The sequence below is a fragment of the Pseudomonas sp. DE0010 genome (assembly GCF_007680745.1).
GTDB classification, from domain to species: domain Bacteria; phylum Pseudomonadota; class Gammaproteobacteria; order Pseudomonadales; family Pseudomonadaceae; genus Aquipseudomonas; species Aquipseudomonas parafulva_B.
In genome coordinates this window covers 1-57,671 of sequence record NZ_VEJQ01000019.1, presented here as the reverse complement: position 1 = coordinate 57,671, position 57,671 = coordinate 1, and the positions used below count along the sequence as shown (strand labels likewise).

The following is a 57,671-nucleotide window of genomic DNA, read 5'->3' as shown; positions in this document are numbered from 1 at the left end:
GCGTGAAAAGGGCGCTCAGAACGGCTGCATCCTGGCCGGTGACGACATCAGCGAAGAAGCCGCGATCGCCGCTGCGCGCGGCTTCCCAGGCCTCAAGGGCATGGACCTGGCCAAGGTGGTTTCCACCAAGGAGCGCTACGAATGGCGTTCCAGCGTGTGGGAACTCAAGACCGACAGCCACCCCACCCGCGAAGCTGCCGACCTGCCTTATCACGTGGTGGCGTTCGACTACGGCGTCAAGCTGAACATCCTGCGCATGCTGGTCGCCCGCGGCTGCCGCGTCACCGTAGTGCCGGCCCAGACGCCCGCCAGCGAAGTGCTGGCCCTCAACCCGGACGGCGTGTTCCTGTCCAACGGCCCGGGCGACCCCGAGCCCTGTGACTACGCCATCCAGGCGATCAAGGAAATCCTGGAAACCGACATCCCGGTCTTCGGCATCTGCCTGGGTCACCAGCTGCTGGCCCTGGCCTCCGGCGCCAAGACCGTGAAGATGGGCCACGGCCACCACGGTGCCAACCACCCGGTTCAGGATCTCGATACCGGTGTGGTCATGATCACCAGCCAGAACCACGGCTTTGCGGTGGACGAAGCGACCTTGCCTGGCAACGTGCGCGCCATTCACAAGTCGCTGTTCGACGGCACCCTGCAGGGTATCGAGCGCACCGACAAGAGCGCGTTCAGCTTCCAGGGCCACCCTGAAGCGAGCCCAGGCCCGACCGACGTCGCGCCACTGTTCGATCGTTTCACCGATGCCATGGCCAAGCGCCGCTGAGTCTCCTGCTTCAAGGCCCCGGGCTGGCATGCACCATGCCCGGATGCGCCTGACCCAGATTGTTCAACGCGGCTTGCCGACTGACCCCGGATTTGAGTGACAACCATGCCAAAACGTACAGACATCAAAAGCATCCTGATTCTCGGCGCTGGCCCGATCGTGATCGGCCAGGCCTGCGAATTCGACTACTCCGGCGCCCAGGCTTGCAAAGCCCTGCGCGAGGAGGGGTTCCGCGTCATCCTGGTGAACTCCAACCCAGCCACCATCATGACCGACCCGGCCATGGCCGACGCCACCTACATCGAGCCGATCAAATGGCAGTCGGTGGCCAAGATCATCGAGAAAGAGCGCCCTGACGCCGTCCTGCCGACCATGGGTGGCCAGACTGCCCTGAACTGCGCCCTGGACCTGGAGCGCCACGGCGTTCTGGAAAAGTTCGGCGTGGAAATGATCGGCGCCAATGCCGATACCATCGACAAGGCCGAAGACCGTTCGCGCTTTGACAAGGCCATGAAGGACATCGGCCTGGAGTGCCCGCGCTCCGGTATCGCCCACAGCATGGAAGAGGCCAACGCGGTGCTCGAGAAGCTTGGCTTCCCTTGCATCATCCGTCCGTCGTTCACCATGGGCGGCACTGGCGGCGGCATCGCCTACAACCGCGAAGAATTCGAAGAAATCTGCACCCGTGGCCTGGACCTGTCGCCGACCAAGGAACTGCTGATCGACGAATCGCTGATCGGTTGGAAGGAATACGAGATGGAGGTGGTCCGCGACAAGAAGGACAACTGCATCATCGTCTGCTCCATCGAGAACTTCGACCCGATGGGCGTGCACACCGGCGACTCCATCACCGTCGCCCCGGCGCAGACCCTGACCGACAAGGAATACCAGATCATGCGCAACGCCTCCCTGGCGGTGCTGCGTGAAATCGGCGTCGAGACCGGCGGTTCCAACGTGCAGTTCGGCATTTGCCCGAACACCGGTCGCATGGTCGTCATCGAGATGAACCCGCGGGTGTCGCGCTCCTCGGCATTGGCTTCGAAAGCCACCGGCTTCCCGATCGCCAAGATCGCCGCCAAGCTGGCCATCGGCTACACCCTGGACGAGCTGCAGAACGACATCACCGGTGGCCGCACGCCGGCTTCCTTCGAGCCGTCGATCGACTACGTGGTGACCAAGTTGCCACGCTTTGCCTTCGAGAAATTCCCGAAGGCCGACGCTCGTCTGACGACCCAGATGAAGTCTGTCGGTGAAGTCATGGCCATCGGCCGTACCTTCCAGGAATCCTTGCAGAAAGCCCTGCGCGGCCTGGAAGTCGGCGCCTGCGGCCTCGACCCGAAAGTAGACCTGGCCAGCCCCGAGGCTGCCAGCATCCTCAAGCGCGAGCTGACCGTGCCGGGCGCCGAGCGCATCTGGTACGTGGCCGACGCCATGCGTTCGGGCATGACCTGTGAGCAGATCTTCGACCTGACCGGTATCGACATGTGGTTCCTGGTGCAGATGGAAGACCTGATCAAGGAAGAGGAGAAGGTCAAGACCCTGGCCCTCACCGCGATCGACAAGGACTGCATGCTGCGCCTCAAGCGCAAGGGCTTCTCGGACCAGCGTCTGGCCAAGCTGCTGGGCATCACCGACAAGACCCTGCGCCGTCACCGCCACAAGCTGGAAGTGTTCCCGGTGTACAAGCGCGTCGACACCTGCGCCGCCGAGTTCGCCACCGATACCGCCTACCTCTATTCCACCTACGAGCAAGAGTGCGAGGCGAATCCGTCGAGCCGCGACAAGATCATGATCCTCGGCGGTGGTCCTAACCGCATTGGCCAGGGCATCGAGTTCGACTACTGCTGCGTGCACGCCGCCTTGGCGCTGCGTGACGACGGTTACGAAACCATCATGGTCAACTGCAACCCGGAAACCGTGTCTACCGACTATGACACTTCCGACCGCCTGTACTTCGAGCCGCTGACCCTGGAAGACGTGCTGGAAGTCTGCCGCGTCGAGAAGCCCAAGGGCGTGATCGTGCACTACGGCGGCCAGACCCCGCTCAAGCTTGCCCGCGCCCTGGAAGAAGCCGGCGTGCCGATCATCGGCACCAGCCCCGACGCCATCGACCGTGCCGAAGACCGTGAGCGCTTCCAGCAGATGGTGCAGCGCCTGAACCTGCTGCAGCCGCCAAATGCCACCGTGCGCAGCGAAGAAGAGGCCATAAGCGCCGCCGGCACCATCGGTTACCCGCTGGTCGTGCGTCCGTCCTACGTCCTGGGTGGTCGCGCCATGGAGATCGTCTACGAACTGGACGAGCTCAAGCGCTACCTGCGCGAAGCCGTGCAGGTGTCCAACGACAGCCCGGTGCTGCTGGACCACTTCCTCAACTGCGCCATCGAGATGGACGTGGATGCGGTCTGCGACGGTACCGATGTGGTCATCGGCGCGATCATGCAGCACATCGAGCAGGCTGGCGTTCACTCCGGTGACTCGGCATGCTCGCTGCCACCTTACTCGCTGAGCAAGGAAGTGCAGGACGAAGTGCGCGTGCAGGTCAAGAAAATGGCCCTGGAGCTGGGCGTGGTTGGCCTGATGAACGTGCAGCTGGCCCTGCAGGGCGACAAGATCTACGTGATCGAAGTCAACCCGCGCGCCTCACGTACCGTACCGTTCGTGTCCAAGTGCATCGGCACGTCGCTGGCCATGATCGCCGCTCGTGTCATGGCAGGCAAAACCCTGAAGGAACTGGGCTTCACTCAGGAAATCATCCCGAACTTCTACAGCGTGAAGGAAGCCGTCTTCCCATTCGCCAAGTTCCCAGGGGTTGACCCGATCCTCGGCCCTGAGATGAAATCGACCGGTGAAGTGATGGGTGTCGGTGACAGCTTCGGTGAAGCCTTCGCCAAGGCCCAGATGGGTGCCAGCGAAGTGCTGCCGACCGGTGGTACCGCGTTCATCAGCGTGCGTGACGACGACAAGCCGCAAGTGGCCGGAGTCGCCCGCGACCTGATCGCCCTGGGCTTCGAAGTGGTGGCAACCGCAGGTACCGCCAAGGTCATCGAGGCGGCGGGCCTGAAGGTGCGCCGCGTGAACAAGGTGACCGAAGGCCGTCCTCACGTGGTCGACATGATCAAGAACGACGAAGTGTCGCTGATCATCAACACCACCGAAGGCCGTCAGTCGATCGCCGATTCCTACTCGATTCGCCGCAATGCGCTGCAGCACAAGATCTACTGCACCACGACCATTGCGGCCGGTGAAGCCATCTGCGAGGCGCTGAAATTCGGTCCGGAAAAAACCGTTCGCCGCCTGCAGGATCTGCACGCAGGACTCAAAGCATGAGCATGACCAAATACCCGATGACCGTTCAGGGCGCTCGCGCCCTGGAAGAAGAACTGCTTTTCCTGAGCAAGACCGAGCGCCCGCGCCTGAGCCAAGCCATTGGTGAAGCGCGTGAGCTGGGCGACTTGAAGGAGAACGCCGAATACCATGCCGCCCGCGAAGAGCAGGGCATGGTCGAGGCACGTATCCGCGACATCGAAGGCCGTTTGCAGAACTCGGTCGTGATCGACGTGACCACCATTGCCCATACGGGCAAGGTCATCTTCGGCACAACCGTCGATCTGGAAAACACCGAGACGGGTGATCAGGTCACCTATCAGATCGTTGGCGAGGACGAAGCCGACGTTAAGAAAGGCAAGCTGTCCAGCAGTGCGCCGATCGCTCGCGCCATCATCGGCAAGGAAGAGGGTGACACCGTTGTCGTCAAGACGCCAAACGGTACGGTCGAGTACGAGATTGTCGAAGTCAAGCACATCTGACCGGCGCCTGCGGGCGCCTTCCCTTGAGGGGATCCTCTGGCAACTGGCCCAGGTATTCTGGGTCGGTGGCCTGTGGGTGTTCCACGTGGGGTTGGTGCCTGCCTTGAAAGTCAGTGGCCTTGCGCCATTGCTGGTGCAGGACATTGCCGGGCAGATCGACCGTTGGTTGATCGGCGTGGCACTGCTCGGACTGATCACTCAGCTGGCGGTATTGGCAAGGGTGGAAGGCCTGGCTGCCTGGTGGCGCCAGTTCCGTGGCCAGATGCTGTTGCTGGGCCTTGGGGCCTGCATCGGCTACTACACCTTGCGTTACGGGATCTCCGTAGGCGAGCGCTGGCAGATGTTCTGTTTCCTGGTGCTGGGCTTCTCCGGCATCGTGCTGGTGGCCCAGCCCGTCCCACTCAGGGCGCGTCACGCGCGCCACTGAGCGGCACCACCGTTACTTGTAACGGTGGACGTTGGACAGCTGCTTGTTCGGCTGAGGGTTCTTGCGGTAGATCAGCGCCTTCTTGCCGATGGTCTGCACCAGCTCGGCGCGGCCGGCCTTGCACAGTGCGGCAATGGTTTCGGCACGCTCTTCGCGGTCTTCGGAGCGAATTTCGACCTTGATCAGCTCGTGGTCGGCCAATGCGCGTTCCAATTCGGCGACGACGCCTTCATTCAAACCGTTGCCAGCAACGATCAGGACCGGCTTGAGGTCATGACCAATGGACTTGTATTGCTTCTTCTGCTCGTTATTGAGCGGCATAATCTGACCCTTTCCGTCTGATTCTGTAAAATTGACCGGCATTTTACCCGAGGGCCACCGGCTCCGCCCAGTCAATCACCACGCATATCATCGAGGTGCCCCGTGGTACAACGTTCCAAAAGCAGCGCAAACTGGCTGCGAGAGCATTTCAACGACCCTTTCGTCAAACAGGCGCAGAAGGACGGCTACCGCTCGCGGGCAAGCTACAAGCTGCTTGAGATCCAGGAGAAGGACCGTCTGATCCGTCCTGGCATGAGTGTCATCGACCTGGGTGCAGCGCCGGGCGGCTGGTCCCAGGTGACCAGTCGTCTGATTGGCGGTCAGGGTCGACTGATCGCCTCGGACATCCTGGAGATGGACTCCATCCCCGATGTCACCTTCATCCAGGGGGACTTCACCCAGGACGAGGTGCTGCGGCAAATTCTCGAAGCCGTCGGCGATTCACACGTAGACCTTGTGATTTCGGACATGGCCCCCAATATGAGTGGTACGCCCGCGGTCGATATACCGCGAGCCATGTTCCTTTGCGAGCTGGCCCTGGATTTGGCAACCCGCGTGCTGCGGCCCGGCGGTGATTTTTTGATCAAGATCTTCCAGGGTGAAGGTTTCGATGTGTACCTCAAGGATGTGCGCACCAAGTTCGACAAGGTACAGATGCGCAAACCGTCTTCATCGCGGGACCGCTCCCGCGAGCAGTACCTGCTTGGCAAGGGGTTCAAAGGCGCGTGAACGGTACTAAGCGCAGCGGCCGATAGTTAATTCCAATCGGCAGCGGCGTCAGGATCGTCCGAACTTCGTGTAGTCTGGATTTCACAAAGGGTTACAGACGGTGCCTGCGGTTGCGTGGGCAATGTAGTAAGTTAGGGCGATGAATATCATGCGAGGCACGGCTGCGTCGTGCGCCGGCCTCAGAGGGTAGCGAATTGAACGACATGGCAAAGAATCTGATCCTGTGGTTGATCATCGCAGCTGTCCTGGTGACGGTGATGAACAACTTCTCCAGCCCTAGCGAGCCGCAGACCCTCAATTACTCCGACTTCATCCAGCAGGTCAAGGATGGCAAGGTCGAGCGAGTGACCGTCGACGGTTACATCATCACCGGCAAGCGCTCCGACGGCGACAGCTTCAAGACCGTGCGCCCGGCGATTACCGACAATGGCCTGATCGGCGACTTGGTGGACAACCACGTGACCGTCGAAGGCAAGCAGCCCGAGCAACAGAGCATCTGGACCCAGTTGCTGGTCGCCAGCTTCCCGATCCTGGTCATCATCGCCGTGTTCATGTTCTTCATGCGCCAGATGCAAGGCGGGGCGGGCGGCAAGGGTGGCCCCATGAGCTTTGGCAAGAGCAAGGCGCGCCTGCTCTCCGAAGACCAGGTCAAGACCACCCTGGCTGACGTCGCCGGCTGCGACGAGGCCAAGGAAGAAGTAGGCGAGCTGGTCGAGTTCCTGCGCGACCCGGGCAAGTTCCAGCGCCTGGGTGGCCGCATTCCTCGCGGTGTGCTGATGGTGGGCCCTCCCGGTACCGGTAAGACCTTGCTGGCCAAGGCCATTGCAGGTGAGGCCAAGGTGCCGTTCTTCACCATTTCCGGTTCGGACTTCGTGGAAATGTTCGTCGGTGTCGGTGCCAGCCGTGTGCGCGACATGTTCGAACAGGCCAAGAAGCACGCCCCGTGCATCATCTTCATCGACGAGATCGACGCCGTCGGCCGTCACCGTGGTGCTGGCATGGGCGGGGGCCACGACGAGCGTGAGCAGACCCTAAACCAGTTGCTGGTAGAGATGGACGGCTTCGAGATGAACGATGGCATCATCGTCATTGCCGCGACCAACCGCCCTGACGTGCTCGACCCCGCGCTGCTGCGTCCCGGGCGCTTCGACCGTCAGGTTGTTGTAGGCCTGCCGGACATCCGTGGTCGTGAGCAGATCCTCAAGGTGCACATGCGCAAGGCGCCGATTGGCGACAACGTCAACCCGGCCGTCATTGCCCGTGGTACGCCTGGCTTCTCCGGTGCCGACCTTGCTAACCTGGTCAACGAAGCCGCTCTGTTTGCCGCCCGCTCCAACAAGCGCCTGGTCGACATGAAGGAGTTCGAGCTGGCCAAGGACAAGATCATGATGGGCGCCGAGCGCAAAACCATGGTCATGTCCGAGAAGGAAAAACAGAACACCGCCTACCACGAGGCCGGCCATGCGATCGTAGGTCGCCTGGTGCCCGAGCACGATCCGGTCTACAAGGTGTCGATCATCCCGCGGGGTCGTGCACTGGGTGTGACCATGTTCCTGCCCGAAGAAGATCGCTACAGCCTGTCCAAGCGTGCGCTGATCAGCCAGATCTGCTCCCTGTACGGCGGTCGTATCGCCGAGGAGATGACCCTGGGCTTCGATGGCGTCACCACCGGCGCTTCCAACGACATCATGCGTGCCAGCCAGATTGCGCGGAACATGGTCACCAAGTGGGGCTTGTCCGAGAAGCTGGGCCCGCTGATGTATGCCGAGGAAGATGGCGAAGTGTTCCTGGGTCGTAGCGCAGGTGGCCAGCAGACCAGTGTCTCCGGTGAGACGGCCAAGCTGATCGACTCCGAAGTGCGCAGCATCATCGACCAGTGCTACGCGACCGCCAAGCAGCTGTTGACCGAAAACCGCGACAAGCTCGATGCGATGGCCGAGGCCTTGATGAAGTACGAAACCATCGACGCCGAGCAGATCGACGATATCATGGCGGGCCGTACGCCTCGCGAACCTCGCGATTGGGATGATGATTCGGCTTCCGGTACACCGGCTGCCCAGGGTGATCGCCCGGAATCGCCAATCGGTGGTCCAGCGGCTCAACACTAAGGGCATCTATGAGCTCAGTGCAGCACCCGACCCGATTGCCTTGCGGCAATCGGGTTCTTGATTTGTCGCGTACCCATGTCATGGGTATCCTCAATGTCACGCCCGATTCCTTTTCCGACGGCGGCCGCTTCAGTCAGCGCGACGAGGCCTTGCGCCACGCCGAAGCGATGGTGGCCGCCGGTGCCACGCTGATCGATGTGGGCGGGGAGTCCACCCGCCCGGGTGCGCGGCCCGTTTCGGTCATCGAAGAGCTGGAGCGCGTGGCGCCGATGGTCGAAGCCATCCACCGTCATCTTGATGTCGTGGTGTCGGTCGATACGTCCACGCCTGCCGTCATGCGCGAAGCCGCCCGCCTGGGCGCTGGCCTGATCAACGATGTGCGCGCCCTCGAGCGCGATGGTGCGCTGGATGCCGCAGCTGCCACCGGGCTGCCAGTGTGCCTGATGCACATGCGCGGCGAGCCCGGCACCATGCAGGACGACCCGCATTATGACGATGTCACCGAGGACGTGGCGCGCTACCTTCAGCACCGCATGATGGCCTGTGCAGACGCCGGCATAGAGGCCGACCGCATCGTGCTCGATCCAGGCTTCGGTTTCGCCAAGACCCTGGCCCACAACCTCAGCCTGTTCAAACACCTCGAAGCGCTGCAACGCCTGGGGCGTCCGCTTCTGGTGGGCGTTTCCCGCAAAAGCATGATCGGCCTGACGCTAGAGCGTCCTGTCGGTGAGCGTCTTTATGGCAGCCTGGCGCTGGCGGCGCTGGCCATGACCAAGGGTGCAAGTATCCTGCGCGTGCATGACGTGGCACAAACCGTTGACGTCGTTCGCATGATCGCGGCCGTTCAGCACGCCGACTAAGAACATTGGAGTCCCTATGAGCAGAAAATATTTTGGTACCGACGGCATTCGTGGCCGCGTCGGCGAATACCCGATCACCCCGGAGTTCATGCTCAAGCTCGGTTGGGCAGCCGGCATGGCGTTTCGCAAGCAAGGCCATTGCCGCGTGCTGGTAGGCAAGGACACGCGGATCTCCGGCTACATGTTCGAATCTGCGCTCGAAGCTGGCCTTTCAGCCGCCGGGGCCGATGTGATGCTGCTGGGCCCGATGCCCACGCCTGCCATTGCCTACCTGACCCGTACCTTCCATGCCGAAGCCGGTATCGTCATCAGTGCCTCGCACAACCCGCACGATGACAATGGCATCAAGTTCTTCTCGGGGCAGGGCACCAAGCTGCCGGACGAAGTGGAGCTGATGATCGAGGAGCTGCTCGACCAGCCCATGACCGTTGTGGAATCGAGCAAGCTGGGCAAGGTCTCGCGCATCAACGACGCAGCCGGCCGCTACATCGAGTTCTGCAAGAGCAGTGTGCCCAGCAGCACCAGCTTCGCCGGCCTCAAGCTGGTGGTCGACTGCGCCCATGGCGCCACGTACAAGGTCGCGCCCAGCGTGTTCCGTGAGCTGGGGGCCGATGTCACTGTGCTGCACGCCCAGCCAGATGGCCTGAACATCAACGAAGGCTGTGGTTCGACCCACATCGAATCGCTGCAGGCCGCCGTGCTGGTCGGGCATGCGGACCTGGGCATCGCCTTCGACGGTGATGGCGACCGTGTGTTGATGGTCGATCACACCGGCGCGATCGTCGACGGTGACGAGCTGCTGTTCATCATCGCGCGCGACCTGCATGACCGCGGCAAGCTGCAAGGCGGCGTGGTGGGTACGCTCATGAGCAACCTGGGGCTGGAGCTGGCGCTCAAGGACCTGGATATTCCGTTCGTGCGTGCCAAGGTCGGTGACCGCTACGTCATGGCCGAGCTGCTCGAGCGCGAGTGGCTGGTAGGCGGGGAAAATTCCGGTCATGTGGTGTGCTGCAACTACACCACCACCGGTGATGCGATCATCGCCGCGCTGCAGGTGCTGATGGCGCTCAAGCGCCGTGGCGAGACCCTGGCCCAGGCGCGCCAGGCATTGCGCAAATGCCCGCAAGTGCTGATCAATGTACGCTTCGCTGCAAGCGACGTGGACCCGCTCGAGCATCCGGACGTCAAGCAAGCCAGCGCGCAGGTCACAGAGGCCCTGGCAGGCCGTGGGCGGGTATTGCTGCGTAAATCCGGGACCGAGCCGCTGTTGCGCGTCATGGTCGAAGGTGAGGATGAACACCAGGTGCGTCTGCACGCCGAAGCACTGGCAAAGCGCGTTGCAGAAGTTTGTGCCTGAAGCCGCTTGCCAGCGCGAATCTGGTTGGGTAAGATCTGCGCCCACTTTGACCGACGAGGTAAAGCATGCGTCGCCCTATGGTTGCTGGTAACTGGAAGATGCACGGTACCCGCGCCAGCGTCGCTGAGCTGACCGAGGGCTTGCGTAATCTTGCCCTGCCGAGCGGAGTGGAAGTCGCGGTATTTCCGCCAACTTTGTTCATCAACCAGGTGGTTGCTGAGCTCGATGGCAAGGGTATCATCGTCGGCGCACAGAATTCTGCAGTATTGCCCGAACAGGGCGCGCTGACCGGTGAAGTTGCTCCGGAACAGCTGGCTGAAGCAGGTTGCAAGTTGGTGTTGATTGGCCATTCGGAGCGTCGCCAGGTAATCGGCGAAGATGACGAAGTGTTGAATCGCAAGTTTGCAGCGGCTCAGGCCAAAGGTTTGAAGCCAGTACTCTGTATCGGGGAAACCCTTGAAGAGCGCGAGGCAGGCAAAACGCTCGAAGTTGTTGGGCGTCAACTGAACAGTATCATCGAAGCCTTCGGTGTTAGTGTGTTTGCCAATGCGGTAATTGCCTATGAGCCTGTATGGGCCATCGGCACCGGCCTAACGGCCACGCCTCAGCAGGCCCAGGATGTGCACGCCGCCATCCGCAGCCAGCTCGCGGCGGAAGATGCTGAAGTGGCTGCGAAGGTGCAGTTGCTCTACGGCGGCAGCGTGAAGGCGGCCAATGCGGCCGAACTGTTCGGCATGCCGGATATCGATGGGGGCCTCATTGGTGGGGCTTCCCTGAACGCAGACGAATTCGGTGCAATTTGTCGCGCCGCAGGAAACTGAACAAATGCTGGAAACAGTCATCGTTGTTTTTCATCTGTTGGCAGCGCTGTCGCTGGTAGTGCTGGTACTGTTGCAACAGGGTAAGGGGGCGGAAGCCGGTGCATCTTTTGGTGCGGGTGCTTCCAATACCGTCTTCGGAAGTCAGGGCTCTGCCACCTTCCTAAGTAAATTCACTGCAATACTCGCTGCCACTTTCTTTTTGACAGCACTTGGGTTAGGATACTTCGCGAAGCAACAAGCTCACCAGCTTAGCCAAGCAGGTCTTCCAGATCCAGCAGTGCTAGAAGTGAAAGAGCAGCCAAAACCGGCCATCAATGATGATGTACCGGTGCTCCAAGAACAGAAGAGCGAAGCCACTCCTAATTCGAGTGATGTACCTCCTCCGGCAGAAGAGCAGAAGTAACGGGTTTCAAAGTAGTATTGCCGAGGTGGTGGAATTGGTAGACACGCAACCTTGAGGTGGTTGTGCCCATAGGGTGTAGGGGTTCGAGTCCCCTTCTCGGTACCATTTAAAGCTTGAGAGCCCGCCTTGGCGGGCTTTCTTGCAGGTGAAGGTTTGGATTTGACCCTCAAGTGGGTTCGGTCTTATACTTTCGCCCCAGCTTTGTCGCGGGGTGGAGCAGCTTGGTAGCTCGTCGGGCTCATAACCCGAAGGTCGTTGGTTCAAATCCAGCCCCCGCAACCAGCTTCAGCGAAGCCCCTTTTCAGGGGCTTTTTGCTAACCGAACAGTTCAGGCGTCGTTGTCCAACGGCGCTTTCAGGGATGGGCGCTTCGCCCATTTTTTATTTGCACAGCATGCACGAGGGGGTTCAGGTGTCGAGCAAGCTAGAACAGTTGCAGGCCTTGTTGGCCCCGGTTGTCGAGGGTCTGGGCTATCAATGCTGGGGGATCGAATTCGTTTCCCAGGGCAAGCATTCGGTATTGCGTATCTACATCGACAAGGAAGGCGGCATTCTGGTGGACGACTGCGAAGCTGTCAGCCGTCAAGCCAGCGCCATCCTGGATGTCGAGGATCCGATCAGCAGCGAGTACACCCTCGAGGTGTCTTCTCCAGGCATGGATCGCCCACTGTTCACACTGGAACAGTTTGCCTCGCATGCCGGCGAACAAGTGAAGATCAAGCTGCGCTCACCCTTCGAGGGTCGTCGTAACTTCCAGGGCCTTCTCCGCGGTGTGGAGGAGCAGGATGTGGTGGTCCAGGTGGACGACCAGGAGTTCCTACTGCCGATCGATTCGATCGACAAGGCCAATATTATTCCCAGTTTTGACTGAGACGTGCCGGGTCCGACGGATTATCCGGGCCCAATGGCTTGCGCAAGGCGAGGCGTACGATGAGCAAAGAAGTACTGCTGGTTGTTGAATCGGTATCCAACGAAAAAGGTGTACCGCCCGGCGTCATTTTCGAAGCGCTGGAGGTGGCCCTGGCCACCGCAACCAAAAAACGTTTTGAAGACGAAGTCGACCTGCGTGTGGAAATCAACCGCCACACCGGTAGCTACGAGACCTTCCGTCGTTGGACCGTGGTCGATGAAGCCGACCTCGATGATCCGGCCATCGAAACCTGGCTGGACAAGATCAAGGACACGCATCCCGAAGCCAAGATTGGCGACGTGATCGAAGAAAAGATCGAGTCCATCGAGTTCGGCCGTATCGCCGCGCAGACCGCCAAGCAGGTCATCGTGCAGAAGGTCCGTGAGGCCGAGCGTGCGCAGGTGGTCGATGCCTACCGTGAGCGTGTGGGCGAAATCATCTCCGGCACCGTCAAGAAGGTCACCCGCGACAACGTCATCGTCGACCTGGGCAACAACGCCGAGGCGTTGCTGGCCCGCGAAGACATCATTGCCCGCGAAACTTTCCGTGTTGGTGTGCGCCTGCGTGCACTGCTCAAGGAAATTCGCACCGAAAACCGTGGTCCTCAGCTGATCCTGTCGCGCACCGCGCCGCAGATGCTGATCGAGCTTTTCCGCATCGAAGTGCCGGAAATCGCTGAAGGCCTCATCGAAGTCATGGCCGCCTCCCGTGATCCGGGTTCGCGAGCCAAGATCGCCGTCCGCTCCAAGGACAAGCGCATCGACCCGCAAGGCGCCTGCATCGGCATGCGTGGGTCGCGCGTCCAGGCCGTATCCGGAGAGTTGGGTGGTGAGCGTGTGGATATCGTTCTCTGGGACGATAACCCGGCGCAGTTCGTCATCAACGCCATGTCGCCGGCTGAAGTCGCGGCGATCATCGTTGATGAAGATGCCCATGCCATGGACATCGCCGTCGCCGAAGACAACCTGGCCCAAGCCATTGGCCGTGGCGGTCAGAACGTTCGCCTGGCCAGTCAGTTGACTGGCTGGACCCTGAACGTGATGACCGAGAAGGACATCCAGGCCAAGCAGCAAGCCGAAACTGGCGACATCCTGCGCAATTTCATCGATGAACTGGAAGTCGACGAGGAGCTGGCCCAAGTGCTGGTCGACGAAGGCTTCACCAGCCTTGAAGAAATTGCCTACGTACCGTTGGAAGAAATGCTCAACATCGATGGCTTTGACGAAGATATCGTCAATGAGCTCCGCGCTCGAGCCAAGGACCGTTTGTTGACCAAGGCCATCGCTACCGAAGAAAAACTGGCAGACGCCCATCCGGCCGAAGACCTGCTCTCCCTTGAGGGCATGGACAAGGACCTGGCGGCGGAACTGGCGGTGCGCGGCGTGGTTAACCGCGAAGACCTGGCCGAGCAGTCGATCGACGACCTGCTCGACATCGACGGCATCGACGAAGAGCGTGCCGGCAAGTTGATCATGGCCGCCCGAGCCCACTGGTTCGAGTAATTAGGCGCGGCCTGAGGAGAGAAGTGCATGACGCAAGTCACGGTGAAAGAACTGGCCCAAGAGGTCGAGGCACCGGTAGAGCGCCTGCTGCAGCAGATGCGTGAGGCAGGTCTGCCGCACACCGACGCCGGTCAGGTAGTGACCGACAATGAGAAGCAGACGTTGCTGACTCATTTGAAGAGCAGCCACAAGAGCAAGGCGGAAGAACCGCGCAAGATTACCTTGCAGCGCAAAACCACCAGCACCCTGCGTGTCGCCGGTAGCAAGAGCATCAGCGTAGAAGTACGCAAGAAGAAAGTATTCGTGCAGCGCAGCCCTGAAGAAATCCAGGCTGAGCAGAAGCGTGAGCTCGAAGAGCGCCGTGCAGCTGAAAACGCTGCCCGCGACAAGGTTGACGCCGAAGTACGTCAGCGCAACGAAGAGCAGGCGCGTCGCCAGGCTGCTGAAGCCGCTGCCGCCGCTCCGGCCCCTGCTGCCAAGGCAGAACAGGCTTCGGCCCCTGCCGCAGCGCCGGTAGTGGCCAATGCGCCGACGTCGGAAGACGCTGCCGCCCGTGCTGCCGAGCGCAAGAAAGACGAGACCCGTCGCAACGAGAGCCGCACCCGTGATGACGACCGTCGTCGTGGCGAAGCGCCGCGTGTGTCGATCAAGGTCAAGGTCAAGGAAAAGGAAAAGGCTCCGACGCCTCGTGCCGCGCCGCGCACCACCGACGAAGAGAGCGATGGCGCTCGTCGTGGTCGTGGTGGCAAGAGCAAGCTGAAGAAGCGTAACCAGCACGGCTTCCAGAACCCGACTGGTCCTGTCATCCGTGACGTGACCATCGGCGAGACCATCACCGTCTCCGAGCTTGCCAACCAGATGTCCGTCAAGGGCGCTGAAGTGGTCAAGTTCATGTTCAAGATGGGCACCCCGGTGACCATCAACCAGGTGCTCGATCAGGAAACCGCACAGCTGATCGCCGAAGAGCTGGGCCACAAGGTCACGCTGATCAGCGATTCCGCCCTGGAAGACTCCCTGGCCGAATCCCTGAAGTTCGAAGGCCAGACCGAGTCCCGTGCGCCGGTCGTGACCGTCATGGGTCACGTTGACCACGGTAAGACCTCGCTGCTCGACTACATCCGTCGTGCCAAGGTTGCTGCTGGCGAAGCCGGTGGTATCACCCAGCACATCGGTGCCTACCACGTGGAAACCGACCGCGGCATGGTCACCTTCCTCGACACCCCAGGCCACGCTGCGTTTACCCAGATGCGTGCCCGTGGTGCCAAGGCGACCGACATCGTCATCCTGGTGGTGGCGGCGGACGACGGCGTGATGCCACAAACCCGCGAAGCCGTTCAGCATGCCAAGGCAGCTGGCGTACCGCTGGTGGTGGCGGTCAACAAGATCGACAAGCCTGGTGCTGACCTCGATCGCATCCGCAACGAGCTGTCCGTCGAAGGCGTGACCTCCGAGGACTGGGGTGGTGACACGCCATTCGTCAAGGTTTCGGCCAAGATGGGTACCGGCGTGGACGAACTGCTCGAAGCGGTACTGCTGCAGGCCGAGATCCTCGAGTTGACTGCTACGCCGACCGCCCCAGGGCGCGGTGTGGTCGTCGAATCGCGCCTGGACAAGGGCCGCGGCCCGGTCGCTACCATCCTGGTTCAGGACGGTACGCTGCGTCAGGGCGACATGGTGCTGTGCGGCTCCAACTATGGCCGCGTTCGCGCCATGCTGGACGAGAACGGCAAGCCTGTGAAGGAAGCTGGCCCGTCCATCCCGGTCGAAATCCTTGGCCTGGACGGCACGCCGGAAGCCGGTGACGAGCTGTCGGTAGTGGCTGACGAGAAGAAAGCCCGCGAAGTTGCCATGTTCCGCCAAGGCAAGTATCGCGAGGTCAAGCTGGCCCGTGCTCACGCAGGCAAGCTGGAAAACATCTTCGAGACCATGGGTCAGGAAGAGAAGAAGACGCTCAACATCGTCCTCAAGACCGATGTGCGCGGTTCTCTCGAGGCGCTGCAGGGCTCGCTCGGCGGCCTGGGCAACGACGAAGTGCAGGTTCGTGTCATTGGTGGCGGCGTCGGTGGTATCACCGAGAGCGATGCCAACCTGGCGCTGGCTTCGAACGCAGTACTGTTCGGCTTCAACGTGCGTGCCGATGCCGGTGCGCGCAAGATCGTCGAGCAGGAAGGTCTGGATATGCGTTACTACAACGTGATCTACGACATCATCGAAGACGTCAAGAAAGCCCTGACCGGCATGCTCGGCAGCGATGTTCGCGAGAACATCCTGGGCGTCGCCGAAGTGCGTGATGTGTTCCGTTCGCCGAAGTTCGGCGCCATCGCTGGCTGTATGGTCATCGAAGGTACCGTCTACCGTAACCGCCCGATCCGCGTACTGCGCGACGACGTGGTTATCTTCGAGGGCGAGCTGGAATCGCTGCGTCGCTTCAAGGACGATGCCGCCGAAGTGCGTAACGGCATGGAGTGTGGTATCGGCGTGAAGAGCTACAACGACGTCAAGGTCGGCGACAAGATCGAAGTGTTCGAGAAAGTCCAGGTGGCTCGTACCCTCTAAGGGTGAGCAGGCTGCAAGCGCCTTGGCGGGCGCTTTGCAGCACCTCTTCAGGTAACGCCCGGTCAGGCATCGTTCTGACCGGGCGTTTGCCGCTTTACGTTACAGGTAACAAGAATGGCCAAAGAATATAGCCGTACCCAACGCATTGGCGATCAGATGCAGCGCGAACTGGCTGAGCTGATCCGTCGTGAAGTCAAGGACCCGCGTGTCGGTCTGGTCACCATCACTGCCGTGGATGTGAGCCGCGACCTGGGCCATGCCAAGGTGTTCATCACCGTGATGGGTGAGGAAACCCCCGATGCCGTGCAGCAGTCGCTCAAGGCACTGAACAGCGCTGCCAGCTTCCTGCGTCTGCACTTGGGTCGCTCCATGCAGCTGCGCAGCGTGCCGCAATTGCACTTCCACTTCGACGAGAGCGTCAGCCGTGGCGTGCACCTGTCGGCATTGATCGAGCGTGCAGTGGCTGAAGACCGCCTGCACAAGGATGCCGACGAGTCTGGCACCAAGGAGTAATCGGTGGCCCAGGTCAAACGTATCCGCCGCAACGTCAGCGGCATCATCCTGCTGGACAAGCCCTTGGGCTTCACCTCCAACGCTGCCTTGCAAAAGGTGCGCTGGTTGCTCAATGCCGAGAAGGCCGGTCATACCGGTAGCCTCGACCCGCTGGCCACCGGTGTCTTGCCGCTGTGCTTCGGCGAGGCCACCAAGTTTTCGCAGTACCTGCTCGACTCCGACAAGGGCTACGAGACGGTCATGCAGCTGGGCCAGACGACCAACACCGGCGACGCCGAGGGCGAGGTGCTGCGCACTCGCGAGGTGACCGTTGGTCGCGCCGAGCTGGAAGCCGCGCTACCCGGTTTTCGTGGCCCGATCAGCCAGATACCGCCCATGTACTCGGCCCTCAAGCGTGACGGTCAGCCGTTGTACAAGCTGGCGCGTGCAGGAGAGGTAGTGGAGCGCGAGGCGCGTTCTGTTACTATTAGCCGTCTTGAACTGCTCGAGTGCGAAGGCACCCGTGCACGCTTGAGCGTCGGCTGCAGCAAAGGCACCTATATTCGTACCCTGGTGGAAGATATCGGTGAAGTGCTGGGCTGTGGTGCGTATGTCGCAGAGCTGCGCAGAACGCAGGCCGGGCCCTTCGCGCTGGCGCAGACGGTCACGCTCGAGGAGCTTGAACAGGCCCACGCCGAAGGCGGCAACGAAGCGCTCGATCGCTTCCTCATGCCGTCGGACAGCGGGCTGCAGGACTGGCCGATGGTGAGCCTGTCCGAGCATAGCGCCTTCTACTGGCTGCATGGGCAGGCAGTGCGCGCACCGGACGCGCCGCAATTCGGCATGGTTCGTGTACAGGATCACAACGCCCGCTTCATCGGTATCGGTGAAGTGAGCGAAGACGGGCGGATCGCGCCACGTCGATTGATTCGGTCGGAATGACCGAAACCATGGGCCTAGGCATTTGCCGGGGTCCGTGGAGCAGAGGGTGGCTGTCAGTAGGCACGGTCACACCTCTTTCTATTGATACAGGGATAAGTCCCTGGCCTATTGGAACCCGTTCGCGGGGTCCGTTTAATCAGGAGAAGCCTCATGGCCCTCAGCGTTGAAGAAAAAGCTAAGATCGTTGCCGAACACCAGCAAGCCGCCGGCGACACCGGTAGCCCGGAAGTACAGGTTGCTCTGCTGACCGCCAACATCAACAAGCTGCAAGGCCACTTCAAGGCCAACGACAAAGACCACCACTCCCGTCGTGGTCTGATTCGTATGGTCAACCAGCGTCGTAAGCTGCTGGACTACCTGAAGGGCAAAGACACCACCCGTTACAGCGCGCTGATCGCTCGCCTGGGCCTGCGTCGCTAATAGCGGCCTGGTTGGTGGTGTGCATGGCGTGCCGCTGGTTTCGACAGGGCTGTTCTACAGCCTTGTCGTGGGGGCACGCCACGCATGACTTCGAGGCTGGCAGCCTGGTAATTCGAGCGGTTTTTTGCTCGGTTCCAGGCTCCCGGCCTCGAGTTGTATCTGGACGGTAGACAGGGCCGATTCCCTGCACTGCCCAAGCATTCGCAAGAAAACAGTTCCCCCAAGAGCCACTGAAGAAGGTAGGAAACCGTGAACCCGGTAATCAAGACATTCCAGTTCGGTCAATCGACCGTTACTCTCGAAACGGGCCGCATTGCCCGTCAGGCCACCGGCGCCGTGCTGGTCACCGTCGACAACGACGTCACCGTGCTGGTGACCGTGGTCGGTGCCAAGCAAGCTGATCCAGGCAAGGGCTTCTTCCCGCTGTCGGTTCACTACCAGGAAAAGACCTACGCTGCCGGCAAGATCCCAGGTGGTTTCTTCAAGCGTGAAGGCCGTCCTTCCGAGAAAGAAACCCTGACCTCGCGCCTGATCGACCGTCCGATCCGTCCGCTGTTCCCTGAAGGGTTCATGAACGAAGTGCAGGTCGTCTGCACCGTGGTTTCCACCAGCAAGAAGACCGACCCCGATGTTGCCGCAATGATCGGTACCTCGGCGGCCTTGGCCATCTCCGGCATTCCATTCGAAGGCCCGATTGGCGCGGCGCGCGTTGCCTTCCACGAAAGCACCGGCTACCTGCTGAACCCGACTTATGAGCAACTGGCTGCCTCGAGCCTGGACATGGTCGTCGCCGGTACCGAAACCGCCGTGTTGATGGTTGAATCGGAAGCCAAAGAGCTCACCGAAGACCAGATGCTGGGCGCCGTGCTGTTCGCCCACGACGAGTTCCAGGCCGTCATCCAGGCCGTCAAGGAACTGGCTGCCGAAGCCGGCAAGCCAACGTGGGACTGGCAGCCTGCTGCCGCCAACACCGAGCTGATGAACCTGGTACGTGCCGAGTTTGGCGAGCAGGTATCGCAGGCCTACACCATCACTCAGAAAGCGGACCGCTACACCCGCCTGGGCCAGCTGCGCGATGAGGCCATTGCCCGCCTGAGCAACGAAGAAGCCGGCCCGACCGCTGGCCAGATCAAGGAAATCTTCGGCGAGCTGGAATACCGCACCGTGCGCGAGAACATCGTGAACGGCAAGCCGCGCATCGACGGCCGTGACACCCGCACCGTGCGTCCGCTGAACATCGAAGTCGGTGTTCTGCCCAAAACCCACGGCTCGGCACTGTTCACCCGTGGCGAGACCCAGGCGCTGGTCGTTGCCACCCTCGGTACTGCCCGCGACGCACAGTTGCTGGACACCCTGGAAGGCGAGAAGAAAGACCCCTTCATGCTGCACTACAACTTCCCACCGTTCTCGGTCGGTGAGTGTGGTCGCATGGGCGGTGCTGGCCGTCGTGAAATCGGCCACGGTCGTTTGGCGCGTCGCGGCGTGCAGGCGATGCTGCCAAGCGACAGCGAATTCCCGTACACCATCCGTGTCGTCTCGGAAATCACCGAGTCCAACGGTTCGAGCTCCATGGCTTCGGTCTGCGGTGCTTCGCTGGCCCTGATGGATGCCGGTGTGCCGATGAAAGCACCGGTTGCCGGTATCGCCATGGGCCTGGTCAAGGAAGGCGAGAAGTTTGCCGTTCTGACCGACATCCTGGGTGACGAAGACCACCTCGGCGACATGGACTTCAAGGTAGCCGGTACCGCCAAGGGCGTCACCGCGCTGCAGATGGACATCAAGATCAACGGCATCACCGAAGAGATCATGGAAATCGCCCTGGGCCAAGCCCTGGAAGCGCGCCTGAACATCCTCGGCCAGATGAACCAGATCATTGCCCAGTCGCGTACCGAACTGTCGGCCAACGCGCCGACCATGATCGCCATGAAGATCGACTCGGACAAGATCCGCGACGTGATCGGCAAGGGCGGCGCCACCATTCGCGCCATCTGCGAAGAGACCAAGGCTTCGATCGATATCGAAGACGACGGCTCGATCAAGATCTTCGGCGAGACCAAGGAAGCGGCAGATGCAGCCAAGCAGCGCATCCTGGGCATCACTGCCGAGGCCGAGATTGGCAAGATCTACGTGGGCAAGGTCGAGCGTATCGTCGACTTCGGCGCCTTCGTCAACATCCTGCCTGGCAAGGATGGCCTGGTGCACATCTCCATGCTGAGCGATGCGCGCGTCGAGAAAGTCACCGACATCCTCAAGGAAGGTCAGGAAGTCGAAGTATTGGTACTGGACGTGGATAACCGCGGCCGTATCAAGCTGTCCATCAAGGACGTCGCGGCAGCCAAGGCGTCTGGCGTCTAATAGCCTAGTGCTTCACAAAGGGCTCCCTCGGGAGCTCTTTTTTTTGGCTCGATTCTGGGCTTTGCCGTTATGAATACAAAAGTAGACCAGGAACTTTTAACGGACTTGCATCTTGCATGCAGGTTTATCGTGCAGATTGCAGAATGCACGAGCAGTAAAGAGGTCGATGATTTGTAAGTCTTTGATTTTTAAGGAAACAAGCGAAGCGTAAAACCTGGCACAGGCCATGCAACTAGCTAATTACCTGCCGCCAGACACATGGCGCAGACCTTTCGAAAAACAGGAGTGACTCACATGAAGAAGTTCGCCATTGCTGCCGCTACTGCTACCGCTCTGACCCTGACCATGGCCAATGCCGCTTTCGCAGCCCAGGCCACCCAGGCTCCGGTAATGCTGGCTGCCAACACCACCACTGAACACGCCAAGCAAGAAACCTCTGACACCTGGATCACCACCAAGGTCAAGGCGGATCTGCTGACCGAGAAAGGCGTACCAGGCAGCGACATTAAAGTAGAAACCAGCCACGGCGTAGTTTCTCTGTCCTCGGACGTCAAAGTGACCGAGTCGCAAAAAGAAATGGCTGTGACCATTGCCAAGAAAATCAAAGGCGTCAAGAGCGTAATGGCTGACGGCCTGAAAGCTGAATAAGGATCGTCCTGTCGGCCAAATGGATTTGGCTAGCTACAACAAAAGCCCCGGCCTGTGCCGGGGCTTTTTCGTATGCGGTCTAATTAGGCCGTGCAGGCTTCGCTAAGCCTGCCGTTGATAGTCAGTCGGCATCCAGATGCATCGGCGTCACGACGCGGCCATCTTTCTCGGGCTGCCCCAGGTGGGTATCGATGAAGTACACCCTGTCGTCCTCGAGCTTGGCCTTGTCCACCAGATAATCCTTGATGCTGCTAGCGCGTTCCTGCCCCAGGGTGCGTAACAGGGCTGTGCTTTCGGCCCAGGATTTGAGCACGGCGTTGCGAAGGTTGGCAGTGCGCGCGTCACGGTCAAGCTGCTCCCATTCGGCAGGGGGCTGCTGCTTGAGGCGGCTGCGATAAATGCCCTCGAGCATCGCTGGCTTGTCAGCCTCGTCGACCACCATCAGGGACGCACTGGCCGGTACCTTGTCGCCGCGCCGCTGCAGGATCTTGTACCAGGTGGCCTGATATTCCCGTTCCAGGCGCTGCTGGGCAAGGATGGGGCCGTCACTTGCCTGGGCGCTGGTGCCTTCGATTTCCAGGCGCAGTTCCGGCCGCTTTCTCAGGCCCTCGGCGAGCTTGTCCAAGGACGCCTGAGCGTCGCCTGCCAGCTCGCTGGACCCAGGGGCGAAAGCGACGGTGCCCAAGTCTTCGGCGCCGCCTCCGGCAACCAGGCCACCGATAAGCTTGAACGGTGCCTGCGCGGCGCGCAGCACAAGGTTGCGCAAGGTTTGCCACACGATCGGCATTACGCTGAACTGCGGGTTGTTCAGATCGCCCGCAACGGGCAACTCGATTGAAATCTTGCCGTGCGTATCCTTGAGCAGTGCCACTGCAAGGCGAATCGGCAGATCGACCGCGTCCGGGCTGTCTACCTTCTCCCCAAGCTGCAACTGCTCAACGACCACCTTGTTTTCAGCTTTGAGTTGGCCCTTGGTAATCAGGTAATGCAGGTCCAGGTTTAGCCGGCCTTTGCGGATGCGGTAGCCGGCAAACTTGCCCGAGTAGGGCGTCAGGGTGGTCAATTCGACGCGTTTGAACACGGCGGCGATGTCCAGGCTCGCGAGCGGGTCGAATGGGTTGAGGCCACCTTTGATGGTGACGGGCGCGTACCGGTCGACCTTGCCTTGCACATCCACTGGGGCAGGGAGGGGCTTGCGGTTATCGATGGTGCCGACCTGGCCGTTGAGCTGTTGCACGGCCGTGGCGAAATTGGGCGTGAGCGACAGGTCGGCGAAGTTGGCCGAACCGTCCTTGATCACGATCTGGCCAATGCGGACACCGAGTGGCTTTTCCTCGGTGGCGCTTGCAGGCTGGGACTGAGCCTTGGCAGGCGCATCGGTTGGCTGTGGAATCAACAGGTCATTGATGTTGGTGGTACGGTCTTCATTGATGATGAAGCGTGCATAGGGCTGTTGCAGCGTCACCTTGTCGATCGACAGGGCATCGCCATGCACATACGTCAGGCCATCGAGGTTGACCTGCTGCCATTTGACGAAGTCCCGGCTCTTGATGGTGTCGAGGGTGTGCAACTGATTCACCTGGGCCTTGCCGCTCACCGTCAAGGCCAGCGGCGATGCGCTTTTCAGGTCCACCTTCAGGTCGCTGTCGAGCATGCCGCTGCGCAGCTCCAACAGAATGTAGGGGTTGATGTAGGCTTGCGCCAACCGCAGGTCGATGTCCCGGGTACCGACATCCAGCTTGGCCCACACCGGCGCCAGGTTGACCTGGCCCTGCCCTTGCAGGGTGCCTTGCTTGCCGATGCCGGTGTCGAACTTGACCGTGAAGGGCTTCTGGTTGAGGCTATCGAAGCCCTTCAAGTCAGCGTTCAAGGGGCCTACGTCCAGGGTGACCGGCTCTTTTTGCGTGCGGTCTGCCAGGTGCACGCGGTAGTTCCTGAGCTGGACATCGTTGAGTAGCACCTGCCAGGGCTTGCTCGGGGCCGCTGGCGTCTGCGGTGCCGCCGCAGGCCCTGCGGTGGGCGGCTCGGCCTTTTCTGCTGGCGTTGGCTTGCCAGGCTTGCCGGCAAACAGCACCTGCCAATCGAGCTGACCGTTCTTCTCCAGCGCCGCCCAGGTTTCGAGCTTTTCACTGCGCACTTTGCCGACCGTTACCTGTTGCTTGACCAGATCGACGGAGGCATCACTCAACTCCAGATTGGCAAGCCTTGCCAACGGGCGACCGTCCGGGGCCTTGATGGCAAAGGGCGCAACCCGCACCGACGCCTTTTCCAAACGCAGTTCGGTCTTGTCTGCCAGGTTGAGCCGATAATGCGTGCTCAGGCTGAGCTTGCCGTCTTCCAGCACCAAGGGCAGGGCATCGCGCACGTAGGGCCAGAACAGCTTCATCTTGCTGTCACTGACCTTGAGCGTGCCTTCGGACGCGATAGGCGCCAGGCTCAACGTGCCCTGCCAGTCGATGCGTCCACCGTTGGGACCATTGGCCACCATGGTCATGTCGGCATTGTCGTTGGCAAGGGTGCTGAGGTTCTTCAGCTCCAGGCCAAGGTTGTCATAGAGAAACTCGATCGGCTCGCTGGGACGCAGGTCTTCGAAACGCACAAAACCCTGCTCGAGCTTGATGCTGCCGATACGCAGCGGGAAAGGATCGCCTGGGGGTGTATCGGGCTCGCTTTCGCTGGCGGGCAGTTGGAAAAGGCGCGTGAGGTTAAGGGTGCCATCTTTGGCGAACAACACTTCGGTGCGCGGTTTGACCAGCTCGAGGGCATCAAGGTGCAGCGCGCCGGTCCACAGGCTGTCCAGCGAGAGGTTGGCGTACAGTTTTTCGAAACCGACCTGCTCTTTGCCGGGCTCACCGATCTGCAGGCCCCACAAGGTCAATTCAAGGCTGAAGGGGTTGAACTCGGCCCGTTGCAGGTGGGCCGGCACCGTGGCGTAGTGGGCAAGCTGCTGGTTGGCGATACGCAATGCCAGGCCCGGAAGAATGAGAAAGCCAAGCAGGCTGTACAGGGCGAGCAACGCCAGCAATGCGCCGATGGCGCGAGTCAGTCCTTTGTACATGAATCGCTTCGTCTGTCCGGGGCGGGATGCCTTTGAGTATGGCACGTTAAATCAGTTCCGCTGAGGGGCGTCCTGTGCTTATTCGATGCCCATGCGGCGCCTGGCCCTGTGCGCAGAGCCGTCGCGCATGGCCCAGCGCAATACTGGGGCGGTGCCATGCACGCCCAGGCGGATCAACCGTTTTTGCCAATGGCCCTGTTCGAGGCCAAGCTGCTGTTGTGCCCACTGGGGCAGTAGCTCGATACCGGCGTGCAGCATCAGCTTGCCCACGGGTTTTGCCAGCCGGCTGGGCGCCGGGGCGTTGAGCAGAATACCGATGACTTCCTGGCTGCGGGCGTCGCAGCTCAGCTGTGGGCGCATCTCATGCAGGTAGTGTGCGACCTCACGGCGCGAGCGGGGCACGTCCTGGGCGCCCAGACGCTCGGCGATCAGGGCGATTTCCTGGTAGTAGGCGTCCTGGTCGGCCAGGGACAAGCGGGGGTTGCGGTAGCGCAGGTGAGCGGCCAGAAAGCTGCTGACCTCGGCCACATGCACCCAAGTCAGCAGGTGGGGGTCGCTGGCTGCGTACGGGCGGCCATCCGGCGCCGTGCCTTCGACTTGCAGGTGGATCCGACGCACTTTTTCGATCAACCAGTGCGCATCTTCTGTCGCGCCGAACGTGGTCCCTGAAATGAACTGGCTGGTGCGCCGCAGGCGTCCGATCAGGTCATGGCGAAAGTTGGAGTGGTCCCAGACCCCGGCGAGTGCCAGCGGGTGGAGCAACTGCAGCATCAGCGCGCTGATGCCGCCGACCAGCATGCTAGGGAAGTCACCGTGCACGCGCCAACTGATGCTGTTGGGCCCGAACAGGCCAGGGTCGCCTTTGGGCGACTCCAGGTCGAGCTGGCCCAACGCCAGGCCGGTGAGGCTCATGGCTTGTTTTTCGATACGACGGCGAAGCGCTTCCATGGTGACCTGCAGGGCTAGGCAGCCTGGGAAGCGGCTGCCGGTTATCGGTTCAGGCGAGTGTCGATCAACCCTTGGACGACGCCCGGGTCGGCCAGGGTGGAGGTATCGCCCAGGCTGTCGAGCTCGTTGCAGGCGATCTTGCGCAGTATACGCCGCATGATCTTGCCCGACCGTGTCTTGGGCAAAGCCGGCGCCCATTGCAGTAGCTCGGGCTTGGCGAAGCTGCCTATCTCCTTGCTGACCAGCGCCAACAGCTGGGCCTTGAGATCTTCATCGGGGCGGACACCGTTCATGGTGGTCACGAAGGCATATACGCCCTGGCCCTTGAGATCGTGGGGGTAGCCCACCACGGCTGCCTCGGCCACGCTGTCGTGAAGCACCAGGGCGCTTTCGACCTCCGCCGTGCCAATGCGATGCCCGGACACGTTGATCACATCGTCCACGCGCCCAGTGATCCAGTAATGCCCGTCGGCATCGCGCCTGGCGCCGTCCCCGGTGAAGTAGTAGCCGGGCATGGGTTTGAAGTAGGTGTCGACCATACGTTGGTGATCGCCATGGACAGTGCGAATCTGCCCAGGCCAGCTGGCCTTGATCGCCAGCAGCCCAGCCCCTGGACCCTCGATGATCTGGCCCTTGTCGTCGAGCAGCACCGGCTGCACGCCGAACATGGGTTGGGTGGCACAGCCAGGCTTGAGGGTCTGGGTGCCGGGCAGTGGCGTGAGCATGATGCCGCCGGTCTCGGTCTGCCACCAGGTATCGACGATGGGGCAGCGGCGCTGTCCGACCTCATTGAAATACCAGTGCCAGGCTTCCGGGTTGATCGGTTCACCCACGCTGCCCAGCAAGCGCAGGCTTGCACGGGAGGTACTTTGCAGGGGCGCATCCCCTTCGCGCATCAGGGCGCGCAGGGCGGTGGGTGCGGTGTAGAAGATGTTGACCTGATGCTTGTCCACGACTTGCCAGAACCGCGAGCTGTCGGGGTAGTTGGGCACGCCTTCGAACATCAGCGAGATGGCGCCATTGGCCAAGGGGCCATACACGATGTAGCTGTGGCCGGTGACCCAGCCGACGTCGGCGGTGCACCAGAAGATTTCCCCCTCCCGGTAGTCGAACACCACATCGAATGTCATGGCCGCTTGCAGCAAGTACCCGGCCGTGGTGTGCAGCACGCCTTTGGGTTTGCCGGTGCTACCGGAGGTGTAGAGGATGAACAGAGGTGCCTCTGCCTCCATGGGTTCGGGTGGGCAGGCTTCGTCGACCTGCTCGATGGCGTGGTGGTACCAGAGGTCGCGACTGTCGTCCCAGGCGACATCACCCCCGGTTCGCCGCACTACCACGACGGTACTGACGGCCGGGCAACTGGCCAACGCCTTGTCGACATTCTGCTTGAGGGCGATTCGTTTACCGCCGCGTACGCCTTCGTCAGCGGTGATGACGGTACGGCAGTCGGCGTCCAGGATACGGTCACGCAGCGCGTCCGGGGAAAAACCACCGAACACCACGGAGTGAACAGCGCCTATGCGCGCGCAAGCGAGCATGGCGAAGGCGGCTTCGGGGATCATCGGCATGTAGATGCACACCCGGTCACCTTTGGCCACGCCTCGCGACTTCAATACATTGGCCAGGCGACACACCTGGCGGTGCAGTTCACGGTAGCTGATGGCCTGGGTGTCGCTGGGGTCGTCGCCTTCCCATAGCAGGGCGGTCTGCTCGGCGCGCGTGGCCAAGTGGCGATCGATGCAGTTGTAGCTGACGTTCAGTTGGCCCCCGTCGAACCAGCGGGCCTGGCCGGTGCGCAGGTCCGATTGTTGAACCTGTGACCAAGGCCTCATCCAGGTCAGGCGCTGCGCTTGAGCGGCCCAGAAGGTGTCCGGGTCTTCGACCGACTGGCGGTACAGGCGGTGGTAGTCGTCCTGGGACAGGGCTGCCGCCTGGCTGACGGCGAGGGCGTGCGGGTATTTTCGAATATCGAACATGGCGGTGGTCCTGCTCTTGTGAGGGGCGAGGGACGGCAACGGCTAATGGGTAGGACAGTTTTGCGGGGAGGGGTGTTCCCCCGGTTCGGCGATTGGGCGGGTACGGTCGATAGGGGCTATGAAGCCGTCGACTGGCCTGCTGTAGAGGCTTGGCCCACGTGCGATGGGCGCTGCGCAGCAGCCCCGGCAATTGCCCAGGGGGCGAATTGCAGAAGCTGCGGCGCATCTCTTGATGCCTTGCCTGGCGAGCACAAGCCCTGCCAGGTAGAGGTCTGATCAGCCGCGATGGCGGCCGCGGAAGTAATTGATCAGGCCTTGGGTAGAGCCGTCCTCGGCCACCTCTTCCTGGCTGCCTACAAGACGCTGGTACACGCCCTTGCCCAGTTCCTTGCCCAGTTCCACACCCCATTGGTCGAAGGCATTGATACCCCAGACCACGCTCTGCACGAACACCTTGTGCTCATACATGGCCACCAGGGCACCCAGCCGGCGTGGGCTGATACGCTCGACCACCAAGGTGTTGCTCGGGCGATTGCCGGGGATGACCTTGTGCGGGGCAAGCTTCTGCACATCGGCTTCGCTCATGCCCTTGGCACGCAGTTCGGTCTCGGCTTCTTCTCGCGTCTTGCCCAGCATCAGCGCCTGGCTCTGGGACAGGCAGTTGGCGTACAGCCATTGGTGATGGTCGGCTACCGGGTTGAAGCTGACGACCGGCACGATGAAGTCGGCCGGGATCAGCTGCGTGCCCTGGTGCAGCAACTGGTGATAGGCATGCTGGCCGTTGCAGCCCACACCGCCCCAGATCACAGGGCCGGTCTCGGTTTTCACCGGGGTGCCGTCCTGCAGCACGCTCTTGCCGTTGGACTCCATGTCCAGCTGTTGCAGGTGCTTGGTGATGTTGCGCAGGTAGTGGTCGTACGGCAGGATCGCATGGCTGCTGGCACCCCAGAAATTGCCGTACCACACACCCAGCAGCGCCAGCAGCACGGGCATGTTCTTCTCGAACGGCGCGCTCTGGAAATGCTGGTCCATGGTGTAGGCACCGGAGAGCAGTTCCTTGAAGTTGGCGGTACCGATGGCCAGCGCAATGGGCAGGCCGATGGCGGACCACAGCGAATAGCGCCCACCGACCCAGTCCCACATCGGGAAGATGTTCTCTTCGCGGATGCCAAACGCCACGGCGGCGGCCTTGTTGCTGGAAACGGCGATGAAGTGGCGGTACAGCTCGGCTTCCGAGCCGCCCTGGGCCAGGTACCAGGTACGCGCGGCCATTGCGTTCTTCAGGGTCTCGAGGGTGTTGAACGACTTGGACGAGACGATGAACAGGGTGGTTTCGGCGCGCAGGCTGGCCGACAGTTCGTGGAACTCGCTACCGTCGATGTTCGCCAGGTAATGGCAGCGTACACCGCGCTGGGCGTAAGGCATCAATGCTTCGGATACCAGTTCCGGGCCTAGGAACGAGCCACCGATGCCAATGTTGACCACGTCGGTGATGGGCTTTTCGCTGTAGCCACGCCACAGGCCATCATGAATGCGGCCGACCAGCTCGGTGATCTGGTTGAGCACCTTGTGCACTTCGGGCATGACGTTCACGCCGTTGACGCTGAGCTTGTCACCCACCGGGCGGCGCAGGGCGGTGTGTAGCACCGGCCGGCCTTCGGAGGCGTTGATGATCTCGCCGTTGAACATCGAAGTGATGGCGTCCTTGAGGCCCACTTCGTCGGCCAGGTTCACCAGCAGGTCACGTGTCTGTTCGGTGATCAGGTTCTTGGAATAATCCAGGAACAGGCCACAGGAGCTCAGGGAGAATTGTTCGAAGCGCTGAGGATCGGCGGCGAAAGCTTCTCGCATGCTGAAGCCTTGCATGGCATCGCGGTGCTGCTTGAGCGCCTGCCAGGCGGGTAGAGCCGTGACATCGTGGGGGGTACGGTAATACGCCATTGCGCGGGGGTCCCTTGGTCCGTGGTGATGCGTTGGACACGGCAGTCATTGCCGGGTTCAGGCTGGCATCATTATAGGCAAAGGCCCGGCGCTGGGAATGGGGGGCGCAAAAGTAGATGGGGTGCCTAGGCACCCCAGGCCGTTCAGGCCGTCTTGTCCTGCACCTGCACGTACAGGTTGTCGATCAGGCGGGTATTGCCCAGGTAAGCCGCCGCGATGACCATCAGGTCTCGGTCATCGACCATGGCCGGGCGCAGGGTCAGGGCATGCCGTACTTCCAGGTAATCGGGGCGCAGACCGGCTGCGCTCAATTGGGCCTGGCCGTCGGCCACCAGCGCGGCGAAGTCCTTTTGGCCACGGGCGATGGCAGCTGCCATCGTCTGGAGCACGCGATACAGCACAGGCGCCGTTGCCCGCTGCTCGGCGGTGAGGTAGCCGTTGCGCGATGACAGTGCCAAGCCGTCTGCGGCGCGCACTGTAGGCAGCCCCATCACCTGGATGGGCATGTTCAGGTCGCGCACCATGGCGCGAATGACTGCCAGCTGCTGATAGTCCTTTTCGCCGAAGACCGCGAGATCAGGCTGCACCATGTTGAACAGCTTGCTGACCACGGTGGACACGCCTTCGAAGTGCCCTGGCCGACTGGCGCCGCACAACCCTTCTGACAGGTTGGGCACGCTGACCCGCGTCTGCACGCTCATCCCGTCCGGGTACATTTCGTCCACGGCAGGGGCAAACAGCAGGTTGCAGCCCGATTCGACCAGCAGTTGCTGGTCGGCTGCCAACGTGCGGGGGTATTTGTCCAGGTCTTCATTGGCCCCGAACTGCAGCGGGTTGACGAAGATGCTGGCAACCACGAAGTCGGCGCATTGCGCAGCCTTGACCACCAGGGCCGCATGGCCACTGTGCAGGTTGCCCATGGTGGGCACGAAGCCGATGCGCTTGCCTTCGCTGCGGGCGCGGGCTACGGCGGCGCGCAGCTCCCGCACGGTCTTGACTGTATTCATGCGCTGAACCCGTGTTCACTGGCGGGGAACGTGACTTGCTTGACGGCCTGGACATAAGCGGCGAGGGCGCTGGCGATGTCAGGCTGGCCGTCCATGAAGTTTTTCACGAACTTGGGTACCCGGCCGCTAAGGGACAGGCCGAGCATGTCATGCAGCACCAATACCTGGCCATCGGTGGCGCTGCCGGCACCGATGCCGATGACCGGGATGCGCACGGCCTGGGTGATCGCTGCGGCCAGCTCGCTGGGCACGCATTCGAGCAGCAGCATGGCAGCGCCTGCGGCTTCAAGCGCGATGGCATCGGCCTGCATCTGCCGGGCTTGTGCCTCCAGGCGACCTTGTACCTTATAGCCGCCGAGCACATTTACGGTCTGAGGCGTCAAGCCCAGGTGGGCGCAGACAGGCACGCCACGCTCGGCCAGCAGCCGGATGGTCTCGGCCAGCCAAGCTGCACCTTCGATCTTGACCATGTGGGCGCCTGCCTGCATCAGCGCCGCGCTGTTGGCGAAGGCTGATTCAGGCGTGGCGTGGGCCATGAACGGCAGGTCGGCGAGAATCATTGCGCCGTGATTGCCGCGCTTGACCGAGGCGGTATGGTAGGCCATGTCTGCCGTGGTGACCGGCAAGGTGCTGTCATGGCCTTGCAAGACCATGCCCAAGGAGTCGCCCACCAGCAGGACGTCGACGCCGGCCTGGCTGGCTGTCTTGGCGAACGTCGCGTCATAGCAGGTCAGCATGGCGATTTTTTCACCCTTGGCCTTCAGGCCATTGAGGGTGGAAAGGGTTACTTCAGGCATGTAGAGAGTTCCTCATTCTGGCGCCAGGGGAAACGACTGCATGCAACCTGAGTAGTCATCTTCCGCAGCGGCACATCATCGCGCGTGATGTTCTGGCACAGGTCCGTCCGGGCCTCGATAGGGGTGCGCAACACGGGGGTGCCACGCGGGTCGCCTATAGTCGTGAGCGAAATGAGGGAAGTCAATCACCCTGTTACCGCATTGTTACGATGAGGGTGTTACTGGCGTTACTGCCCTAACGAACGGCCGGTTACAGGCGTTCGAGGCCAATGTATGGGCAGGCGGCGAGCAGTTGGGACAATTGGCGGCCATCGGCAAGCCGGAAGTCTTCAGGTACCAGTTCGGCCAGCGGATAGAGCACGAAGGGCCTGGCATGCATGTGATAGTGCGGTACCTGCAGGCGCGGCAGGTCCAGCACCTGGTCGCCGTACAGCAGAATGTCCAGGTCGAGGGTACGCGGCCCCCAGCGTTCCTTGCGCACTCGGCCCTGGTCGTTTTCGATGGCCTGCAAGGCATCGAGCAGGTCAAGGGGCGCCAAGGCGCTGTCGAGCGCGGCGACGGCATTGGTGTAGCGGGGCTGGCCCGGCAGTAGCGAATCGCTGGTGTACAGCGCCGAAGCGGCCACCAGACGCGTCGCCTGGACCTGATCGAGTGCGTCCAGCGCGCTGCGCAACTGCTCGGCCGGGGCATCCAGATTGCTGCCCAGGCCGACGTACACGCGGATGCTCACTCGAAGGCCTCTTCACCACCGCGCTTGCGCTTGCTGTTGCTGCGCTTGCGCTTGCGGGACGCACCGCCTTCATCACGGCTGCCCAGGTCGCGGATCATGTCGCGGCGCTCGCTGTCATTGGCTTCCTGATACTCGGTCCACCACTGGCCAAGGTCATCGGTTTCTTCGCCAGCGCTTTCGCGCAGCAGCAGGAAATCGTAACCGGCACGGAAGCGTGGGTTGTCCAGCAGCATGTCGGCGCGTTTACCGCTGCGGCGCGGCAGGCGTTCCTGCATGTCCCAGATCTCGCGGATCGGCAGGGTGAAGCGCTTGGGAATGGCAATGCGTGCGCACTGCTCGGCGATCAGGTCATGGGCTGCACCATTCATGGCCGGAATCGGCGGCACCCCTTGGTTCTGCAGGTGCAGAACGCGCGCTGGCAGGGCAGGCCACAGCAGGGCTGCGAACATGAAGGCAGGCGTTACCGGCTTGCCTTGCTTGACGCGCAGGTCCGTATTGCTCAACGCCTGGCTGATCAGCGTGTAGGTATAGGTGGGGCGGTCCTCCAGCGCCTGGGCACTGGCGGGGAACAAGGGTTCGAACAGCTGCAGGTCGACCAGCATTTCGAACGCCATGGCGCCCTGGCCCGACAAGAACAGCTTCAGGCTCTCTTCGAACAGCCGCGCCGGCGGTATTTCACGCAGCAGCGGTGCCAGTTCGCGAATCGGCTGGACGGTGTGCTTTTCGATACCGAAGTCGAGCTTGGCTGCGAAACGAACCGCACGCAGCATGCGCACTGGGTCTTCCTGATAGCGATGGGTAGGATCGCCGATCAGGCGCAACAGGCGATTGCGCACATCGTGCACGCCGTTGGCGTAATCGAGAATGCGCTCGCTCACCGGATCGTAGTACAGCGCGTTGATGGTGAAGTCGCGGCGCTGCGCGTCTTCTTCCAAGGTGCCATACACGTTGTCGCGCAGGATTCGCCCGCTGGCATTGTGGGACGAGCGGTGGCTGTCGCCCTGATCGTCCTCGGAGTGAGGGGCACGGAAGGTGGCGACTTCAATGATCTCACGGCCAAAATGCACGTGAACCAGCTTGAAGCGGCGGCCGATAATACGCGCGTTACGGAACTCGGCACGCACCTGTTCGGGGGTGGCGCTGGTGGCCACGTCGAAATCTTTCGGCGTGATGCCCAGCATCAGGTCGCGGACACAGCCACCGACCAGATAAGCCTGGTAACCGGCGCTCTGCAGGCGCTCGACGATGTTCACCGCATGGCGGCTAAACTGGTGGCGCTGCAGCGAATGCTGGCTTTTGTTGATCACCTCGGGCGTGGTGCGCCGGTGGTGCTGGCCCGGTACGGGCGGGCGGAACGACTGGAACAGCTTCTTCAGCATGGGATGCACTGTTTGAAGGAATGTTCGGCCAAGAATATGAGAATGGCCGCATGATGGGCGGGGATTCTAGCATTTACTCGCGGGATGGTGTAGGCGGTCGCAGAATGCCTGCCCAAAGGCAGAAACGACAAGGGGAGCCTAAGCTCCCCAAGAAGTCGTTGCGTGTGCTCTTATTGTTTTTTTTTGCGGGCTTCTTGTTTTTGTTGAGTGCCCTGCCACTAAGCGTGAAGCTTGTGGACGACCCCCAAGCCAGGGGTAAAGAGCAAACGGATTGCTTTGGCCGCTGATGTCACGTTGATCGTAGATCCATCCAGTTCAGGTGCTGCTTTATAGTGCAGTTTTTGTTGTTCTCTGCCTGGGTGTGGGGCAAGCCCCAAACATGCATCCTCTCCAAAAGAATCAGTTAGCTGCGCCTCCGCCGTCTTGTTCTTATTGTGCGTGAGTCGTTTCGTCTTGTTCTTATTGTGGGTTGCAGTGCTTGTTATTGTTTTTGTACTAAGCATATAGCAGAAGGCGTGCCAACTTTGGCTGGCCCAGCAAATCCGGGGGTTTGGCTATTTTTGCAGGTGAGCATGCCAAGTGCGCGGCGTGCTTTTCGTTACCGTTTACCTCGGCAACTGTTACGCACCTGCAGGCAGGTAACAGATTTTTGCGGCGGGGGGATGCGGGGGAATCAGTCTGAGGCCCCGTTACGGGTAAGAACCCTGCAGGGTGACCGAAGACGGGCAGGAGACGCCTCCTGCCCGGTCGAATCAGTTCTCGCTGGTGGCGTTGCTTTTGCGGCGTGGAATGCCCAGGCGCTGCCTGCGCTCCCAAAGGCACTTGCGACTGACGCCCAGCTTGCGTGCCAGCTCGGTCTCGGTCATGTGGTCCTGGTGCTCGAGCACGAAATGCTGGAAGTAGTCCTCCAGCGACAAATCTTCGGTCGGCTCATGACTGGCCGTGGCGGCACTGGCGACGGTCAGCTCACTGTCGAGCAGCTCGTCCTCGTCCAGATCGCTGAGCTCGATGTCGATGCCCAACAGCTCCGCCGAAATTTCCGGGCTTTCACTCAGGATGACTGCGCGTTCCACGGCATTTTCCAGTTCTCGCACGTTGCCGGGCCAGCTGTAATGACGAATGGCCTGCTCTGCCTCGGGTGAGAAGTGCAGGTCGTCACGCCCGATCCGCGCGCACTGGCGGGCCAGGAAGGCACTGGCAATTTCGTTCACATCGCTGCCGCGCTCGCGCAGGGCAGGTAGCTTCAGCGCGATCACATGCAAGCGGTAGTACAAGTCTTCACGGAACTGACCGGCCTTGGCCAGGTTTTTCAGGTCCCGGTGAGTGGCCGCGATCAGGCGCACGTCGACCTTTTGCGACTGCACCGAACCCACCCGCCGAATCTCGCCTTCCTGAAGCACGCGCAACAGGCGCGCCTGGGCTTCGAGCGGGAGTTCGCCGATCTCGTCGAGGAACAGAGTGCCGCCGTCAGCGGCCTCCACCAGCCCAGCCCGACCTGCGCTGGCTCCGGTAAAGGCGCCCTTTTCATGACCGAACAGCTCGGACTCGATGAGCGTCTCGGGAATCGCTGCGCAGTTGACCGAGATCATCGGTGCCTTGGCCCGTCGCGACAGGTTGTGCAGCGCACGGGCGACCAGTTCCTTGCCGGTACCTGACTCACCCTGGATCAGCACATTGGAGTCGGTAGGGGCGACCTTGCGGATCTTGCTGAACATGTCCTGCATGGGGGCGCAGGAACCGATGATGCCGATATCCCCATTGGTCGCCGGTGCGTTGCCTTTGTCCGCCGGGGCAGCCTTGGCGGAGGCCAGGCGTGGCTCAGGGGCTGCAGGTGGCGCGCTTGGCCGATCACGCAGGATGCGCGCAACGGCCTGGAGCATTTCATCATGATCGAACGGTTTGGCGATGTAGTCGACCGCACCCATTTTCATCGAGTCCACGGCCGAGCGCAGGCTTGCGTAGCTGGTCATGATCAGCACCGGCCTACCCTCGCCGAGCTTGATCAGCTCGGTACCGGGGGCACCGGGCAGGCGCAGGTCGCTGACGATCAGGTCGAAGGTCGCAATGCTGAAGCGTTCCTGTGCTTCCTGCACCGAGCCGGCTTCGCTGACCTGGTACTGGTTCCGTTCGAGCAGGCGTCGCAGGGCCGAGCGGATGATGGTTTCGTCTTCGACGATCAGAATATGCGGCATTGATTCAATTCTCTCGACGGTCTCGATTTTCAGGGGACGTCGCTACGACATGCCGGGGCAGGGTCACGCGGATCCGGGTGCCACGTTGCCGTTCGATATCGGCCGGGCTGTCGATGGTGATTTGTCCATAATGCTCCTCCACGATGGAATAGACCAGCGCAAGGCCCAGCCCGGTTCCCTCGCCAGGGTCCTTGGTGGTGAAGAAGGGTTCGAACAGGCGATCCATGATGTTCTTCGGAATGCCGCTGCCCTCGTCCTCCACGATCAGGTCGACCGTGTGCTCGCAGCCCACGGTGCGCACGCGAATCGCGCTGCCGGGTGGAGACGCGTCCCGCGCGTTGGACAGCAGATTGATCAGCACCTGGGCCAGGCGTTGCGGGTCACCCTCTGCCCAGTGGTCGGGGTCGCACAGGTTGAAGAACTGCACGTCGAAGTTGCGCCGATTCAAGGCCAGCAGGCCAATGGCATCCTGGGCCACTTCTGCCAGGCACACGGGCTCTTCGCTGTTCTGATGGCTGCCGCCTGCGTGGGCGAAGCTCATCAGCGATTGCACGATGCGCGACACCCGCTTGGTCTGTTCGAGGATCTGGCTGGACAGCTCGATGATTTCTCCATCGCCTTCGCGCTCCTCGCGCAGGTTCTGCGCAAGGCAGGCGATGCCGGTGATCGGGTTGCCGATCTCGTGGGCCACACCCGCCGCCAGGCGGCCGATGCTCGCCAGGCGTTCAGAGTGCACCAGCTTCTCTTCAAGGGCCTGGGTTTCGGTCAGGTCTTCCACCAGCAGCACCAGGCCACTGTTGCCTGGGGCCAGCGGTTCGTCGATGGCGGCCTTGTGCAGGTTCAGCCAGCGCGGCTGGCCGTCCAGGGCCAGGCGCTGTTTGTGCAAGTGTTCATCCGGCACATTGATGAAGCCTTGCAGCAGGCCACGCCAGGGTTCGGCAATGGTGATCAGGCGCGAACCGACCACGTGCTTGGCAGCAATGCCGGTCAGCTCTTCCATGGCCTTGTTCCACATGAGGATTTCCTGGTCCTTGGCCAGGGAGCATACCCCCATCGGCAGCTCCTGAAGCGTCTGGCGGTGATAGCGGCGCAACGCGTCGAGTTCGGCAGCCAGGCCGGTCAGGCGCGAGTGGTAGTCCTCCAGCCGGCTTTCGATGAAGTGGATGTCTTCAGTCACATAGTTTTCATTGCCCGACTTGTAGGGCAGGAAGGTCTCCACCATGTCCTGGGCCACGCTTGGGCCCATCAGGCCGGAAAGGTTGGCCTCGATGCGGTCGCGCAGCCGACGCAGGGCGTAGGGGCGCCGCTCGTCGAAGGGCAGGTACAGATCGCGCAGGGCTTGCTCCACTTCCTTCTGCGCGGCCTTGGCGCCCAGTGGCTTGGCCAGTTGGGTGGCGAACTCCTGCGGCGAGGCCGCATGCAGTTCGCGGCGCTGGGGGCGGCGGACGTTGTCGACGGCGCAGGCTTCGGCGGCGGCCACCTCTTCGTTGCTGGCATTGGTGAACAGCGAGATCAAGGTGAACAGCAGCACGTTGGCGGCCAGCGATGCAATGGCTGCCATGTGCCAACTGGTGTCGTCCAGCACGTAGATCATGTCCAGCAAGGGGATGTAGAAACCCTGCAGGTTACCCAGAAGTGGCAGCAGCATGGTGCCCATCCACACCAGGGTGCCCGCCACCAGGCCGGCAATGAACCCCCGCCGATTCGCCGTGGGCCAGTACAGCACTGACAGGACCCCCGGCAGGAACTGCAAGGTGGCCACGAACGCGACGATGCCCAGGTTGGCCAGGCTCTGGTGGTTGCTCTGGGTGAGGTAGAACATGAAACCGGCGGTGATAATGGCCACGATCAAGGCCCGGCGCGTCCACTTCAGCCAGCGGTAGATGTTGCCCTCGGCAGGCGGCTGGTACAGGGGCAGGACCAGGTGGTTGAGCGCCATGCCCGAGAGGGCGAGGGTGGTCACGATGATCAGCCCGCTGGCTGCCGAAAGCCCCCCGACATAGGCCAGCAGGGCCAAGGCCTGGTTGTTGGCCGCGATGCCCAGCCCCAGGGTGAAGTATTCCGGGTTGGTACTGGCGCCCAGGCGCAAGCCGGCCCATAGCACCAGGGGCACGGCCAGGCTCATCAGCAGCAGAAACAGCGGCAGCCCCCAGCTGGCGCTGACCAGCGAACGCGGGTTGAGGTTTTCGGTGAATGCCATGTGGTACATGTGCGGCATGACGATCGCAGAGGCGAAGAACACCAGCAGCAAGGTGCGCCACGGGCCCTCCTGCAAAGGCGTGTGCAGGGCTGCCAGCGCCGTCTGGTTCTGCAGCAGCCAGACCTCCAGGCCATGGGGCCCGCCGAAAACGCCATACAGCGCATAAAGGCCGATGCCACCCAGGGAGATGAGCTTGATCACCGACTCGAAGGCGATGGCGAAGACCAGCCCCTCGTGCTTCTCACGGGTGGCGATGTGCCTTGAGCCGAAGAAGATGGTGAACAGGATGATAAGGGCACAGAAAGCGAACGCTACCCGGGCCTTGACCGGCTCCCCGGTGAGGATGCTGATGGAATCGGCCACGGCCTGGATCTGCAGAGCAAGCAGCGGCAATACCCCGATCAGCATGATCACCGTGGTCAGCGCCCCGGCCCAGGTGCTGCGAAAGCGGAAGGCCAGCAGGTCGGCCAGGGACGATAACTGGTAGGTACGGGTGATTTTAAGGATCGGATACAGCAACACCGGCGCCAACAGGAATGCCCCTGAAACCCCCAGGTAACAGGCCAGGAAGCCATAGCCGTACTGGTAGGCCAGCCCCACCGATCCGTAGAACGCCCAGGCGCTGGCATACACCCCCAGCGACAAGGTGTAGGTCAGGGGGTGGCGGATGATCGAGCGCGGTATCAAGCCGCGTTCGCTGACCCAGGCCACGCCGAACAGCACCAGCAGGTAGCCGGCACTGATCAGGATCATCTGGGTCAGGCTAAAGCTCATCGGCATCTCGTTGGCTCTGCAGGATGAAAGTGACGACGATCAGGATGAGCCAGAGCAGGTACGGGCGGTACCAGGCTCCGGTGGGCTCGATCCACCAGTCCATGATGGCCGGGGAGAACAGGTAGATCCCCACGACCAGAAGCAGGACCAAACGATAGATGTACATGCGGGCCTCGACGGTTGGGCGCTGCGGGTGTGGATCTATTATTGGCGCATATGGCGTGGCGGATGCTAGCGGGAATCGGCAGCGTTGGCCAAGGGTTTGAATTTCATGGCCTTTTGATTCAGGCGGGCGGGTTATCGAAACCCGGCCTAGCGCAAGTCGGCCTCAGGGACCGTGGTGCGCTGGGCAATGCGTTCGGGCCGCCACTGGGCACGTGCCACGGCCAGCACTTGGGCTGGGGTGGCGCTTGCGAGCTGCGCGGGCGTGTCCTGGCCCAGTGCCCTGAGCGCCCGCAGCAGCAGCGGGGTAGCCTGGTCGGCCTGCAGGGGCGGCGAGCGGTAGGACTTGCCCAGCTTGTGGCCATCAGGCTGGACGATCAGCGGCACATGCAGATAGCGCGGCTGAGTAAAACCCAGCAGCTCCTGCAGGTACAACTGACGGGGGGTGTTGTCGAGCAGGTCGGCACCGCGCACGATGTCGGTGATGCCTTGCCAGGCGTCATCGAGCACCACTGCCAACTGATAGGCATAGAGCCCGTCACGGCGCTGGATGACGAAGTCGCCCACTTCCCGGCCCAGGTGCTGCTGGTACTCACCTTGCACCCGGTCGGTGAAACGGTAGGTCAGCTCCGGCACCCGGATACGAATGGCCGCACCTTCGCGGGCGTGCCCGGCATTGCGACAAAAACCGGGGTAGATACCGCCGTACCCTTCCAGCTGCTTGCGCGAACAGGTGCAGGCGTAGGCCAGGCCCATGTTGAACAGGTGGTCGACCACGCTGGCATAGGCGTCAGAGCGCTGGCTCTGAAAGGCCACTTCGCCATCCCATTCCAGGCCGTAGCGTTCCAGGGTTTGCAAGATGGCATCGCGCGCGCCGGGCATTTCCCGTGGCGGGTCGGTGTCCTCCATGCGCAGCAGCCAACGCCCGTCCACGGCTCGGGCGTCCAGCCAGGAAGCCAGGGCGGCTACCAGGGAGCCGAAGTGCAGGAAACCGCTGGGGGTGGGGGCAAAGCGGCCGGTGTAACGGGACTGGGTCATGGTCGGGCAGGGCATATAAATGAAGCGGGGCGCATGATGCGCCCCGGCTGGAGAAGAAGACGATCAGCCTTTGCCGACGGTCTTTTCTTTCTTCTCGGCAATTTCCTTGCAGTCGAAGCACAGGTCGGCGGTAGGACGGGCTTCCAGACGGCGCAGGCCGATCTCGATGCCGCAGGAATCGCACCAGCCGTATTCTTCGTCCTGAATCTTCTGCAGGGTCTTGTCGATTTTCTTGATCAGCTTGCGCTCGCGGTCGCGGTTACGCAGCTCGAGGGCGAATTCTTCTTCCTGACTGGCACGGTCGGCCGGGTCGGGGAAGTTCGCCGCTTCGTCTTTCATGTGGTCCACGGTGCGGTCCACGCTCTGCATGAGCTCGCCTTTCCAGGCATTGAGAAGCTTGGTGAAGTGCTTCTTCATGGGCTCACCCATGTATTCTTCGCCCTTGGTCTCTTGATAGGGCTCGACACCGTACATGGTTTGACCGGTTTTTTGCTTTTCTACGGTGGACATGAATAGACCGCCTCTCACTCATCTGATCCTATGCGCAGGATGCTCCATCTCCGGCGACCGCCGGCCCTGCGACTGCGAGCCGCCGAACTTACCAGATAGATCGGGGGTGCGCTAGCCCGCCCGATCCTGCTTACTGACACCGGCGCAAACCGTACGTTCGATTGCATGCAAGGGTAGAATCCAAAGTTTAGACCCGATTGAGAGAAGGACATGGCCCAACCCTACAGTGCGCGCAGCCGCGCCATCGAACCCTTCCATGTCATGGCGCTGCTGGCGCGTGCCAATGAGCTGCAGGCAGCCGGGCATGACGTGATCCACCTCGAGATCGGCGAGCCGGACTTCACCACGGCAGCGCCCATCGTCGCCGCAGGGCAGGCCGCCCTTGCCGAAGGCCACACCCGGTACACAGCTGCCCGCGGGCTGCCTGCACTGCGCCAGGCAATCGCCGGTTTCTATGGCCAGCGCTATGGTCTTGACGTCGACCCGGAGCGCATCCTGATTACGCCAGGTGGCTCCGGTGCGCTGCTGCTGGCCAGCAGCCTGCTGGTCGATCCCGGCAAACATTGGCTGCTGGCCGACCCGGGCTACCCGTGCAATCGCCACTTTCTGCGCCTGGTCGAGGGTGGGGCGCAGTTGGTGCCGGTAGGGCCTGAGGTGAACTATCAGCTCGATGCAGGGCTGGTGCACACACACTGGAACGCCGATACGGTCGGCGCTCTGGTGGCTTCACCTGCCAACCCGACGGGGACTGTACTGGGGCGTGATGAGCTGGCCAGCCTTGCCCAGGCCACGCGCGCCCGCGCCGGTCATCTGGTTGTGGACGAGATCTACCACGGCCTGACCTATGGCATGGACGCGCCCAGCGTGCTCGAAGTCGACGATTCGGCCTTTGTGCTAAATAGCTTTTCCAAATATTTCGGCATGACCGGCTGGCGCCTGGGTTGGCTGGTGGCACCCGAAGATGCCGTGGCTGACCTTGAGAAACTGGCGCAAAACCTCTACATCAGCGCACCCAGCATGGCCCAGCACGCAGCGCTGGCCTGCTTCCAGCCAGAGGCGCTCGCTATCTTCGAGGCGCGTCGTGCGGAATTTGCCAAACGCCGTGACTACCTGCTGCCAGCCCTGCGCAGTCTGGGCTTCAAAATCGCCGTGGAGCCCCAGGGCGCGTTTTACCTGTATGCCGATATCAGCGCCTTCGGGGGGGATGCCTTCGCGTTCTGTCGACATTTCCTGGAAACCGAACACGTGGCGTTTACCCCGGGGCTGGACTTCGGTCGCCACCTGGCCGGCCATCATGTACGTTTCGCCTACACCCAGAGCCTGCCGCGCCTGGAGCAAGCGGTCCAGCGTATCGCCCGTGGCCTGCAGAGCTGGCAGGGCTGATGCGTTTTTCTCCTGCCCTCGAACAAGGCCGGCTGCTGCGCCGGTACAAGCGCTTTCTGGCCGACATCGAACTGCCCACTGGCGAGCAACTGACGATTCATTGCCCCAACACCGGCTCCATGCTCAATTGCATGCACGAGGGTGGCTTGGTGTGGTTCAGTCGCTCCAGCGACCCGAAACGCAAACTGCCAGGCACCTGGGAAATCAGCGAAACCCCGCAAGGTAGGCTGGCCTGCGTCAACACCGGCCGCGCCAACGCGTTGGTGGAGGAGGCGTTGCGTGCAGGGATCATCACCGAATTGGCAGGCTTCACCGCACTCAAGCGAGAAGTGGCCTACGGTGAAGAAGGCAGTCGGATCGATTTTCGTCTGGAATTCGACGGTGCACCGGCTTATGTGGAAGTCAAAAGCGTGACCCTGGGTTACGCCGACAGCACCACGGCAGCGTTTCCGGACGCCGTCACCCAGCGCGGTGCCAAGCACCTGCGCGAGCTGGCCAAGCTGGCGCGCCAGGGCATACGGGCGGTTCAGCTGTATTGCGTGAACCTGACGGGTATCGAGGCCGTGCGACCGGCCGACGACATCGATATGACCTATGCCCAGGCCCTGAAGGCTGCGGCGGCCGAGGGGGTCGAAGTGCTGGCCTATGGGACCCGGCTGGATGCCGAGGGCATCGTCATCGATCGACGGCTGCCGGTGATCCTTACGCCTTGAGCCAGATGCCCTGGCTGTCTTCGAGGCAGTCCAGGGCCTGCAACGCTTCGCCTTCGCACGGTCCGGACACGCATTCGCCCGTTTCGATCAGAAACAGGGCGCCGTGGTGGCTACAGTGAATAAGGCTGTTGCTGTCGTCCAGAAAACGTTCCTGCGGCCCGTTCAATGCAATGCCACGGTGCGGGCAGCGGTTGCGGTAGAGATAAACGCTACCTTGGCGGCGAACGCCCAGCAGCAGAACGCCGTCTACCTCGAACGGGCGGCTCTGGCCTTCGGGCAAGCCGTGGGAGGGGCAAAGAAAGTGCATGGCAGGCCTGACTCTGGTTGCGGTGATCGACTTGACGCGTCAATGCGAACAATTATCAAATGGCTGTCATTCGCTGCGCCTGGCTTTGCATGGTGCGCAGTTCTGCCGCCCGCTACAAGGTGTGGGGGCCAAACCGATGAAGGAAATCCAATGATGCGTCGCCTTGCCGCCGTGCTTGTTCTCGCCGCCAGCCCACTGCTCTGCGCCAAGGCCCTGGCAGCCGAACAGCCAAGCCGTTGGGTCAGTGCGGGCGGCGCCTTGAGCGAGTGGGTGGTGGCGTTGGGCGCTGAGCCGCGGCTGGTCGGCGTCGATACCACCAGCCAACATCCATCCTCCTTGAAGGCACTGCCGAGCATTGGTTATCAGCGTCAGTTGTCCGCAGAGGGCATTCTGAGCCTGCGCCCGGATAGGTTGATAGGTACGGATGAAATGGGCCCAGCGCCGGTGCTGGCGCAGATCACCAGGGCCGGCGTGCCCGTCGAGGTGTTCTCCAGCCAGCCCGATATCGATGCCGTCGGACAGAACCTCAAGCGCCTGGGCGAGCTGCTGGGGGCCCAGGCACAGGCTGCACGTGCGACCGCAGACTTTCGCCATCAGCTCGACCAGCTGCACGACAAAGTACGCCAGGCACAAGCCGGGCAGCCCGCGCCCGGGGTGGTATTGCTGGTGGGTCATGCAGGTGCCAGGCCGCTGCTGGCAGGCGCCGGCACGGCAGGGGACTGGGTCTTGAAGCAGGCCGGGGGACGTAACCTTGCAACCCATCAGGGCTACAAGGACTTTTCCAGCGAGGCGCTCGCGGCGTTGGACCCGGATGTCATCGTGTTCTCGGACCGCGTGCTCGCCGATCAAGCCGCCTTGCAGGCGCTGTTGAAAGAAAACCCATCCCTGGCCGCCTCGCGTGCAGTGCGCGATCAGCGCCTGGTTCAGCTCGACCCGACTCTGCTGGTCGGAGGGCTGGGGCCGCGCTTGCCCGCCAGCCTTCAGGTGCTGGCGGCAGCGTTCTATCCTTCGGCCAACATCCGCTTCGCGCCATGAGGCCACGGGTTCGACCGCGCACGTTGTTCATCTGGCTGGGCTTGGCATGCATGCTCGCCATCCTGCTTTCGTTGTCGTTGGGGCCCGTAAGCCTGCCGTTGACCGATACGCTGCAGGCCAGCTTGCGGCTTGTGGGTGTGCCGCTTTCAGCGGAGGGTTTGCAGCAGGCGCAGATGATCATTGGCCAGATCCGCCTACCGCGCACGCTGCTGGGGCTGGCTGTAGGCGCAGTGCTGGCCTTGTCCGGGGTGGCCATGCAGGGGTTGTTTCGCAACCCACTGGCAGACCCTGGGCTGGTGGGCGTGGCGGCCGGAGCGGCGGTTGGGGCGGCAGTCGCGATCGTTGGGGCTCGGTGGCTGGGTAACGTCCCCGAGGGTTTGTCACCGTATTTGTTGTCCCTGTGTGCGTTTCTCGGCGGACTGGGGGTGACCGCGCTGGTCTACCGGCTGGGCAGGCGCGACGGGCAGACCAATGTGGCTACCATGCTGCTGGCCGGGGTCGCCATGACCGCACTGGGCGGCGCGACCGTGGGGCTTTTCAGCTACCTGGCCGATGACGCCACCCTGCGCACCCTGACGTTCTGGAACCTGGGCAGCCTCAATGGCGCCAGTTACGCGCGGATCTGGCCTCTGCTGCTGGTCGCGACGGGCATCTCGCTCTGGCTGCCTCGCCGGGCGAGGGCGCTCAATGTGTTGATGCTGGGGGAGTCCGAAGCCCGGCATCTGGGTATCGACGTCGAGCGCTTGAAGCGGGAGTTGGTGTTCTGCACGGCATTGGGTGTCGGGGCGGCAGTGGCTGCAGCCGGCTTGATCGGTTTCATTGGCCTGGTGGTCCCGCACCTGGTGCGACTGCTGGCCGGCCCTGACCATCGGGTGGTATTGCCTGCCTCGTTGTTGGCAGGGGGGGCTTTGATGCTGATGGCCGATCTGGTTGCGCGGCTGCTGTTGGCGCCTGCCGAGCTTCCCATCGGTATCGTCACTGCCTTCATTGGCGCACCGTTTTTCCTGTACCTGCTGATCCGAGGACGCGCGTGATGCTGCAAGCCGAAGGCCTCTACCTGCGCCGTGGTAAACAGGACGTTCTGCGGGGTATCGATCTGCAGCTGACGCCTGGGCAGATCGTCGGTGTATTGGGCCCTAACGGTGCGGGCAAGAGCAGCCTGCTGGGGGCGCTCAGTGGCGAACTCGTGCCTGCGCAGGGGCGGGTGACGCTGCAAGGGCGAGCGCTGTCGGACTGGGCCGGCCCCGAGCGCGCGCAACGGTTGGCAGTGTTGCCGCAGGTGGCCAGCCTAGGCTTTGCCTTCCAGGTGCAGGACGTCGTGGGCATGGGGCGCATGCCACACGCCACCGGCCGCCAGCGTGACGCGCAGATTGTGGAGGCGGCCTTGCAGGCGGCAGACGCAACCCACCTCGCGCAGCGCAGTTATTTGGCGTTGTCGGGTGGCGAGCGCCAGCGGGTGCACCTGGCACGGGTGATGGCGCAGTTGTGGCCGGGGGAAGAGGGCGTGACGTTGTTGCTCGACGAGCCGACCTCCATGCTCGACCCGCTGCACCAACACACGACCCTGGAGGCGGTGCGTCATTTCGCGGACCGTGGCGCTGGCGTTTTGCTCATTCTGCATGACCTTAATCTTGCAGCACGGTACTGCGACCGGATCCTGTTACTGGAACAGGGACGCAGTTACGCCCTGGACAGCCCTGCCAGTGTGCTCACCCCAAAGGCGCTGAAGGCCGTCTTCGGAATCGACGTCATCGTGCAGGCGCATCCTGAGCGGGGGCATCCATTGGTCATCGCCCGCTGAAATAGCAGCAGGGTGTGTTCTTGAAGTCGATCGGACATTCGACCTGAACAGCCAGGCAAAAAAAGACCCGGCAAATTGCCGGGTCAATAACCGTGATTAGCCTGATGAGGAGATAATCTGAGAGTCCGAACCAAGGGCTCTGAGGTTATCCAACCAGTCTCGCGACCAGTTGTGATAATCATAACGATTCTCATTCGTGGGTCAATAGCTTATTGCACTTTATTTTTCGCCTCGCGCTGAGTCGCGGATTCCAACTGTTCGAGCAGTGCCGCCTTGCGCGCATGCGGCAGTGCTCTCCAGTTCACATCCAGCAGGGCGCCCTCGATGGCGAACAGCAGGACATTGGTAGCGCGAAAGCCGCGAGCCTTCACCGCCAGGTAGGCCTGGACTGCGCCAAGCCGCCGCAAATCCGACGAGCTTTGCACCCCGGCAGCCTTCAGCCACTGGACTGAAGTCTTGCCAAGGTTTTTCAGGCAGTAAAGATCCTCGCTCATCACGCCTCCTTGCGATGGTTGAGGAAAGAGCGGATGCCGCTAGAGGAAGTGTAGCGGGGCAGGACACGTGCGCGGCCTTTTAACAAGGCCGCATGTCGAAGGCGCGTTGCTTGAAATGGCGTCTTGCCGTGTCAGGCATCAGAGCCCGGGCAAGCGCTGACGGATTTGCTCGATGACATGGTCCATGCTGCTGCTCGCCTGGGTGTCTACCGGCGTGCTCAACGCGACTTCCTCGGCAGCCAACGGCTCACGGCTTGCCTGCTGGGCCTGGACGACTTCCAGGGTGGCGTCCGACGGGTCCTGGCTTTGCGTCTGGCGTTGCTGCAACCAGCTGCTGATCACGGCATCCGGGGCATGGCAATCGAGGATCAGGAACGGTACGCCAGTCTGGCTCGCGACGTCGGCGGCAGCCTGGCGCTGTGCATGCTTGAGGTAGGTGGCGTCGAGCACCACCGGCAAGCCTGCCCGCAGCACGGTAGCCGCAATCTGATGAAGGCGCTGGTAAGTGGCTGCACTGGCCTCTTGGTCGTAGATACCTGCGCTCAACTGGCCTGTCGCATCTTGCGCCTGCTCGCCGAACAGACGTTTGCGTTCCACGTCCGAACGCACGCGCACGGCGCCTAGCGCTTCGACCAGGCGCATGGCTACGTGGCTTTTGCCGACAGCCGAAACCCCATGGGTAATGGCCAGCAGGCGTGAAGGGATGGCGCTGTAGCTTTCTGCGAGATTGGCGTAGTTGCGGTAGGTGCGCAGGGTCGTGGCCTTCTGTACGCCATCGGCGTCGGCAGGCATGCTGAACAGCGCGACCTTGGCCCGTACCAGTGCGCGGTAGGCCTTGTAGAAGTTGAGCAATTCCAGCCCTTCATAGTCCCCGGTCAGTTCCAGGTACTGGCTGATGAAACGCCGGGCCAGGCACTTGAGCCCACGGTCCTCCAGGTCCATGGCCAGGAAGGCGGTGTCGGCATAGACGTCGGTCAGGCGGAAGGGCTCATTGAACTCGATGCAATCGAAGATCACCACCTGGCCATCAATCAGCGTGGCATTGCCCAGGTGAATGTCACCATGGCATTCGCGAATGAAACCTTCGGCCTTGCGGCGTTCGAGCAGCCCATGCAAACGGTCGAAACTGCTGCGCGCCCAGGCTTGCAGGGCGTCGAGCTGTTGCAGGTCGGCCTTGTCGCTCAGAAACGGACGGATCTGTTCGAAGTTCTGTTCCACCGGTGCCATCACGCTTTCGGGCGTACCCAGCGGGTGCTCCACGGGCACGCGAGGCGCCTGCAGGTGGAATTCGGCGATCTGGCGGGCCATCTGGTCGACGTGGGCAGCGGTCAGCTCACCGTTGGCCTGGAGCGTGGAGAGCATCTGTCCCTGTGGGAACTGGCGCATTTTCAAGGCGAATTCGATTGCCTGGCCCTCTCCACCGATCTGCGGGGCGTCGGCGCTGCCGGTGATCGGCAGCACCTCCAGGTACAGACCGTCGGTCAGGCGCTGATTCAGGCGCAGCTCTTCGTTGCAGAAGTGCTGGCGCTGATCCAGGTGGGTGAAGTCGAGGAAGCCGAAGTTCATCGGCTTCTTGATCTTGTAGGCATACTCACCCGTGAGCAATACCCAGGAGATATGCGTCTCGATGAGGTGGAACCCATCCACGGGGTGGGGGTACAGGGCAGGGTTCTGCAACGCAGTGATGAGGGCTTGGCTCACGGGAAATCCTTCCGGGGGCAGGGAATTCGAATCGGCCATTATGGTCAATGGTGCCGTCCCTGCCTACCGCCGGGCCGCCTGCCCAGCCTCAGTAAAGTGCGTATAATCCGCCGCCATGACTCGATCTCGAAATTCCCGTACCCCTAAAAAACGCCCGACCGGCCGCTCCCGTGCCTGGCTGGGCTGGGCTTTGAAGCTCAGCCTGGTCGGCTTGGTGATCATCGCCGGCTTCGCGGTCTACCTCGATGCCGTCGTGCAGGAAAAGTTTTCCGGCAAGCGCTGGACCATCCCTGCCAAGGTGTATGCCAGGCCGCTGGAGCTGTTCACCGGCCAGAAACTGAGCAAGGACGATTTCCTCACCGAACTCGACGCGCTGGGTTATCGCCGTGAAAGTGCCGCCAACGGGCCAGGCGCGGCAGCGGTGAACGGCAACACGGTGGACCTCAATACCCGTGGCTTCCAGTTCTATGAGGGCATGGAACCTGCCCAGTTCGTGCGTGTACGGTTTTCCGGTGATTACGTGGCAGGGCTTGCGGGCGCCAATGGCAAGGCCTTGGATGTGGTCCGGCTGGAGCCGCTGATGATTGGCGGCATCTACCCCAAGAACCTCGAGGATCGCATCCTGATCAAGATCGACCAGGTGCCCAAGTACCTGCTCGAAACCCTTGTGGCCACCGAAGACCGTGATTTCTACAGTCACATGGGCGTGTCCCCCAAATCCATCGCTCGGGCCATGTGGGTCAATACCTCGTCCGGATCGATGCGCCAGGGCGGCAGTACCCTGACCCAGCAGCTGGTCAAGAACTTCTACCTCACCAGTGAGCGCAGCCTGAGCCGCAAGCTGACCGAGGCGATGATGGCGGTCTTGCTGGAACTGCATTACGACAAGCGCGAGATTCTGGAGGCCTACCTCAACGAGGTGTTCGTCGGCCAGGACGGCCAGCGTGCCGTGCATGGTTTCGGCCTGGCCAGCCAGTTCTTCTTCAGCCAGCCGTTATCCGAGCTCAAGCTGCACCAGATCGCATTGTTGGTCGGCATGGTCAAGGGCCCGTCCTACTACAACCCGCGCCGTTACCCGGAACGTGCGTTGGCCAGGCGTAACCTGGTACTGGACCTGGTCGCCGAGCAGGGCGTGGCCAGCCAGGCCGAAGTGGATGCGGCGAAGAAGATGCCCCTGGGCGTCACCAAGCGCGGCAGCTTGGCCGACAGCTCGTTCCCGGCCTTCCTGGACCTGGTCAAGCGCCAGCTGCGCCAGGACTACCGCGACGAAGACTTGACCGAAGAGGGGCTGCGAATTTTCACCAGCTTCGACCCGATCCTGCAGATGAAAGCCGAAACCTCGATGAACGAGACGTTCAAGCGCCTGGCCGGGCGCAAGGGCGCCGACGAGGTGGAATCGGCGATGGTCGTGACCAACCCTGAAACCGGCGAGGTGCAGGCCCTGATCGGCAGCCGCCAGTCGGGCTTTGCCGGCTTCAACCGCGCCATCGATGCCGTGCGCCCGATTGGTTCGCTGGTCAAGCCGGCGGTGTACCTCACGGCCCTCGAGCAGCCGAGCAAGTACACCCTGACCAGCTGGGTGCAGGACGAACCGTTCTCGGTCAAGGCTGCCAACGGACAGGTGTGGCGCCCGCAGAACTACGACAGGCGTTCGCACGGCACCATCTACCTGTACCAGGGGCTGGCGCATTCGTACAACCTCTCCACCGCCAAGCTTGGCCTGGAAGTGGGTGTGCCGAACGTGATCAAGACCATTGGACGACTGGGTGTGGACGTGGACTGGCCGGCGTTCCCATCGATGTTGCTGGGTGCAGGCGGGATGTCGCCGATGCAGGTCGCGACCATGTACCAGACCCTGGCCAACGGTGGCTTCAACACGCCGATGCGCGGTATTCGCAGCGTACTGACGGCCGAAGGCGAGCCGCTCAAGCGCTATCCGTTCCAGATCCAGCAGACATTCGACCCTGCGGCCATCTACCTGGTGCAGAACGCCATGCAGCGGGTCATGCGGGAAGGCACCGGGCGCTCGGTGTACAACACCTTGCCGCGTACCCTCACCCTGGCGGGCAAGACCGGTACCAGCAACGATTCGCGTGACAGCTGGTTCTCAGGCTTCAGCCAGGACCTGCTGGCGGTGGTCTGGATGGGCCGCGATGACAACGGTAAAACGCCCTTCACCGGCGCTACCGGCGCGCTGCAGGTGTGGACCAGCTTCATGAAAAAAGCCGACCCACTGCCGCTCGACATGCCCCAGCCCGACAACGTGGTGCAGGCCTGGATTGATCCGTACAGCGGCCAGGGGTCTGACAGCAGCTGTCCGGGCGCCGTGCAGATGCCGTATATTCGCGGGAGTGAACCGCCTGCCGGCGCGACCTGTGGCGGCGAGCAGAATCCAGCTGAATCGGTCATGGACTGGGTCAAGGGCTGGATGAATTAAGCACAGGCTGCATTGAAGAGGTGTGACGTGAACAAGTGGCTGTTTCCTGCCGTGACGGCGCTGGTGGTGCTCCAGGGGTGCTCCAGCGTGCCTCGCGGCAATATCCCGGTGGTCGACTCCAGTACCCGCGTGTCCAACAGCGAGCGCGTCACGGCCAAGCGCCAGGCCCCTGGCATCAATGCCGGCACGCCCCAGGCGCAGACCCTGCCGGAAGACTCCGGCGTTACTGTGATGATTCCCCAGGGGGCCGGGGCGTCCGGCATCCAGACGTTCCCTGCCGGCAATGGCGCGGCGCCTATCAGCACGACGCCGATCACTACCGAGCCGGTCAACACCCAACCGATCACCACCGACCCAAATCCCATTGCCGACGAGCCTTTCGATATTGCGTCGATGAACAGCGCATCGGCCCCCAAGGCCAGCAGCGCGCCAACCGGTATCCCGCGTAGCGGCGCTGGCGGCGGGTTGTCTGCTGACGAACAGCTCGATGGGCCGGTGCTGGCACTGCTGACCACCGCCCAGACGCAGCAGGGCAGCGGCGATTTCAACGGCGCTGCCTCGAGCCTGGAGCGGGCCCAGCGGATCGCGCCGCGGGAGCCGCAGGTACTCTACCGGTTGGCGCAGGTCAGGCTGTCCCAGGGCGACGCCCCGCAGGCCGAGCAGTTGGCGCGTCGTGCGCTGACCTATGCCAATGGGCGTCCGAGCCTGCAGGCCGAGTTGTGGAACACGATCGCCCAGGCGCGTGAAAAGCAAGGCGACAGTGCCGGGGCAGCGCAGGCACGGCAAAAAGCACGGGTGAGCTCGTGACGGTGCAGCCGCGGGTACTGGCTATCGCCGACCACCTGATGCTGATCGAGCGTGAGTTGCAGGTGCAAGGCTGGTGGGACGACGAGGCGCCCGAGGACGATGCACTGGAGAGCACGGTGCCCTTTGCGGTCGACACCCTGCGTTTCGAGCAGTGGCTGCAGTGGATTTTTCTGCCGCGCATGAAGATCATCATCGAGTTGGGTCACCCATTGCCCAGCGCGTCGGGGATCCTCACCATGGCTGAAACCGTGTTCGTGGACCGGCCGGAGCAGAGCCGGGAGCTGCGCCGGCTGTTGGCAGCATTCGACCAATTGATCGCCCCGACCGCCTGATTTCTTCCAATTTTCCTTCAAGGGCCGCAGATTGTGGCCCTTTTTTATGGAAATCTTAATTTTTCTGCTGCTTTAGTGATTTTTAGTGGTGCCAGGAATTCATCTTGGCTGAAAATTGGCAATAATTTTTCTTGACTTGTCGCCGCCAAATCACAAGAATCCAACTTCCGCTGTAGTGGGACTGCCAGAAGCAGACCCGCTAAGCAGATCATGAGGCGCACACCCGCGCCGACCTGTTACACCCCGCAACGCGTTACCTCGCGCTGGGTGGGAAACCCCCGCAACACTCTGGGGAGCTCCCAATACTTGCTCAGTCAGTGCTGACGTTCGCTCATGCTCTGCTTGGCAGTAAACCTATTAAGACCCGCCTGTTGGGGCGGTATTCTGGCGTTTTAGAGGTGAACAACGTGGAGCTTTTATCTGGCGCTGAGATGGTCGTCCGCTTCTTGCGTGACGAAGGCGTTAAGCACATCTACGGGTACCCTGGTGGTGCTCTCCTGCACGTTTACGACGCGCTGTTCAAGGAACCGGAAGTCGAGCACATCCTGGTTCGCCACGAACAGGCGGCGACCCACATGGCTGACGGCTACGCCCGCGCTACCGGCAAGGCCGGCGTGGTGCTGGTGACGTCCGGCCCGGGTGCGACCAATGCCATCACGGGCATTGCCACTGCCTACATGGACTCCATTCCAATGGTCATCCTGTCCGGCCAGGTGCCTAGTACCATGGTAGGTACCGATGCCTTCCAGGAAACCGACATGATCGGTATCTCCCGGCCTATCGTGAAGCACAGCTTCATGATCAAGAACCCGACCGAGATTCCGGAAATCCTGAAAAAAGCATTCTACCTGGCGCAATCCGGTCGCCCAGGCCCGGTGGTGGTCGATATCCCCAAGGACATGACCAACCCGGCTGAAAAATTCGAGTACGTGTACCCCAAGAAGGTCAAGCTGCGCTCTTACAGCCCGGCCGTGCGCGGACATTCCGGGCAGATTCGCAAGGCGGCAGAAATGTTGCTGGCCGCCAAGCGCCCGATCGTCTACGCCGGCGGCGGCGTGATCCTGGGTGGTGGGTCCGAGTCCCTGACCGAGATCGCCAAGTCGCTGAACCTGCCAGTCACCAATACCCTGATGGGGTTGGGCTGCTTCCCGGGTACCGATCGCCAGTTCCTTGGCATGCTGGGTATGCATGGCAGCTTCACTGCCAACATGGCCATGCACAACGCCGATGTGATCTTCGCCGTCGGTGCGCGTTTCGACGACCGTGTGGTCAACGGCCCGGCCAAGTTCTGCCCGAACGCCAAGATCATCCATATCGACATCGACCCGGCTTCGATCTCCAAGATGATCAAGGCCGACGTACCGATCGTTGGCCCAGTGGACAGCGTGTTGTCCGAGATGATCGGCATTCTCAAGGAAATCGGCGAGCAACCTGAGAAGGCGTCGCTGGATGCCTGGTGGAAGCAAATCGATGAATGGCGTGGCAATGGCGAACTGTTCCCTTATGACAAGGGCGACGGCAATGTCATCAAGCCGCAGAAAGTCATCGAGACGCTGTGCGAAGTCACCAACGGCGATGCCTTCGTGACCTCGGACGTGGGCCAGCACCAGATGTTCGCTGCCCAGTACTACCGCTTCAACAAACCCAACCGCTGGATCAACTCCGGTGGCCTGGGCACGATGGGCTTCGGCTTCCCGGCAGCGATGGGCATCAAGCTCAATTTCCCGGATCAGGACGTTGCCTGTGTAACCGGCGAAGGCAGCATCCAGATGAACATCCAGGAGCTGTCGACCTGCATGCAGTACGGCCTGCCGGTCAAGATCGTCAACATGAACAACGGTGTGCTGGGCATGGTTCGCCAGTGGCAGGACATGGCCTACAACGGTCGTCACTCGCACTCTTATGTCGAGTCGCTGCCTGACTTCATCAAGCTGGCCGAGGCCTATGGCCATGTGGGCATCCGCATCACCAGCCTGAAGGACCTCAAGCCCAAGCTTGAAGAGGCCTTCGCGATGAAGGATCGCCTGGTGTTCATCGACATCGCGGTTGACCGCAGCGAGCATGTCTATCCGATGCAGATCAAGGACGGCTCGATGCGTGACATGTGGCTGAGCAAGACGGAGCGTACCTGATATGCGGCACATCATTTCCCTGCTGCTGGAAAACGAACCGGGTGCCTTGTCCCGTGTGGTCGGCCTGTTCTCCCAGCGCAACTACAACATTGAAAGCCTGACCGTGGCGCCGACCGAAGACCCGACCCTGTCGCGTCTGACGTTGACCACCGTTGGCCATGACGAAGTGATCGAACAGATCACCAAGAACCTGAACAAGCTGGTCGAAGTGGTCAAGCTTGTCGACCTGTCGGAAAGCGCTCATATCGAACGCGAGCTGATGCTGGTCAAGGTCAAGGCCACCGGTGCCCAGCGTGCCGAGATCAAGCGCACCACGGATATCTTCCGTGGCCAGATCGTCGATGTGACTGCCAGCGTGTACACCGTGCAACTGAGCGGCACCAGCGACAAGCTGGACAGCTTCATCCAGGCCATCGGCACTGCATCGATTCTCGAAACCGTGCGCAGCGGCGTTACCGGCATTGCCCGTGGCGACAAAGTGCTCAGCATCTGAATTCAACAATAAATTAGCGATGGCTCCATTGGGGCCGGGATATAACCAGGGGTATTTCATGAAAGTTTTCTACGATAAAGACTGCGACCTTTCCATCATCCAGGGTAAGAAAGTCGCCATCATCGGCTACGGCTCCCAGGGCCACGCTCAGGCGTGCAACCTGAAAGACTCCGGTGTGGACGTCACTATCGGTCTGCGTAAAGGTTCGGCCACCGTTGCCAAGGCAGAAGCCCACGGCCTGAAAGTGACCGACGTAGCTTCGGCAGTCGCCGCTGCCGACCTGGTCATGATCCTGACCCCGGACGAATTCCAGGGCCAGCTGTACAAGCAGGAAATCGAACCGAACATCAAGAAGGGCGCTACCCTGGCGTTCTCCCATGGCTTCGCGATCCACTACAACCAGGTGGTTCCACGTGCCGACCTCGACGTGATCATGATCGCGCCGAAAGCCCCGGGTCATACCGTGCGCTCCGAGTTCGTCAAAGGCGGCGGTATCCCTGACCTGATCGCCATCTACCAGGATGCTTCGGGCAATGCCAAGAACGTCGCCTTGTCCTACGCTTCGGGTGTAGGCGGTGGCCGTACCGGCATCATCGAAACCACCTTCAAGGACGAGACCGAAACCGACCTGTTCGGCGAGCAGGCCGTGCTGTGTGGCGGTACCGTCGAACTGGTCAAGGCTGGTTTCGAGACCCTGGTCGAAGCCGGCTATGCCCCGGAAATGGCCTACTTCGAGTGCTTGCACGAGCTGAAGCTGATCGTTGACCTCATGTACGAAGGCGGTATCGCCAACATGAACTACTCGATCTCCAACAACGCCGAATACGGCGAGTACGTGACCGGTCCGGAAGTCATCAACGAAGAATCCCGTAAAGCCATGCGCAATGCACTCAAGCGCATCCAGGACGGCGAGTACGCGAAGATGTTCATCTCCGAAGGCGCTACCAACTACCCATCGATGACCGCCAAGCGCCGTAACAACGCCGCGCACGGCATCGAAGTCATCGGCGAGAAGCTGCGTTCGATGATGCCGTGGATCTCGGCCAACAAGATCGTCGACAAGACCAAGAACTAAGGTTTATCGAACGATGAAAAACGCGGCTTAGGCCGCGTTTTTTCGTTCTGGCAGCCAGCTTCTGGTATAAAGCAGACCAGTGGCCCGCCGTCAGAACCTGTTTAGCGGGCCCGTGTCGAACTTTTTCCATCCTGTTGCAAGGTACCCTCCATGAGCGAACGTCCCGAAGAGCCGAACAAGCCCTCCGACGCCGAAAGCCTGCTACCTGTCGATGAGCACATTGAAGAGGGGCATGACGACGAAGGGCGCAAGGTGCGTCATCGCGGCATTTATCTGCTGCCCAACCTGTTCACCACCGCGAACCTGTTCGCCGGTTTCTATTCCATCATCAGTTCGATGAACGCACAGAGCGCCCTGAGCGCTGGCGACCCGCGCGAAGCGAGCAAGTATTTTGCCTTTGCTGCCATCGCCATTTTCGTGGCCATGGTGCTCGATGGCCTCGATGGCCGGGTAGCGCGCATGACCAATACCCAGAGCGCCTTCGGCGCCGAGTACGATTCGCTGTCGGACATGGTCGCCTTCGGCGTGGCCCCCGCGCTGCTGGCCTTTGGCTGGGCGCTGGGTGACATGGGCAAGGTCGGCTGGATGGTGGCCTTCATTTATGTGGCCGGTGCTGCGCTTCGCCTGGCGCGTTTCAATACACAGGTGGGCACCGCCGACAAACGCTACTTCATCGGCCTGGCCAGCCCGGCTGCAGCCGGCGTGGTGGCCGGTACGGTATGGGCGTTCAGCGACTATGGCATCCAGGGCTCGAAGCTCTCGTTCCTGGTGGCGCTGTTGGTGGCGGCTGCGGGCATGCTGATGGTCAGCAACATCAAGTACAACAGCTTCAAGGAACTTGACCTCAAGGGGCGCGTGCCTTTCGTGGCGATCCTTGCCGTGGTGCTGGTATTCGCAGTGGTCTTCAGCGATCCACCGCGCATTCTGCTGCTGGCTTTCCTGGCTTATGCGGCTTCCGGCCCTATCCAGTTCCTGCTGCGCTCGCGTCGACGCAAAGGGTGACAATCCTTTAATTGTGGAATAACCCTCCGGCTCCATAGTCTTACTGGTACATCCGTTATCCAGTGCTGTGGAGCCGCTCATGCTTATCAAGCTTCCCAGGTCTTCCGACTGCAAAGCGTCGGAGATCACCCCTGAAGGCCTCTATCTCTCACGCCGCACCCTGATGGGCGGCTCGCTCGCGGGTCTGGCACTGGGTACGTTGCCGGGCAACGTTCTGGCCGGCGAGCCGTCTCGCTACCCTGACGTACAGGCTGGCAAGGCGCCTGCCTGGTTTGCCGAAAAGCTGCCCGGTACCCGATGGCAGGCGGTGACGGCCCAAAACGAAGCCGTGACCCCCTTCAAGGATGCCACCCACTACAACAACTTCTATGAGTTCGGGCCCGACAAGGGCGACCCGGCAGCCAACGCAGGCAGCCTCAAGACCGAACCTTGGAGCGTTGTCATCGATGGGGAAGTGGGTAAACCCGGTCGCTATGCACTGGAGGACTTCGTCAAACCCTACCAACTCGAGGAGCGTGTCTATCGACTTCGCTGCGTGGAAGCGTGGTCGATGGTCATTCCGTGGCTGGGCTTCCCATTGGCGCACATGCTCAAGCAGGTCGAGCCCACCTCCAAGGCCCGTTACGTCCGTTTCGAAACCCTTGAGGATCCCAAGAGCATGCCTGGCCAGCGTTCTGGCTTTGCATTGATCGATTGGCCTTATGAAGAGGGGCTGCGCCTGGACGAGGCGATGCATCCGCTGGCCATCCTGGCAGTCGGTATGTATGGCCGGGAGCTGCCGAACCAGAACGGGGCCCCGCTCAGGTTGGTCGTGCCCTGGAAGTATGGCTTCAAAAGCATCAAGTCGATCGTGCGCATCAGCCTTGTTGCAGAGCAACCGAAAACCACTTGGCAGGGGTTGGCTCCGGATGAGTATGGCTTCTATGCCAACGTGAACCCGACCGTCGAACACCCGCGCTGGAGCCAGGCTCGTGAACGCAGGTTGCCTAGCGGGCTGTTCAGTCCCAACGTGCGAGAGACACAGATGTTCAACGGCTATGCCGATGAGGTGGCGTCACTGTATGACGGGCTCGACCTGCGGAAGAACTACTGATGCGATATCCTTGGTTTCGTCTGGGTATATTCATGGCAGGCTGCTTATTTCCGGCCTGGTGGCTGTATGAGGCATCGGCCAGCCTGTTGGGCCCTGATCCGGGCAAGGTGTTGATGGACCGGTTGGGGTTGGGTGCCTTGGTGTTTCTGTTAATCAGCCTGTGCATGACGCCATTGCAGCGGGTTACCGGTTGGCCGGGCTGGATCGTGGTGCGACGTCAGCTCGGGCTGTGGGTGTTTGCCTACATCGTGTTGCATGTGCTGGCGTACCTGTTCTTCATCCTGGGGTTGGACTGGGGACAGTTGACGGTAGAACTGCGCAAACGACCGTACATCATCGTGGGTGCCCTTGGTTTGCTGGGTTTGCTGATATTGGCGGTCACGTCCAATCGCTACAGCCAGCGCCGCCTGGGCGCGCGGTGGAAGAAGCTGCACAGGCTGGCCTACGCAGTACTGGGCCTGGGGCTGCTGCATTTTCTGTGGATCGTGCGATCTGACCTGCGGGAGTGGGCTGTCTATGCCTTTATTGGGGTGTTGTTGATGGTGCTGAGGATACCGGCTGTTGCCCGTACGCTTGCGCGCGTGAACCGCAGCAAGGGGAGGGCGGCTCGAGGTGGCCTTGGAAGGTGACAGGCACTTATCTCACGATTTATGAAATTAAAGGTTGACGCGGTTTCGAATCCCCTTATAATGCGCCCCACTTCCAGCGACATCGGAACGCGAAACT

The 57,671-nt window shown here is 61.7% G+C and carries 50 protein-coding genes and 2 tRNA genes (1 of these 52 running past the window's edge); 35 read left to right on the top strand and 17 right to left on the bottom strand.

The window, feature by feature from the left end:
• From carA to FS767_RS15230, 4 genes are all read left to right on the top strand, one after another.
• A protein-coding gene (gene carA, locus FS767_RS15245; protein ID WP_144966608.1) for a glutamine-hydrolyzing carbamoyl-phosphate synthase small subunit crosses the window boundary here: on the top strand, positions 1–772 show its 3' portion. 365 nt of this gene lie to the left of the window's left edge; the window shows 772 of its 1,137 coding nt (coding positions 366–1,137); its start codon lies beyond the left edge, outside the window; the stop codon is at positions 770–772.
• A gap of 105 nt (positions 773–877) precedes the next feature.
• Positions 878–4,099 carry a carbamoyl-phosphate synthase large subunit gene (gene carB, locus FS767_RS15240; protein ID WP_144966606.1) on the top strand — a complete coding sequence of 1,074 codons (3,222 nt, stop codon included), beginning with the start codon at positions 878–880 and terminating at the stop codon, positions 4,097–4,099.
• Complete coding sequence (gene greA / locus FS767_RS15235) at positions 4,096–4,578, top strand: transcription elongation factor GreA (RefSeq protein ID WP_173645884.1); 483 nt, start codon at positions 4,096–4,098, stop codon at positions 4,576–4,578. The genes carB and greA overlap by 4 nt, the downstream gene beginning before the upstream one ends.
• Positions 4,556–5,005: an MFS transporter gene (locus tag FS767_RS15230; RefSeq protein WP_080671990.1), complete on the top strand. Its 450-nt coding sequence runs from the start codon at positions 4,556–4,558 to the stop codon at positions 5,003–5,005. Before greA ends, FS767_RS15230 begins: the two co-directional genes overlap by 23 nt.
• Positions 5,006–5,017: 12 nt before the next feature.
• On the opposite strand, the gene yhbY is transcribed toward FS767_RS15230, so the two are convergent.
• Positions 5,018–5,326 carry a ribosome assembly RNA-binding protein YhbY gene (gene yhbY / locus FS767_RS15225; protein WP_023533185.1) on the bottom strand — a complete coding sequence of 103 codons (309 nt, stop codon included), beginning with the start codon at positions 5,324–5,326 and terminating at the stop codon, positions 5,018–5,020.
• 102 nt (positions 5,327–5,428) lie between these two features.
• Here yhbY and rlmE point away from each other — a divergent pair, with 102 nt between their 5' ends.
• The 16 genes from rlmE to FS767_RS15145 all read left to right on the top strand — a co-directional run bounded on the left by rlmE (position 5,429) and on the right by FS767_RS15145 (position 21,428).
• A complete protein-coding gene (gene rlmE / locus FS767_RS15220) occupies positions 5,429–6,055 on the top strand; it encodes a 23S rRNA (uridine(2552)-2'-O)-methyltransferase RlmE (protein WP_027915415.1) in 627 nt (208 codons plus the stop codon).
• A gap of 203 nt (positions 6,056–6,258) precedes the next feature.
• The gene (gene ftsH / locus FS767_RS15215; RefSeq protein ID WP_144966604.1) at positions 6,259–8,163 is read left to right on the top strand and encodes an ATP-dependent zinc metalloprotease FtsH; all 1,905 of its coding nucleotides are present in this window, start codon (positions 6,259–6,261) and stop codon (positions 8,161–8,163) included.
• Between the two features lie 8 nt (positions 8,164–8,171).
• Positions 8,172–9,023 carry a dihydropteroate synthase gene (gene folP / locus FS767_RS15210; protein WP_144966602.1) on the top strand — a complete coding sequence of 284 codons (852 nt, stop codon included), beginning with the start codon at positions 8,172–8,174 and terminating at the stop codon, positions 9,021–9,023.
• Positions 9,024–9,039: 16 nt separating this feature from the next.
• Positions 9,040–10,380 carry a phosphoglucosamine mutase gene (gene glmM, locus FS767_RS15205; protein ID WP_144966600.1) on the top strand — a complete coding sequence of 447 codons (1,341 nt, stop codon included), beginning with the start codon at positions 9,040–9,042 and terminating at the stop codon, positions 10,378–10,380.
• A 65-nt stretch (positions 10,381–10,445) separates the two neighbouring features.
• The gene (gene tpiA / locus FS767_RS15200) at positions 10,446–11,201 is read left to right on the top strand and encodes a triose-phosphate isomerase (protein ID WP_144966598.1); all 756 of its coding nucleotides are present in this window, start codon (positions 10,446–10,448) and stop codon (positions 11,199–11,201) included.
• 4 nt (positions 11,202–11,205) lie between these two features.
• Complete coding sequence (gene secG, locus FS767_RS15195) at positions 11,206–11,604, top strand: preprotein translocase subunit SecG (RefSeq protein ID WP_058604759.1); 399 nt, start codon at positions 11,206–11,208, stop codon at positions 11,602–11,604.
• Positions 11,605–11,623: 19 nt separating this feature from the next.
• Positions 11,624–11,709 (top strand) — tRNA-Leu (locus FS767_RS15190).
• Between the two features lie 100 nt (positions 11,710–11,809).
• Positions 11,810–11,886: transfer RNA gene (locus FS767_RS15185), tRNA-Met, on the top strand.
• A gap of 129 nt (positions 11,887–12,015) precedes the next feature.
• The gene (gene rimP, locus FS767_RS15180; protein WP_023533134.1) at positions 12,016–12,474 is read left to right on the top strand and encodes a ribosome maturation factor RimP; all 459 of its coding nucleotides are present in this window, start codon (positions 12,016–12,018) and stop codon (positions 12,472–12,474) included.
• 59 nt (positions 12,475–12,533) lie between these two features.
• On the top strand, positions 12,534–14,015 hold the full coding sequence (gene nusA / locus FS767_RS15175) for a transcription termination factor NusA (protein ID WP_023533184.1): 1,482 nt from the start codon (positions 12,534–12,536) through the stop codon (positions 14,013–14,015).
• 27 nt (positions 14,016–14,042) lie between these two features.
• The gene (gene infB / locus FS767_RS15170; RefSeq protein WP_144966596.1) at positions 14,043–16,571 is read left to right on the top strand and encodes a translation initiation factor IF-2; all 2,529 of its coding nucleotides are present in this window, start codon (positions 14,043–14,045) and stop codon (positions 16,569–16,571) included.
• Positions 16,572–16,685: 114 nt separating this feature from the next.
• On the top strand, positions 16,686–17,084 hold the full coding sequence (gene rbfA / locus FS767_RS15165) for a 30S ribosome-binding factor RbfA (RefSeq protein WP_012274243.1): 399 nt from the start codon (positions 16,686–16,688) through the stop codon (positions 17,082–17,084).
• Positions 17,085–17,087: 3 nt separating this feature from the next.
• Positions 17,088–18,005, top strand: a complete 918-nt coding sequence (gene truB, locus FS767_RS15160) for a tRNA pseudouridine(55) synthase TruB (RefSeq protein WP_027915407.1) — start codon at positions 17,088–17,090, stop codon at positions 18,003–18,005.
• A 150-nt stretch (positions 18,006–18,155) separates the two neighbouring features.
• Complete coding sequence (gene rpsO / locus FS767_RS15155; protein WP_023533188.1) at positions 18,156–18,425, top strand: 30S ribosomal protein S15; 270 nt, start codon at positions 18,156–18,158, stop codon at positions 18,423–18,425.
• A gap of 249 nt (positions 18,426–18,674) precedes the next feature.
• Positions 18,675–20,780, top strand: a complete 2,106-nt coding sequence (gene pnp / locus FS767_RS15150; protein ID WP_023533183.1) for a polyribonucleotide nucleotidyltransferase — start codon at positions 18,675–18,677, stop codon at positions 20,778–20,780.
• A gap of 294 nt (positions 20,781–21,074) precedes the next feature.
• Positions 21,075–21,428, top strand: a complete 354-nt coding sequence (locus FS767_RS15145; RefSeq protein ID WP_144966594.1) for a BON domain-containing protein — start codon at positions 21,075–21,077, stop codon at positions 21,426–21,428.
• Positions 21,429–21,549: 121 nt separating this feature from the next.
• Here the strand turns inward: FS767_RS15145 and FS767_RS15140 are convergent, their stop codons facing one another.
• From FS767_RS15140 to dksA, 13 genes are all read right to left on the bottom strand, one after another.
• A complete protein-coding gene (locus FS767_RS15140; protein WP_144966592.1) occupies positions 21,550–24,486 on the bottom strand; it encodes a DUF748 domain-containing protein in 2,937 nt (978 codons plus the stop codon).
• A 78-nt stretch (positions 24,487–24,564) separates the two neighbouring features.
• Entirely contained in the window at positions 24,565–25,434 is an 870-nt protein-coding gene (locus tag FS767_RS15135) for an oxygenase MpaB family protein (protein WP_144966590.1), read from the bottom strand.
• Positions 25,435–25,475: 41 nt separating this feature from the next.
• A complete protein-coding gene (gene acs / locus FS767_RS15130; protein WP_144966588.1) occupies positions 25,476–27,410 on the bottom strand; it encodes an acetate--CoA ligase in 1,935 nt (644 codons plus the stop codon).
• Between the two features lie 276 nt (positions 27,411–27,686).
• Entirely contained in the window at positions 27,687–29,351 is a 1,665-nt protein-coding gene (gene pgi, locus FS767_RS15125; protein ID WP_144966587.1) for a glucose-6-phosphate isomerase, read from the bottom strand.
• A 143-nt stretch (positions 29,352–29,494) separates the two neighbouring features.
• Positions 29,495–30,358 carry a pantoate--beta-alanine ligase gene (panC, locus tag FS767_RS15120; RefSeq protein WP_144966585.1) on the bottom strand — a complete coding sequence of 288 codons (864 nt, stop codon included), beginning with the start codon at positions 30,356–30,358 and terminating at the stop codon, positions 29,495–29,497.
• Entirely contained in the window at positions 30,355–31,155 is an 801-nt protein-coding gene (panB, locus tag FS767_RS15115) for a 3-methyl-2-oxobutanoate hydroxymethyltransferase (RefSeq protein WP_144966583.1), read from the bottom strand. The genes panC and panB overlap by 4 nt, the downstream gene beginning before the upstream one ends.
• A gap of 250 nt (positions 31,156–31,405) precedes the next feature.
• A complete protein-coding gene (gene folK / locus FS767_RS15110; protein ID WP_144966581.1) occupies positions 31,406–31,885 on the bottom strand; it encodes a 2-amino-4-hydroxy-6-hydroxymethyldihydropteridine diphosphokinase in 480 nt (159 codons plus the stop codon).
• Positions 31,882–33,264 carry a polynucleotide adenylyltransferase PcnB gene (locus FS767_RS15105; RefSeq protein ID WP_144966579.1) on the bottom strand — a complete coding sequence of 461 codons (1,383 nt, stop codon included), beginning with the start codon at positions 33,262–33,264 and terminating at the stop codon, positions 31,882–31,884. Before FS767_RS15105 ends, folK begins: the two co-directional genes overlap by 4 nt.
• A gap of 752 nt (positions 33,265–34,016) precedes the next feature.
• Positions 34,017–35,456, bottom strand: coding sequence for a sigma-54 dependent transcriptional regulator (locus FS767_RS15095; RefSeq protein ID WP_144966577.1), 1,440 nt, complete (start codon positions 35,454–35,456; stop codon positions 34,017–34,019).
• Between the two features lie 4 nt (positions 35,457–35,460).
• A complete protein-coding gene (locus FS767_RS15090) occupies positions 35,461–38,436 on the bottom strand; it encodes a sensor histidine kinase (RefSeq protein ID WP_178102742.1) in 2,976 nt (991 codons plus the stop codon).
• A complete protein-coding gene (locus FS767_RS15085; RefSeq protein WP_003250005.1) occupies positions 38,420–38,596 on the bottom strand; it encodes a hypothetical protein in 177 nt (58 codons plus the stop codon). Before FS767_RS15085 ends, FS767_RS15090 begins: the two co-directional genes overlap by 17 nt.
• Positions 38,597–38,742: 146 nt before the next feature.
• Positions 38,743–39,630, bottom strand: coding sequence for a tRNA glutamyl-Q(34) synthetase GluQRS (gene gluQRS / locus FS767_RS15080; RefSeq protein WP_178102741.1), 888 nt, complete (start codon positions 39,628–39,630; stop codon positions 38,743–38,745).
• Positions 39,631–39,693: 63 nt separating this feature from the next.
• Positions 39,694–40,140: an RNA polymerase-binding protein DksA gene (gene dksA / locus FS767_RS15075; protein ID WP_023533176.1), complete on the bottom strand. Its 447-nt coding sequence runs from the start codon at positions 40,138–40,140 to the stop codon at positions 39,694–39,696.
• A 210-nt stretch (positions 40,141–40,350) separates the two neighbouring features.
• Between dksA and FS767_RS15070 the strand changes: the two genes are divergently transcribed.
• Together FS767_RS15070 and sfsA are read left to right on the top strand one after the other, a co-directional pair.
• Positions 40,351–41,523: a pyridoxal phosphate-dependent aminotransferase gene (locus FS767_RS15070; RefSeq protein WP_144966571.1), complete on the top strand. Its 1,173-nt coding sequence runs from the start codon at positions 40,351–40,353 to the stop codon at positions 41,521–41,523.
• Positions 41,523–42,236 carry a DNA/RNA nuclease SfsA gene (sfsA, locus tag FS767_RS15065; protein ID WP_144966569.1) on the top strand — a complete coding sequence of 238 codons (714 nt, stop codon included), beginning with the start codon at positions 41,523–41,525 and terminating at the stop codon, positions 42,234–42,236. The genes FS767_RS15070 and sfsA overlap by 1 nt, the downstream gene beginning before the upstream one ends.
• Here the strand turns inward: sfsA and FS767_RS15060 are convergent.
• Positions 42,226–42,543 carry a Rieske 2Fe-2S domain-containing protein gene (locus FS767_RS15060; RefSeq protein ID WP_058639181.1) on the bottom strand — a complete coding sequence of 106 codons (318 nt, stop codon included), beginning with the start codon at positions 42,541–42,543 and terminating at the stop codon, positions 42,226–42,228. The genes sfsA and FS767_RS15060 overlap by 11 nt on opposite strands.
• Between FS767_RS15060 and FS767_RS22875 the strand changes: the two genes are divergently transcribed.
• From FS767_RS22875 to FS767_RS15045, 4 genes are read left to right on the top strand one after another with little or no spacing between them, the layout of a single operon-like run.
• A complete protein-coding gene (locus FS767_RS22875; RefSeq protein WP_178102740.1) occupies positions 42,542–42,697 on the top strand; it encodes a hypothetical protein in 156 nt (51 codons plus the stop codon). The genes FS767_RS15060 and FS767_RS22875 overlap by 2 nt on opposite strands.
• Entirely contained in the window at positions 42,694–43,578 is an 885-nt protein-coding gene (locus tag FS767_RS15055; protein WP_144966567.1) for a hemin ABC transporter substrate-binding protein, read from the top strand. The genes FS767_RS22875 and FS767_RS15055 overlap by 4 nt, the downstream gene beginning before the upstream one ends.
• Before the next feature lie 50 nt (positions 43,579–43,628).
• Complete coding sequence (locus FS767_RS15050; protein ID WP_178102739.1) at positions 43,629–44,612, top strand: iron ABC transporter permease; 984 nt, start codon at positions 43,629–43,631, stop codon at positions 44,610–44,612.
• Complete coding sequence (locus FS767_RS15045) at positions 44,612–45,379, top strand: heme ABC transporter ATP-binding protein (RefSeq protein WP_144966563.1); 768 nt, start codon at positions 44,612–44,614, stop codon at positions 45,377–45,379. The genes FS767_RS15050 and FS767_RS15045 overlap by 1 nt, the downstream gene beginning before the upstream one ends.
• Before the next feature lie 209 nt (positions 45,380–45,588).
• Here the strand turns inward: FS767_RS15045 and FS767_RS15040 are convergent, their stop codons facing one another.
• Positions 45,589–45,873: a TfoX/Sxy family protein gene (locus FS767_RS15040; protein ID WP_144966561.1), complete on the bottom strand. Its 285-nt coding sequence runs from the start codon at positions 45,871–45,873 to the stop codon at positions 45,589–45,591.
• 138 nt (positions 45,874–46,011) lie between these two features.
• Complete coding sequence (locus FS767_RS15035) at positions 46,012–47,574, bottom strand: bifunctional aminoglycoside phosphotransferase/ATP-binding protein (protein ID WP_144966558.1); 1,563 nt, start codon at positions 47,572–47,574, stop codon at positions 46,012–46,014.
• A gap of 115 nt (positions 47,575–47,689) precedes the next feature.
• Between FS767_RS15035 and mrcB the strand changes: the two genes are divergently transcribed.
• From mrcB to msrQ, 9 genes are all read left to right on the top strand, one after another.
• The gene (gene mrcB / locus FS767_RS15030; protein ID WP_058604735.1) at positions 47,690–50,011 is read left to right on the top strand and encodes a penicillin-binding protein 1B; all 2,322 of its coding nucleotides are present in this window, start codon (positions 47,690–47,692) and stop codon (positions 50,009–50,011) included.
• Positions 50,012–50,038: 27 nt separating this feature from the next.
• Positions 50,039–50,818, top strand: coding sequence for a tetratricopeptide repeat protein (locus FS767_RS15025; protein WP_144966556.1), 780 nt, complete (start codon positions 50,039–50,041; stop codon positions 50,816–50,818).
• A 2-nt stretch (positions 50,819–50,820) separates the two neighbouring features.
• Complete coding sequence (locus FS767_RS15020) at positions 50,821–51,150, top strand: YqcC family protein (RefSeq protein ID WP_371921596.1); 330 nt, start codon at positions 50,821–50,823, stop codon at positions 51,148–51,150.
• Positions 51,151–51,557: 407 nt separating this feature from the next.
• Positions 51,558–53,282 (top strand): acetolactate synthase 3 large subunit, encoded by a 1,725-nt coding sequence (locus FS767_RS15015; protein ID WP_023533127.1) that lies wholly within the window; start codon positions 51,558–51,560, stop codon positions 53,280–53,282.
• Between the two features lies 1 nt (position 53,283).
• Positions 53,284–53,775 carry an acetolactate synthase small subunit gene (gene ilvN, locus FS767_RS15010; protein ID WP_003250040.1) on the top strand — a complete coding sequence of 164 codons (492 nt, stop codon included), beginning with the start codon at positions 53,284–53,286 and terminating at the stop codon, positions 53,773–53,775.
• Between the two features lie 58 nt (positions 53,776–53,833).
• The gene (gene ilvC / locus FS767_RS15005) at positions 53,834–54,850 is read left to right on the top strand and encodes a ketol-acid reductoisomerase (protein ID WP_058604733.1); all 1,017 of its coding nucleotides are present in this window, start codon (positions 53,834–53,836) and stop codon (positions 54,848–54,850) included.
• Positions 54,851–55,000: 150 nt separating this feature from the next.
• Positions 55,001–55,852, top strand: coding sequence for a CDP-diacylglycerol--serine O-phosphatidyltransferase (gene pssA / locus FS767_RS15000; protein ID WP_023533151.1), 852 nt, complete (start codon positions 55,001–55,003; stop codon positions 55,850–55,852).
• A 79-nt stretch (positions 55,853–55,931) separates the two neighbouring features.
• Positions 55,932–56,945: a protein-methionine-sulfoxide reductase catalytic subunit MsrP gene (gene msrP, locus FS767_RS14995; RefSeq protein WP_144966554.1), complete on the top strand. Its 1,014-nt coding sequence runs from the start codon at positions 55,932–55,934 to the stop codon at positions 56,943–56,945.
• Positions 56,945–57,574 carry a protein-methionine-sulfoxide reductase heme-binding subunit MsrQ gene (gene msrQ / locus FS767_RS14990; RefSeq protein WP_144966553.1) on the top strand — a complete coding sequence of 210 codons (630 nt, stop codon included), beginning with the start codon at positions 56,945–56,947 and terminating at the stop codon, positions 57,572–57,574. The genes msrP and msrQ overlap by 1 nt, the downstream gene beginning before the upstream one ends.
• The last annotated feature ends 97 nt before the right edge of the window (positions 57,575–57,671 follow it).

Bases quoted from the DNA above. Each gene is read 5' to 3' on its own strand.
- carB (WP_144966606.1), top strand. From the start codon at position 878: ATGCCAAAACGTACAGACATCAAAAGCATCCTGATTCTCGGCGCTGGC.
- greA (WP_173645884.1), top strand. From the start codon at position 4,096: ATGAGCATGACCAAATACCCGATGACCGTTCAGGGCGCTCGCGCCCTG.
- yhbY (WP_023533185.1), bottom strand. From the start codon at position 5,326: ATGCCGCTCAATAACGAGCAGAAGAAGCAATACAAGTCCATTGGTCAT.
- ftsH (WP_144966604.1), top strand. From the start codon at position 6,259: ATGGCAAAGAATCTGATCCTGTGGTTGATCATCGCAGCTGTCCTGGTG.
- folP (WP_144966602.1), top strand. From the start codon at position 8,172: ATGAGCTCAGTGCAGCACCCGACCCGATTGCCTTGCGGCAATCGGGTT.
- glmM (WP_144966600.1), top strand. From the start codon at position 9,040: ATGAGCAGAAAATATTTTGGTACCGACGGCATTCGTGGCCGCGTCGGC.
- tpiA (WP_144966598.1), top strand. From the start codon at position 10,446: ATGCGTCGCCCTATGGTTGCTGGTAACTGGAAGATGCACGGTACCCGC.
- secG (WP_058604759.1), top strand. From the start codon at position 11,206: ATGCTGGAAACAGTCATCGTTGTTTTTCATCTGTTGGCAGCGCTGTCG.
- nusA (WP_023533184.1), top strand. From the start codon at position 12,534: ATGAGCAAAGAAGTACTGCTGGTTGTTGAATCGGTATCCAACGAAAAA.
- infB (WP_144966596.1), top strand. From the start codon at position 14,043: ATGACGCAAGTCACGGTGAAAGAACTGGCCCAAGAGGTCGAGGCACCG.
- rbfA (WP_012274243.1), top strand. From the start codon at position 16,686: ATGGCCAAAGAATATAGCCGTACCCAACGCATTGGCGATCAGATGCAG.
- rpsO (WP_023533188.1), top strand. From the start codon at position 18,156: ATGGCCCTCAGCGTTGAAGAAAAAGCTAAGATCGTTGCCGAACACCAG.
- FS767_RS15145 (WP_144966594.1), top strand. From the start codon at position 21,075: ATGAAGAAGTTCGCCATTGCTGCCGCTACTGCTACCGCTCTGACCCTG.
- FS767_RS15140 (WP_144966592.1), bottom strand. From the start codon at position 24,486: ATGTACAAAGGACTGACTCGCGCCATCGGCGCATTGCTGGCGTTGCTC.
- FS767_RS15135 (WP_144966590.1), bottom strand. From the start codon at position 25,434: ATGGAAGCGCTTCGCCGTCGTATCGAAAAACAAGCCATGAGCCTCACC.
- acs (WP_144966588.1), bottom strand. From the start codon at position 27,410: ATGTTCGATATTCGAAAATACCCGCACGCCCTCGCCGTCAGCCAGGCG.
- pgi (WP_144966587.1), bottom strand. From the start codon at position 29,351: ATGGCGTATTACCGTACCCCCCACGATGTCACGGCTCTACCCGCCTGG.
- panC (WP_144966585.1), bottom strand. From the start codon at position 30,358: ATGAATACAGTCAAGACCGTGCGGGAGCTGCGCGCCGCCGTAGCCCGC.
- panB (WP_144966583.1), bottom strand. From the start codon at position 31,155: ATGCCTGAAGTAACCCTTTCCACCCTCAATGGCCTGAAGGCCAAGGGT.
- FS767_RS15105 (WP_144966579.1), bottom strand. From the start codon at position 33,264: ATGCTGAAGAAGCTGTTCCAGTCGTTCCGCCCGCCCGTACCGGGCCAG.
- FS767_RS15095 (WP_144966577.1), bottom strand. From the start codon at position 35,456: ATGCCGCATATTCTGATCGTCGAAGACGAAACCATCATCCGCTCGGCC.
- FS767_RS15090 (WP_178102742.1), bottom strand. From the start codon at position 38,436: ATGCCGATGAGCTTTAGCCTGACCCAGATGATCCTGATCAGTGCCGGC.
- FS767_RS15085 (WP_003250005.1), bottom strand. From the start codon at position 38,596: ATGTACATCTATCGTTTGGTCCTGCTTCTGGTCGTGGGGATCTACCTG.
- gluQRS (WP_178102741.1), bottom strand. From the start codon at position 39,630: ATGACCCAGTCCCGTTACACCGGCCGCTTTGCCCCCACCCCCAGCGGT.
- dksA (WP_023533176.1), bottom strand. From the start codon at position 40,140: ATGTCCACCGTAGAAAAGCAAAAAACCGGTCAAACCATGTACGGTGTC.
- FS767_RS15070 (WP_144966571.1), top strand. From the start codon at position 40,351: ATGGCCCAACCCTACAGTGCGCGCAGCCGCGCCATCGAACCCTTCCAT.
- sfsA (WP_144966569.1), top strand. From the start codon at position 41,523: ATGCGTTTTTCTCCTGCCCTCGAACAAGGCCGGCTGCTGCGCCGGTAC.
- FS767_RS22875 (WP_178102740.1), top strand. From the start codon at position 42,542: ATGGCAGGCCTGACTCTGGTTGCGGTGATCGACTTGACGCGTCAATGC.
- FS767_RS15060 (WP_058639181.1), bottom strand. From the start codon at position 42,543: ATGCACTTTCTTTGCCCCTCCCACGGCTTGCCCGAAGGCCAGAGCCGC.
- FS767_RS15055 (WP_144966567.1), top strand. From the start codon at position 42,694: ATGATGCGTCGCCTTGCCGCCGTGCTTGTTCTCGCCGCCAGCCCACTG.
- FS767_RS15050 (WP_178102739.1), top strand. From the start codon at position 43,629: ATGCTCGCCATCCTGCTTTCGTTGTCGTTGGGGCCCGTAAGCCTGCCG.
- FS767_RS15045 (WP_144966563.1), top strand. From the start codon at position 44,612: ATGCTGCAAGCCGAAGGCCTCTACCTGCGCCGTGGTAAACAGGACGTT.
- FS767_RS15040 (WP_144966561.1), bottom strand. From the start codon at position 45,873: ATGAGCGAGGATCTTTACTGCCTGAAAAACCTTGGCAAGACTTCAGTC.
- mrcB (WP_058604735.1), top strand. From the start codon at position 47,690: ATGACTCGATCTCGAAATTCCCGTACCCCTAAAAAACGCCCGACCGGC.
- ilvN (WP_003250040.1), top strand. From the start codon at position 53,284: ATGCGGCACATCATTTCCCTGCTGCTGGAAAACGAACCGGGTGCCTTG.
- ilvC (WP_058604733.1), top strand. From the start codon at position 53,834: ATGAAAGTTTTCTACGATAAAGACTGCGACCTTTCCATCATCCAGGGT.
- pssA (WP_023533151.1), top strand. From the start codon at position 55,001: ATGAGCGAACGTCCCGAAGAGCCGAACAAGCCCTCCGACGCCGAAAGC.
- msrP (WP_144966554.1), top strand. From the start codon at position 55,932: ATGCTTATCAAGCTTCCCAGGTCTTCCGACTGCAAAGCGTCGGAGATC.
- msrQ (WP_144966553.1), top strand. From the start codon at position 56,945: ATGCGATATCCTTGGTTTCGTCTGGGTATATTCATGGCAGGCTGCTTA.